Below are 57,671 nucleotides of genomic sequence, written 5' to 3'. Positions count from 1 at the left end.
CCCAAATTAACAACCAATTCGGGGCAATTCCCAGTAATTCCATTCCCGGTAACCGTGTTGGTAAAACCATCACACATAAAAGGACAGAACCCGCCGTTACCGTCCAATTGATCAGTTGACGCACTCGGGGGGAAAACTGGGAAAGGTTGAACGTATTGTTCAAGGGTTTCTTTTGTGCTATCCTCAATGAGTTTTGCCTTTTTTTGACCTCCATTTCACCGCCCAAGTGTCACATCTAGGTTTTTGTTGATTGGTAATCCGGTTAAATTTCTAAGTATAAAAACTTACTCAAAAATTCACGAAAATTCCCAAAAATCGATTATACCCCTGAGAGATGGGGAATTTATGGTATTCGTTTTTGCACCCTGGTTACTCTATTCGGGGTCAACCGTCCTTGATTGGGGATAAACAATCACCCACTCCAAGGCATCTAAAGGCGCTGTCAACTCAATCACAGCTTCGGGGGCTGGACTTTTATCCAGGTTGACTGACTCCACCCGTCCTAACGGTAAGCCAGCGGGGAACAGTTTACTCACGGGTGATGTGGAAACGGCATCCCCCCGACGGACATCGGGTACTTTGTCAAAAAACTGAAACACCGCCCGATTTGAACCTTGTCCTCGAATAAAACCCATGCTACGGCTACGGCTAATCACCGCCCCGACCCGACTTGTAGCATCGCTGATTAGCAGTACACGACTTGTATTCGGGGTCACATGGACAATCTGACCCACTAAACCGCCAGGTGCCATGACAATAGAATGCACCTTAATTCCATCTCGACTGCCTCGACCTAATGTTACTTGTTCCCACCAGTGACCCGCACTACGCCCGATAATCGGGGCAAGGATTCCTTGCTGGTCTTGGGTTTTAGAATAATTCAGCAACTCTTTGAGTTTTTGGTTTTGGCTCTCGATTTCAATCAGACGCTGCTGTAGTTCTAGAACTTTGGCATTTGTCAGACGCTCCTCTTTTGTCGGCTCTGATTGTAAGGGACGGGTCAATAACTGATAAGCCTCAAAGAGAGCTGCCCCATGAGTGTGGCGAACGAACCAAGCAAGGCTTAGAGTTAGTCCCCCCAGCACAACAGCGACTCCATGTTTGTCCCACCAACGACGCAATATATACATAACCTGTCTAGTATTCGTTCAGCTTTCGGCTGATGCCATCGAGTTGCAATAGTGCAGTTGACTGCTCATGCAGCTTGCGGGTCTAACCATCTCCAGGCTGCTCTCTATGACGTTATCACCTTAGATATGGCGAGAGCGCCCACTAAACACCCGTTCTAGCTGTTTGAAGTTTTCCAGAACACGACCTGTGCCTAAAACCACACAGCTTAGGGGATCAGCCGCTACATGAGTCACAATACCTGTTTCGTGACTAATCAACGTATCTAGTCCTTTGAGTAAGGCACCGCCACCCGCTAACATGATGCCTCGATCAATAATATCGGCAGCGAGTTCCGGTGGTGTCCGCTCCAAAGTACGTTTTACCGCATCAACGATAACCGACAGTGGTTCGGACATACTTTCGCGGATTTCAGGTCCCTTGATACTCACGGTTCGCGGTAAACCCGACAGCAAGTGTAAGCCGCGTACTTCCATGGAGAAATCGTCATCCTCATGAGTGGGATAGGCTGAACCAATCTGAATTTTAATTTCTTCAGCAGTTCGTTCCCCAATCACCAGGTTATGCACTTTTTTCATGTACTGGGTAATCGATTCACTCAGTTCATCGCCAGCAACCCGTACCGATTCGCTCAAAACGGTACCTTGTAAACTTAGCACGGCGACTTCTGTCGTACCCCCACCGATATCAATAATCATATTACCGGTTGGCTCTGCCACTGGCAGTCCTGCACCAATAGCGGCAGCAACTGGCTCATCGATTAGGTAAACATCTCTGGCACCAGCTTGAGAGGCGGCTTCCATCACCGCCCGTCGTTCTACACCCGTCACACCACTGGGAATGCCTATGACAATCCGAGGTTGAACTAAAGTACGCCCTTCGTGAACTCGCCGGATAAAATGTTTGAGCATCAGTTCGGCGGTATCGAAGTCAGCAATCACACCATCGCGTAGAGGACGCAAGGCAATTACGTTACCGGGTGTTCTGCCCAGCATTTTTTTGGCGTCCTCTCCCACCGCTAGTGGCATTTTTTCATCTTGGTCCATGGCGACGACAGAAGGCTCCTGGAGTACGATGCCTTTGCCAGATACATATACTAAAGTATTAGCCGTACCTAAATCGATACCCATGTCCCGGGATAGGGAAAAGCGATTGAAAATACCCACTCGTTTATACGCCCCCAAGGTCGAATGTTTCTATGTATAACAAACAAAGTATCTGAACTGTAACCGAGGTGGATTCTATTACGTTTTTTTGGCTGAGTCTAGTGAAGTTGAGAAAGTCATCGTGATGAATCTTTGAAAACAAAGCTGAAAGTATCATTCAGACGAGAAATTTGCTGATCCGGAGAAAGTTTTTGACCACCGGGCGTGCATGTAGAGACGTGCCATGGCACGTCTGGAAGCTGGGGGAGAGGTTTGCTGTTCAGTTATTTCCGCCTTTTTGCACCAGGGTAAGGGATTGTGGCGGACGGCATAAATTCGCTAAACTGGTGGGCGACAAGTACAAGGGTACTAAAACAATGAGTCTCAATGTGGTTAATCTAGTGGGTCGGGTGGGCGCAGATCCCGATGTCCGCTATTTCGAGTCGGGTAGTGTTTTGTGTAAGTTAACACTGGCGGTGGATCGCCGCAGCCGCAACAGTGATAAGCCTGACTGGTTCAATTTAGAGATTTGGGGTAAGACAGCGGAAGTGGCGGCAAACTATGTGCGCAAGGGGAGCTTAATTGGGATTCAAGGAGCGCTGAAGATTGATCCGTTAACGACGCGGGATGGTCACAATTACCACAAACCCGTAATCCGGGTGGATCGAATGGATTTATTAGGGTCTAAACGAGATAATGATCCCAGCGCGGTCGATCGCTATAGCGAGACAGAGTTCTAACGGTTAGTAGCTAATTTGCAGAGTTACGGATGCCTGTACCTCTTGCTCACCGCCAATAATTGGTGTCGGAGCATTTTGGGCAACGGACTCTGCCTGTGCCAGCCGGGGCATAGGTGGAGACGGTGGTGTGGCACCATTAATTTGAATGTTCACGATATCTTGACGGGTGAGGTTCAAGGCATTTAACACCGCATCGGCTTGCTGTTGGGCATCCTGAGTGGCTTCTCGTAGCGCTTGTTTCTGAGCCGTAGCGATCGCGCTTTCTGGGGCGGTAAAGCGAATCGAGTCGATGCGAGTTGCACCAGCAGCCACGGCATCATCCAAAAGGGTTCCCGCCTGTTCTGTGGGAATACGGAAACTGACCGTATTACTGGCAGAATACCCGATCAAACGTCGCTGATTGTCCTCGTAGGTATAGACAGGATTGAGCTGGATACTGGTGGTTTGGAGTTGTTCAACATTACGCGATCGCAGCAACTCCACCACCGCCGCCGACTGACGTGCCACTTCTTGTTGCACCTGTTGCGCTGTTTTTCCTTGAACCTCAACCCCTAACTGGACTCGCGTCAAGGTTGTGGGAATTCGTTCTACGCCTTGTCCGGTTACCGTTAGCGTTCGTAACAATCGCTCCTGCGCGATCGCGGGATTTATGCATCCGAGCATCACTAAACCCAAAACCCCAGCCATCACCTGTAACTTTTTTTGGCTCAGAAAACGGGAACATAAATCTGTCATTTTATAAATTCTCCAAACACCGATAGATTAAGCCTTAACTTTGACACCATAGAGCATTATCATTTCTGGGGTTACAGTTTTTGCAACTCAGTAGTTTAATCTGTAGCCAAGCTCCCAGACGCGCCATGGCACGTCTCTACAAGCTCCCTGTTCCCTGTTCCCTGTAGAATAGAATCCATGCTTTTTTCTCAATCCGTAGCTGATGCAACTGCCTGGGTGAGTTCCCTAACTCCCCCCTTAGGTTTAAGATGGCTATCGGCACATCAATCGCTGATCGCCACAGCCAGTGAAGCCTCCAGCAGCGAAGCCGAAAATAGTTCATTAATCTTCGCCGGCGTATTGCTGAGTTTAGTCGTCATTTACTTTGCCAGCAAACTGGGCGGCGAACTTTGTGCGCGGATTAACTTGCCACCTGTACTGGGGGAACTGGTTGGAGGTGTCGTTGTCGGAGTTTCAGCGCTGCATCTACTTGTTTTTCCCGAAGCCGGGGCAGATGCGGCTAGCTCAATGATTGTCAGCTTTCTGGAGCGCACAGCGGGTTTAAACCCAATGGCGGCTGAGTCGGTGTTTGAGACTCAGAGTGAGGTGATCTCAGTTTTATCCGAACTGGGGGTGGTGATTCTTCTATTTGAAATTGGACTGGAATCGGATTTGCAAGAACTGATCCGAGTCGGTCCACAAGCGGCTGTTGTCGCCATTGTTGGGGTGATTGCCCCTTTTGCCGCCGGGACAGCCGGGTTAACCTATTTGTTCGACGTTCCCGCCGTCCCAGCTATTTTTGCGGGGGCGGCGCTAACCGCTACCAGTATTGGGATTACCGCCAAAGTCTTAGCCGAAATCGGCAGTCTCAGTTCCAAAGAAGGTCAAATTATCATTGGTGCAGCGGTATTAGATGACGTGTTAGGCATCATCGTGCTAGCGGTAGTCGCGAGTTTAGCCAAAACCGGGGAAATCGCGATCGCGAATGTAATTTATCTGATCATCAGTGCGGGTGTCTTTTTAGTCGGTGCGATTTTAGTGGGGCGCTTTCTCGGTCCCTACTTCGTCGCCTTGGTGGATGAAATGAAGACTAGGGGTCAGGTATTACTCACCGCCCTAATTTTTGCCGCGATTCTGTCTTACATTGCCGCTGCGATTCAACTCGAAGCCATTTTAGGCGCATTTGCCGCTGGCTTAATTTTGGCAGAAACCGATAAACGCCGGGAATTAGAGGAACAGGTGTTACCCGTGGCTGATGTCCTTACCCCGATTTTCTTTGTGGTTGTCGGTGCCAAAACCGACTTAAGTGTCCTTAACCCAGCGGTTCCCAGTAATCGGGAAGGCTTGATTTTGGCAGTGTTCCTGATCGTCGTGGCGATTATCGGTAAGGTAGTCACAGGCTTTACCGTCTTTGGTCAACCCGGTATTAATCGTTTGGCGATCGGTGTGGGTATGGTTCCCCGAGGGGAAGTCGGACTGGTTTTTGCTGGAGTCGGTTCAGCCAGTGGGGCGCTTTCCTCGGCAACTGAGGCAGCGATTATCATGATGGTGATTTTAACCACATTTATCGCTCCCCCCTTATTGCGATTAGTCTTAAAAGAACCCGAAACTGTCCCCGGATCAGAGCCAGTGGAAACCCTGTCTGATTCTAAACCCGAATGACTGAATCATCCCCAGTTCTCCTGAAGTACAAGCAGGGGGAGCAATGTAGAGACGTGCCATGGCGCGTCTGGGAGCCGGGGGAGCCGTTGGGATTGTTCATCCGAAAAGGGACTATACTATTTTTTTTGAAACTTAAATTCGTTACTCTACGTCCCTGAAAGCTGACTGTCTATAACAGCTAATCAACTCAACTTGGGTGAGTCATTGGTTTAAGCCAGGGTGGAAACCAAAGCGAGCAGTTGGACTTCGGGATATAGGGTGAACCCGCTCAACCTCACTGAGTTCAGTTTTGAACTCAACAACTGCCTCAAGTGAAAAGCCACCCACCTAAATGCTGTATGCAGCACCGAGCTTTAAGTTAGGAGCAATAATTGTGAGATTTCGCTGGCTACTGCTACTCTCCAGCTTTTTGAGTGTTTTTCTCTATACATCCGCCGCCGAAGCGCGTCAACTGCTGTTTTGGCGGTTTGACCGCGCTCAAAATCAGTTGGTCTTTACCACAGATGAGGGCGTTCAGCCGAGGGCGCAACTCATTGCGAATCCGACTCGGCTGGTGATTGATTTGCCCGGAATTCGACTAGGACGCCCAACGGTCAATCAACAAGTGGGCGGTGCGATTCAAGAAATTCGAGTCGGACAATTTGAAAACCAAACCACTCGGATTGTGGTCGAATTAGCCCCAGGGTATACCCTCGACCCCCAACAGGTAAAATTTAGAGGACTCTCGCCGACGCAGTGGACGGTGAATATCCCCAATCCGCAACGGATATCAACCGCACCGACTCCACCACCCATCACCACGGTTCCTGATCGCCAATCTCGCCAACCGAGTCCGTCAGTCGTGGTGGAAACATCAACGACACCAGTGGATAGTTTCCAGGTGACTCGGAATGGATTTTTTATCCGTACCGATGGCGGAAAACCGGATCAGATTCAGGTGAAGCGGAGTCGCGATCGCCGCCAGATTGAGATTGAGGTGGAGGGTTTAAACCTCTCCCGCCGTCTGGTTGAGCAAACGTTGGATGTGAATCGCTATGGCGTTAGCCAAATTGAGTTCCAAACGGTTAAAGAGTCTCCTCCCTTAACTCGGATCAAGTTAAAGGTGAACCGAGATAGCCCCGATTGGCAGGCATTGTACAGTGATGTCGGTGGGCTAGTGATTATCCCCAGAGGTACCTCGGCATCAAGTTTAGAGAATCGCTCGAATGCTTCGGGTAATGTCTTAGTCTCTTATCCCTCGCGCCAGGGAACTTCAAATCGGCGAGTCAGCATCAATCAAGGGTCTACGATTCAGTCGGTTGAACTGGGCAACAATCAGACTCAACTGTTGATTCAAGCCGATCGCCCTGTTCAAGCCACCAGTCGCTGGGATGGGAATGAGAAGGCGTACCGGATTACGATTCCCAATGCCCAATTAGCGGATCAGGTTAAAGGACCGCAACTGACTGCCAATAGTCCTTTATCACGGGTATTGCTGCGCCAGCAAGACTCTAACACCGTGGTGATTTTGGTGCAGCCAAGTCCGGGAACTCAGATTGGTAGTCTTAATCAAATCAGCGATCGCTTATTGGCGCTACCCATACAACAAAGACAAGCCACATTACCTCCCCGCCAATCGATTCGGGTACCCCCACCGAGTCCATCCCCTACATCCCCCACCTTATCTCCCACTGTTCCCAATAGTCGGATCGTGGTGATGGTTGATCCGGGACATGGCGGTAAAGATCCCGGTGCTGTTGGTATTGGCGGATTACGGGAAAAGGACGTTATTTTACCCATTGCCCAAGAAGTGGCAGCATTATTAGAAAAACAGGGTGTGCAAGCCGTATTAACCCGCAATAGCGATTATTTCGTGGATCTCGCTCCCCGTGTGACCATGGCGGAGCGAGTCAATGCTAATCTATTTGTCAGCATTCATGCGAATGCCATTAGTCTCAGCCGCCCGGATGTCAATGGATTGGAAACTTATTATTTCTCCAGTGGTCAACGACTCGCTCAGACGATTCACAATAACATTTTACAGACGGTTCCGGTGCAGAATCGGGGTGTCCGACGCGCCCGATTTTATGTGCTCAGAAAAACCTCAATGCCAGCGGTTTTGGTGGAAGTGGGTTTTGTCACCGGTCGAGAGGATTCGGTGAAATTAAATAACCCAACTCACCGTAGCCAAGTGGCACAGGCGATCGCTCGTGGTATCCTTCAGTACATTCAGCAGAATTTGTGAACCTGACATAGATTCGTTCATGAATTTCCTATTCCCTGTTCCCTGTTCCCTGTTCCCTGACAAATAACCAATGACAAATGACCCGATTTTGAACTTTAGGGGAGAAGCACAACACCGTCGTATTGGCGTATTCGACAGTGGTGTTGGTGGACTGACTGTTCTCAGGGAACTCTACCGACAACTTCCCAATGAATCGATTCTTTACTTTGCGGATACCGCCCGACTCCCTTATGGAACTCGTTCAGCCAGGGAAATCGTCCAGTTTGGGCGCGAGATTCTCACATGGATGGTTGAACAAGAGGTAAAAATGGTGGTTCTGGCGTGTAACACCAGTGACGCCTTAGCCCTAGAAACGTTACGGCGTGAGTTTCAACTGCCGATTCTCGGATTAATTTTGCCCGGTTCTCGCGCGGCGGTACAAGCAGGGCGTCGGATTGGCGTGATTGCTACCCCGGCGACGGCGGCGAGTAATGCCTATCGACGCGCTTTATTGGAAGTGGAACCCACGGTTCAGGTTTGGCAAGTCAGTTGTCCGGAGTTTGTCCCCTTAGTTGAGCAAAATCGCTTATATGAACCCTATACTTCGGAAGTGGCGTCCCAGTATTTGATGCCCCTACTCCAGCAGCGAATCGATACGTTGATTTATGGTTGTACCCATTATCCCTTGTTAGCGGCGGTATTGCGACAAATTTTACCCGCATCTGTTCAATTAATTGATCCGGCTGAACATGTGGTGGCGGCGGCGGCGCAAGAACTGGATTTAATGGGATTAAAAAATAGTTCTCTACCCCTACCAACGCGATTTTGTGTCAGTGGTTGTCCGCAGCAGTTTGCCAAGTTGTCGGTACAGTGGTTGGGGTGTACTCCAGTTGTGGAAAAAACCTATCTGCCAGACGCATCCCCTGTATCTATGTCTGTGGAAGCGGTGGAGTGAAGGCTTGGTGTCTAGTGCGTCCTAAGTAGGTGGACTTTCATTAAAGTTAACAGTTGAGCCAAGGGATAGAAAACCCCAAGGCTAGGTTAAATCAGATACAGAACCGATAAAAATTCAATGGTAAGCGTTTACTGCCAACAATAAAGAGCTTGAAGAGACAGTACCCTTTACCCATACAACAGGCAGACAGAACAGAACAACCGCACTTGAAAAATTCTAACCTTAACTGCCAAAATGCCAGCAAACGCTTAGAGAGGAGACAACTAGAATGCTAGAAGCCTATCGCCAACACACTGCAGAACGCGCCGAACTCGGCATTCCCCCCCTACCCCTAGACGCCCAGCAAACCACTGAACTGTGCGAACTGCTGAAAAACCCGCCACCGGGGGAAAAAGAAACCCTAATGCACCTGATTCGCGATCGCGTTCCTCCCGGTGTTGACGAAGCCGCCTATATCAAAGCAGGCTTCCTCACCGCCATTGCCAAAGGAGAAATCACCAGTCCCCTAATCAGTCATCAAGGTGCCGTAGACCTTTTGGGGACAATGGTAGGCGGTTACAACGTCCAATCCCTAGTCGATTTACTCAAATCCCCAGACAACCCCTTAGCATCAGAAGCCGCCGTCGAACTGAGTAAAATCACCTTGGTGTATGATGCCTTCAACGATGTCCTCGCCCTCTCAGAGGTCAATCCCTACGCCAAACAGGTAGCTGATGCTTGGGCAAATGGGGCATGGTTTATCCGCCGTCCCAAACTCCCCAAAGCCATCAACGTCACCGTCTTCAAAGTTCCCGGAGAAACCAACACCGACGATCTCTCTCCCGCCACCCACGCCACCACCCGCCCGGATATCCCCCTCCACGCCTTAGCCATGCTAGAATCCCGGATGCCGGATGCCTTAGACACCATTGCCAAGCTCAAAGAAAAAGGCTATCCTGTGGCTTACGTTGGTGATGTTGTCGGTACAGGCTCCTCCCGTAAATCCGCGATTAATTCCGTCCTTTGGCATATTGGCGAAGATATTCCCTGCGTTCCCAACAAACGCGCAGGCGGGTATATTTTAGGCAGTGCGATCGCGCCAATCTTCTTTAACACCGCCGAAGACTCCGGTGCATTACCCATTGAGTGCGATGTCACCAAGATGGAAACGGGAATGGTAATTACCATCCATCCCTACAAAGGCGAAATCACCAACGAAGCCGGAGAGGTCATTTCCACCTTTAAACTCAAACCCGAAACCATCCTGGATGAAGTCCGCGCCGGTGGACGTATTCCTCTATTAATCGGGCGCAGTCTCACCGATAAAACCCGTGAAGCCCTCGGATTAGACCCCAGTACCCTCTTCACTCGTCCCACCATGCCAGAGGATAGTGATAAAGGCTTCACCTTGGCACAGAAAATGGTGGGCAAAGCCTGCGGCTTACCCGGCGTGCGTCCCGGTATGTCTTGCGAACCCCTAATGACTACCGTTGGTTCCCAAGATACCACCGGTCCCATGACACGAGACGAACTCAAAGAACTCGCCTGTCTGGGATTCAGCGCCGATTTAGTCATGCAGAGTTTCTGTCATACCGCCGCCTATCCCAAACCCGTGGATATTACCACCCACAAGGAACTCCCCAACTTCTTCTCCACTCGTGGCGGTGTCGCTTTGCGTCCAGGGGATGGGATTATTCACTCCTGGTTAAACCGGATGTTATTACCGGATACTGTTGGTACTGGTGGTGATTCGCACACCCGCTTCCCCTTAGGCATTTCCTTTCCCGCTGGTTCCGGCTTAGTCGCCTTTGCCGCAGCGTTAGGCGTAATGCCATTGGATATGCCCGAATCCGTCTTAGTCCGGTTTACGGGTGAATTGCAACCCGGCGTCACCCTGCGGGATATTGTCAATGCGATTCCTTATGTGGCGATTCAACAAGGCAAATTAACCGTTGCTAAAGAGAATAAGAAAAACGTTTTCTCTGGACGGATTATGGAGATGGAAGGCTTACCGGATTTAAAAGTCGAACAAGCCTTTGAACTCACCGATGCCACAGCCGAACGGTCTTGTGCCGGATCGACGATTAAGTTAGGGAAAGAAACCATTTCCGAGTATCTGCATTCCAACATTGTGCTATTGAAGAACATGGTAGCGCGAGGCTATCAAGATGCCCGGACTTTGATGCGTCGGGTGGCAAAAATGGAGCAATGGTTGGCAAATCCGGAGTTAATGTCAGCGGATGCTAATGCCGAGTATGCCGATATTATCGAAGTCAATTTGAACGACATCAAAGAACCGATTGTCGCCGCCCCCAATGACCCCGATAATGTCAAATTAATGTCCGAATGTGCCGGAGACAAAATTGACGAGGTGTTCATTGGTTCATGCATGACCAATATTGGACATTACCGCGCCGCTGCTAAAGTCTTAGAAGGTGCAGGAAAAGTAAAAGTGCGCCTCTGGATTTGTCCACCTACCCGGATGGATGAAAAGCAACTGCGGGAAGAAGGAATTTATGACACCTTTGCGGCGGCAGATGCACGGACAGAAATGCCGGGATGTTCGCTATGTATGGGGAACCAGGCGCGAGTTGAAGATGAGGCGACGGTGTTTTCGACATCAACCCGGAATTTCAACAATCGCATGGGCAAAGATGCGCGAGTTTATCTCGGTTCGGCGGAATTAGCTGCTGTTTGTGCGCTGTTGGGTCGGATTCCCACGGTTGAGGAATATACGGACATTGTGACGGAGAAATTGAATCCCTTTGCTGGTGATTTGTATCGCTATTTGAACTTTGATCAAATTGCTGGGTTTGAGGATGAAGGACGGGTGATTCCGTTGGAAGAAATGCCCAAGATTGAGGATATTTTGGGGATGCCAACAGCGGCGCGATAATTAAGGTAGGGTGGGCATTGCCCACCTTATTGGCTGATTGTTACCCTAGACTCATCGGCGCAGACAATCTATACCGCGATTGTTAGCTCTTTTTAGAGGGCTGAAACCATTGAAATATCGTTGCTTTGGGCAATGGGGTTTCCAAAATGGGATGCTCCCGGTGTTAGGGGAAGACAGAGGTTATCCTGATCCCAAATCGTCGCTTCCTCTGGACGCCAGAAGGATTTGGAGGAACTGCTGGAACGGATTCGACGGCGCGATCGCAAATTGACGGTGATTTATGGGTCATCCGGCGTAGGAAAGAGTTCAATTTTGCAGGCGGGATTAGTTCCGATTCTGCAACAAACTTATTTTGAAGGGCGGGATGTTGTGCCTGTTTTGCTACAAGTTTATCAGGATTGGGTTGGGGGGTTAGAGAAGGGTTTAGTGGAAGCTTTGGAGAGTGTTAACCGTTCTTCTAGTTTCGCTAAGGAGTCTCTTGATACTCAATCCGATCCCCCCCTGCCCCCCTTAAAAAGGGGGGAGCTAAGAGAGGCTCTGATGTTGATTTAATTAGCGATAATAACGTTAACATTACGAATCATAAAGACAACCCAGACAATTCTGACTCCTCCCTTCTCCATCCCCCGTGCAACAAAAGCGAAGCATCCGCTGGCTTCCCCCTTTTTAAGGGGGACGGGAGGGGGATCTATAAGGGGGACGGGAGGGGGATCGACAAGGGGAATGAGGGGAGGATTTTAAGGGAAACGAGGGGGGTTAGGTCAACCCGATCAAGGATTCTCCAACAATTGCGTCAAAATGAACAGAGCCAATTATTAACGGTGCTAATTTTTGACCAATTTGAGGAGTTTTTATTTGATCACAAAGATCCAGCCAGCCGACGAGAGTTTTATGAGTTTCTGCGCCAATGTTTAGCGATTCCTTACGTCAAAGTTATTTTATCCCTGCGGGAAGACTATATTTATTATCTATTAGAGTTAAACCGCACGATCAACTGTACCTTTTGAGCCAGATTTAGTTAATCAATTGGTGCATGATTTAGCCAAGGATTTGGGAGAGGTGCGTCCGATTGAGTTACTGAACCAATGGCAATTCCTCTATCCAATTCCAGGAATGGAAACTCAAAACCTAGAACACCAGTCATTGTCATCAAATCATCGACTGACATTTCCCAGGGGGTATAAGATGAACGCGCTAAAAGATAAAGTAATCAATATTGAGTTCAGGGAAAACCATTACAGACTTTCCCGACTGAACGACAGTCAATATTATGAACTTTGGAAAAATAGCCTTGCGATCGCCGATGATTATAGATTTTATATCGACTTTTATCTGTATCTAAGACAACAAGGCGAAGAGTTAAACCTTGCTCAGCTCTATGTTACCCTCGAACAAATATGCGGAAAGAGTAATCAATTTTTTGACGATTGGAAAGGCTCATTTTCTTTCCCATTTTTTCTAGAAATCAGTAAAGCCGGACAGACATTTGATTACTTACTGGAGATCTATGACCACAGAGGCTCTCTGTATTGGGATTTATTGATTCTGTGTTTTAGATTGTGGTAAAGTTTGTTGAGTATTCCCCGACATTTAGGCAGAATCGCCGCTAAACAATCATTGGCAAACTCTTGAATATCGTGGATTTGACCTTCTGGCTGGGCAAAGAGTACCAGGGTTTGTCCCAAAGAGGCTTTAATTTGACTAGGAAGCAGACAACCTTGAGGATTTAAACCCTCCAATTGATGAACGTCTACATGGGGATAGGGATAACGTAGGGTAATATCAACAGCATAGGTATCATGAATTTGTAGAGGATAGACTTCGCCTCGAAGTTGAAGTGTACTCCCTTCAGGGATAGCAGAGAACTTTAGTGTATTTTCAGGTTGTAATAATTCCAGATATCTTGAGTTATCCTGATTGGAAGATACACCGATTTGACCGTTACTTTCTTGAAGACGCGCAATTAGGGATTCTAGTCTAGGAACATGAAGTTTTTGTCCAATTCGCTGACATTCCTCCCATAAAATATTCGCGTTATTGACGGGTTCATCTTCACCTTGAGCTAAGTTGTTTCGCAGATGAAAAGCGTAGAGGCTCAATTTTGGATTAGCAACTTTCATGAACTAGAATTGGAGGATTGAGAATCTTTTGAGTCAGAACTTTGTTGAATGGCATTGAGGATAGCTTGTTTGTTCAGTTCGTAATTAGGAGGTTTTACTCTGCCTTCTTTGCTCCCAGGTGCTTTCTCGCCTACACTAATAGAGAAAGTTTGACGAACCTGACGCCATATCTTGAGAATTTCAGCACGTTTATCCTGTTTACACCAAGTTGAAATCGCCTCTGATAGTTGCTCAATATTATCAGGCAAAGTGGCGATTAACTGATCGAGTTCTGTGAGTTCTTCAGGGGTAAAGAGGGTTCTCTGGTTGGTTAACAGTTCGATAAACGCAGCAACGTTACGTTCGTCTGATGACATAGGTTTAATTCCTTGTGACTGTGCTGTTTGCTGAACGACTTCTAGTGGCAGATCTAACACCTGCGCGATCGCGTCATCACTCAACCCAAACTTGACCATTCGCGGTATGGTTTCCAATTTAAACTCCTCTAGAATTTCCTGATAAACTCTGGTTTGCTTTAAGTCACTTAAATTTAACATGGCAGCAATCTCCTTGCGGCTCTTTTGTGGTAACTTGTATACAATAATTGTCTCAATCAGATTAATAAGTTCACGTTGGATTGTTTCATCTGTTAGCTGTTGCCGTGCTTTTTCGATTAACTGTCTTGCCAATTGTCCGGCTGTCTCTTCCGGCTCAATTACAAGTTTAACAACTTCTACCCCTAATGAACCTTCAGCCGCTTCACCTAGTTCATCCAGGTAAATTCGTCTCACCTGGTTCAGGGCTAAGAGGTTACCAAAGTGTAACGTCTGTTCTCGTTCGATCCGGCGGTTGGGATAGATGACGACAATTTGCCAAGGATGGGATGGCTGGTATTGCCTTAAAAAGATGAAGAGTTCGGCAAATATGCGGTAGTATAAGCCAGCATCCGGCTGGAACTGAACTTCAACCAGGTAGAAAGGTTTGTCAGGTTCGCGGGTTTTGGGTAAAAACAAACCGTCTAAGCGAAAGGATAATTGTTTGACTTCGCGGGAGGTGAATTCATAGCTATCGGCTTCTTCGGGAGGACGGTTAATAAGCTCAAAGAAGATGCCGGGAAATGCCAGAAATAGGTTATAGAAGATACTGTCAGTTTTCACGGGTTATTGACCGATGGCACAAAATGCAGCCCAGTAGTAAGGGGACTCAAAAGGTTTACTTCCAGAATCTATTGTACATAAAAAGTCGTACAACGCTTCTTCTTTTGCCTGACTCATAGGTAAGCTTTGCGCCCAGTTTTGTAATTGTTCTTTTGTCGCATTTCGTAACCAGGTTTGGGCTTGGTTGAGGGCAACAGAAACGGTTGAGCCTGATTTTAAACTCTGATAGAACCGAATGATTAACAAGGCTGTAGAGAGTTCATTCACAGTCCACAGAGAACAGACAATGCTGGCAGTACCTGCAACCAAAAATCCATAGTTCAAGCCAATGTACTCATCCGTGGCGGATGGAAAGCCGATTAATCCTGTTTCGCAAGCAGATAGAGTGACGAGCCGACATTGACTGAGGTCCAAGGTAAATAGCTCTAACACAGTAAGGTATTTGCTGAAAGCAGTAGCTGGGTCATTTTTTGGGGAAATGTGGCAATCAGCCAGATGTAGTTTAGAAAGCAGAGGGCGTTCAAAGTCGAAGTCGCCGTGACAAGAAAAGTGGATACAGTGGGCAGTTTGGAGTTGCTGGTTGTCAATAGCTCATCTTTTGCCCAACTTCGCAAGATTTTAGAAAACTTATCATCCAGTTTGTCTAAATTAGAGTCCAATAGTTGTTCCCCTTGTCGTCGCTGCTCCTTGATGTCTTTGTCTTTTATGCATCTGATTGTCTGCAATGCTTCATTCAAGAACTCGTAATAAACGTTACGGTTTGGTTGTCTAGGGTTAAATTCTTTTTTCATTTTTATCGGTTAATTTCCTAATGACAGTAAAACAGTATTGTTTGATCAAATATATTTTACCTGATTTCACTAAAGATAGTTGGTTGACTTTATTGCAGCACACTTGCCAATCGCTTTAACACCTGTAGCACATCATAAAGCTTATTCTGTCGCAATAACAACAGAGAGAAGACATCAGAAAAATCATAGATAGCTGGGTCTTGGTTCACCAATTTAATAAACATATACAACCCGCCATCGGTGATCATCCCATAAAGCGGTTTATCACTCTGAGGAGTTGTCATCATATAAGCCAATGCTTGGGGAATTCCAGCTTCAAAGGAAATCGACTTCTTTGATTCGACTACCGCACTCCAAAACTGTCGTTGAAACACTAATGTATCAATTCGACCCCGTAGCTTTTCATCTCGCTCCTCAAGCACAACCTCTACGGAATACTCATTCGTGATTAAAAACGGCTCATCATACAATCCTGCCAACTCCAACAGGTGAGCAACAATCAGCATATTAACTGTTGCTTCCGCCAACTCCCCCTGCATTCTATGACGCATAAATCGGCGCTTAATCTTGTCCAGAAATGCCCCTTCTGTTTCGGTTAACTCTGGTAAATTATCGTGCCACTCCGGAAAAAAGAGATCACTATCGGCTGGGTTCAGTGTGAACCGCTCCTGAAGTTGAGCCATATTAGTAATCGCTTGAGAAATGGCTAGAGATTGAGTCATTTTAATTCAACCCTTCAACGTATATTTTACAAAGTTGTCAATTTTTTATAGTTTAGTCCGCGTAGGCGGACTTTGTTTGTGTAGCCGCGATTTCAATCGCCATGGCAAAAGGAGGTTCCTGTCATCGGATTTGGTATAAACTCTCTAACCTAATCACCCGTGTTGTCGAGCTGAAACAGTATCTGCCACCTTGCCATCCGCTCCTTTCCATTGAACAATAGGTGAATGTCTAAAAATTTAGGATAGAGCGGTTCTTAAGTGGATGATATACACGAAAAGGTTCCGCATCAGACAGGAAATTGTCATATAGAAAGAAGCAATAGACAAGAGTGAACGGTAAAGCGGGAGACGCGAATGGCAAATTTAGAGCATCTGAGATTACTTCAGCAAGGTGCAGTAGGTTGGATTAAATGGAGAAATCGGCATCACACAATAGAACCTGATTTGAGCGAGGCTAACCTCGAAGGCGCTAACCTGAGAGGCGCTAACCTGAAGCAGGTTAACCTAAAAGGGGCGCAGTTAGAATCGGCAAATCTAATCACGGCAAATCTGACAAAAGCCAACCTGAGCCTTGCTTATCTGAGTTTGGCTTGTATGATTGACGCCAATCTCATCGAAGCTTCCTTAGTCAGCGCTCATCTGATGCAAGCGGAACTCAGCTATGCTGATTTAAGCCATGCTAACTTAATCGGGGCTGACCTGAGAGGCGCTAAGTTGATGAACGTTAATTTGAGTCATGCTAATCTGATTGGTACCGACTTCAGAGAGGCAAACTTAAAAGGCGCAATGCTCAATGAAGCCAATTTGAGACGCAGTAATCTCAGTGACGCCAGCCTCATGAGCGCTCACCTTAACCAAGCTAATCTTGCTGATACGAATCTCCATGAAGCGGAGTTGATTGGCGCTTACCTCTACCAAGCTGACTTGGAAAGAGTGAACCTGAGTCAGGCTCATTTGGGTGGTGCTTATCTGTTTGGGGCAAATCTTAGCGGCGCTGATTTAGAGGGAACAGATTTGAGATGGACAAATCTTACAGGCGCAAATCTCCAAGCCGCTAATCTCAAAGGTGCTAGATTGGCAGGCGCTCATCTTGACAAAGCTAACCTGACAGGGGCGGTTCTAGATGATTTTACCCTAGAGGGTGCTAGTCTCCAAGGGACAATTTTGCCGGATGGGACGATTCATGGATAGGGGAGATGGGGGAAGCAGGGGGAGCAGGGGGAGCAGGGGAAGCAGGGGAAGCAGGGGGAGCAGGGGAAGCAGGGGAAGCAGGGGGAGCAGGGGGAGATGATGGTGGGTTGAGTCACATCAGGTGACAACAAACAATCCCTGATCGAGTGCATCCCAGACACGTTACGATAATTGACAACCGGGATAATTGGGAAGCAACTATGCCACGTACACAGCGTAACGATAACTTTGTTGACAAAACCTTCACGGTAATGGCAGATCTCATTCTTAAGGTTTTGCCCACCAACAAGAAAGCCAAAGAAGCGTTCGTCTATTACCGAGATGGGATGTCGGCTCAGGGAGATGGCGAATATGCTGAAGCTTTGGATAATTACAAGCAAGCGTTGGAGTTAGAAGAAGATTCCTATGACCGCAGCCTGATTCTGTACAATATGGGGTTAATTTACACCAGCAATGGTGAACATGAGACCGCATTAGAGTATTACCACAAAGCCCTCGACTCTAATCCCCGTCTCCCTCAAGCGCTGAATAATATTGCTGTTATTTACCATTTCCAAGCGGAGAAGGAGAAGGAAGCGGGAAATGATGAAGCCGCAGAAAAGCTGTTTGATCAAGCCGCCGATTATTGGAAACGAGCGATTCGTTTGGCTCCGAATAACTACTTGGAAGCGCAAAACTGGTTGAAAACGACCGGACGTTCAGCTATTGATATCTATTTTTAGGGTTCGTCATTCGTCATTTGTCATTTGTCATTTGTCATTCGTCATTTGTCACTGACTAGGAAAGAATCAACAATCAACAATCAACAATCAACAAGCATGATTGACCTAGAACAAGTTCGCAAAGTCGCTAATCTGGCACGTTTGGAGTTGACTCCTGAAGAAGAGGAGCAATTTTTGCCACAGCTTAATAGCATTTTGGAATACTTTCAACAGCTTAGTGAATTGGATACAGAAAATGTTCCGCCAACGACTAGAGCCATTGATGTTAGTAATGTGACCCGACCTGACCAACTTCAACGGTATCCAGAGCGGGATGCTTTATTGGCAGAATCTCCAGATCAAGATGGGGACTTTTTTAAAGTGCCGCAAATCCTCAGTACGGAAGAGTAACGGGAGTCTGGAGCATAACTGCACAAAACGTTCAAGTCGGTTGGGTACTTGCGATCGCGGAATCCAACCGGCTAACTTGCTGGCGTTGGGTTACTCGCAAAGAAGGCTCCGTCTAGGTTCTCGGAACCCAACCGACAACAGTGACAGGCTCCGAGAGTAACGCTGAATTTATCCTTCGTCTTTGGTCATTTGCAGGTTTTCTTGAGAATAACCAAGGACGAAGGAGGTCTTTATGAATAAATATTAATTTTTCTGAAGAATATAAAGAAAATGATCAGTATAGAGAATTGAGAAACCGAAAATAGGGATAATTGACAATTAAAGGCATTGGGAATAGGGAGAAAATATGGCAACTGGAATGCTGGTGAATGGACAATGGACGAAGGAACCTTACCAGCAAGATCCTCAGGGACGATTTAAGCGAAATCCGACCAAATTTCGTAACTGGGTGAGTGCGGATGGTTCTACGGGGTTTAAAGCGGAGTCGGGACGCTACCATCTCTATGTCTCTCTGGCTTGTCCTTGGGCGCACCGCACACTGATTATGCGGAAATTGAAGGGGTTGGAGGAGGCGATTAGTCTGTCCATTGTTGACCCGTTTATGGATGAGGAGGGATGGGAATTTTCTGATGCTCCCGGTTGTATCCCGGACACGGTTCATGGAAGTCGTTATCTGCGAGAGGTTTATCTCAAAGCTGACCCGAACTGTACCGGGCGAGTGACGGTTCCTGTGCTTTGGGATAAACAAACGAATACGATCGCCAATAATGAGTCCCGTGAGATTATCCGTATGTTCGATCGGGAGTTTGAGGCGATCGCCCAGTCTCAGGTGAACTTTTGTCCCGATGATCTGCAAGCAGACGTTGATCGCACGATTGACGCGATTTACCAACCGATCAACAATGGTGTCTACCGCGCTGGGTTCGCCACAACTCAGACGGCTTATGAGGAGGCGGTAACTGAGCTATTTGAGGCGCTAGATTCTTGGGAAGCGATTCTATCCAAGCAGCCTTACCTGTGTGGCGATCGGATCACGGAAGCGGATTGGTGTATGTTTACCACCCTGTTTCGCTTTGACCCCGTTTACTACGTGCATTTTAAGTGCAACTTGCGTAGAATTAGTGATTATCCCCATCTGGGAAAGTATCTCAAAGATCTCTACCAGCAACCGGGCGTTAGCGATACCTGTAACCTTGATCAGATCAAGCAACACTATTACAGGAGTCATCCCCATATTAATCCCACTCGCATTGTTCCCAAAGGTCCTGTAATTGACTGGGTGACTGGATAAGGGTTGAGTGTGTAGGGGCGGGTTTAGCGACTTTCTTATCGGCTACCAACCCAAGCTGGGACAAATTTGTTCCCTGTTCCCTGTTCCCTGTTCCCTTTCCTAACCAAAATGTCCCGCTTTAGACCGATAACCTCTTATCGCTGTTGATGATCACGTTTGGGCAAAACTCGCCCTGACCAAATGCTGAGTTAACTCCCCAAATTCCCACCGATAGGGTGAAGTCTATTCAGAAGCAACCATAATTTAGTATTATTGTCAATACTATTTGTCTTAGAGACTTGAGATCGATAGAGTCTAATTTAAGCCATCGGTGAGGTAGCATCTGAGATAGTCCCCATGGATTGACATCACGGCTTCTGACCCCCAATCACCACCCGACTAGCGAGAAACGGCAAGCTGCCAAGGCGTTTACACCAGGTTGCACTATGATTTCTAATTTATCTGAACAGTCCCATTATCCCGAAAGTGCGAGTAACGGATTACAAATTGCCAGAGGATTAAAAGCTAAATCACAAAACTATAAACGATTGCTGGTTGAGGTGTTGAAATGGACAGGGGGACAACCCTTCCTCACCCAGCAGCTTTGTCGCTTAATCGCCCAAGCCCCTGATTCACCCACGAAAGGAACCGAAGCGCAATGGGTGGAAAACTTAGTGCGATCGCACTGGATTGAGAATTGGGAAGAACAACCGGAACTGATGCATTTGCAGACGATCCGGGATCGCTTACTCAGACGCAAACACCGAAGTCTGAAGCTGTTGCAGGTGTATCAGCGCATCCTCCAACAGGGAGAAGCGATCGCCAATGACAGTTCCGAACAGAAGGAACTGCGGATGATGGGGTTAGTCCTCAAGCATCAAGGGAAAGTTAGGATTCACAATCGCATCTATGAATCGGTCTTTAACCAAGACTGGGTCAATCAAGCAATAAAAACGATCCAAGCCGATATAGAACCCGGTGACTCGGAATTTCTCAAAGCCTTAGCTGAATTAGAACGGAAACTCCTGGTTTCCCAGGTAGAAATCTTATCCAAAGCCGACACAGAATCCGAGGATGAAGGTTCAGCACAAGCCCTTTATGAGGTGCTGCGCGATGTGACCTCGAAAGTCGGCGAATTACTGGGTGCGGATCGCGCCACCATTTTCTTACTCAATGACGAGAAGACAGAACTCTGGTCATTGGTGGCGGAGAATGAAGAAGGTGAATTCCTGGATATTCAAGTGCGAGTCGGGGAAGGGATTGCCGGTCATGTGGCTCAGGATAAAAAAGTCATCCATATTGCCGACAACGTTTATGATGATCCCCGGGCGGCGCTGGTTAAGGAATTTGACAAAAAATATAATTACCGCACTGAAAACATCTTGGCGTTTCCCATCTTAAGTGAAAATAAAGAAGTCATTGCCGTCATTCAGCTCTTAAATAAGTTACCCACTAATGGGCAATCTAATCAGCGTCCCAAAGGATTCACCACCCTAGACTTAGAACGGTTGGCAAAATGTGTGGTTCCGGTGCGGCGGATTCTGGAAAGTTGCCAATCCTGTTACAAGGTGATGAAGAAGCTGCGGGCGACAGCCGCCTTAGCTGAAGCTACCCGATCCTTGGATCAGATTAACTTAGATACCAAGGCAATTTTGCAACGGGTGATGAACACCGCCAAGAAGCTGCTGAACGCCGATCGCAGTACCTTATGGTTAGTGGATCGCGATCGCGGCGACTTGTGGACGGAACTTCCAGGGAAAGGAGAGGTACGTTGCGAGATTGGGGTTGGCTTTGCAGGTCAAGTGGCGCAAACCCGCAAACCAATGATTATCCCCTTCGATCTCTATGACCACCCTAGTGCGGAAAATGCCAAAAAAACCGATGCCCAAACCCGCTACCGCACCTGTAGCCTCCTGTGTATGCCCGTCGTCAGTCCAGATGGGGAATTATTGGGCGTCACCCAACTAATCAACAAGCGCAAACCTGGAGATCATCCAGAGTATAACCGAGATGAGTGGCCCCACGTTCCCAGTTACTTCAAGGCGAGTTTTGATAAAAATGACCGCCAGTCCATGCAAGTCTTTAACGAACGAGTGGGTGTTATCCTGCAATTCGTCAAGACTCATGAAACATTAAAACAGCTTGCTCAAATTGAGCCAAAAGAATCGGTTTATAACACTCTGGCAATTCTCAGCAATTCCGTTGCCGATCAGAGTGACGAAGCGCTCTACAATGCGCTGTATTATACGTTGAGTTTTGTCACCAACTCGATTAACAAACTCTTGGGCGCTGAACAGACGACCATTTTTCTCCTGGATGCCGAACAAAGCATCTTTTGGTCATTAGTCTGGAATCCCAGAACCCTAAATGCTCAAGAAATTCGGGTATCTGCCACCCTAGGAATCGCCAGTAAAATGGTCGAATCGCGTTCAGTCAAAGCTAGTAAAAATCCCAGTAAACTGAACGATCTGTTAATCCACATGGGGTTAGAACCCGACGCGATTAACAATGTGGAAAACATGTTGTTATTCCCGGTTGTAGACTCGAAAGGGAAAGTGATTGCCATTATTCGGTCATTTAACAAATTCCTGTTTACGTATGAATCCGGGGGAACCTTATCCGAACAGATCGAAATCAACGGCTTTACCCAAGCCGATGCCCAGAAACTGCATGAACGCATGACAGCCACATTACCCATTTTGCAAGGCTTCCAAGCGTTCCATCGGCAAATCCGCAGCATTCAAGAACAACGCAAGGCGATCGATCCCCTCTATCAAGCGATTAGTTTAGTCAGTAGCAGTAGTGGTGGAAATGCTGAAGAGATTATCCAAACGGTGATGCAAGCCGCCAAACAACTCACCCATGCGGATCGCACCACCCTCTGGTTAATTGATTACTCAACTCAGGAATTATGGACAAAAATTCCCCAAGCCGATGGTTCTTTAATGGAAACACGAGTTCCTTTAGGAGAGGGATTTTCTGGGAAAGTCGCCCAAACAGGTCAACCGTTAAATATTCCCTTTGACCTCTACGAACATCCCGATTCTGATATCGCCCGTCGCACCGACGCCAAAACTCATTATCGGACATGCAGTCTGTTATGTATGCCTGTTTTAAGTTGCGATGGTGAGTTACTCGCTGTTACCCAACTCGTAAACAAACGTCAGGGTGATGATAAGACGGAATATGATCCATCTCAGTGGCCCCAAGTTCCCGACTACTTTAAAGCCAGTTTTGATGAAAATGATCAACGGGACATGGAAATTTTTAACAATCAAGTGGGTGTTGTACTTCCCGGTATTATGCGTTAATAGCCTTTCTGTTTTGACCCTTCACCAGCTTCGGGGAACCTGATTTGTAGGGGCGGGTTTAAGGATTTTCTGGTCGCTATTGATGGTAATGTTTGTGCAAAACCCGCCCTGACCGATCCTTCGCTTTGCTCTAGGACATGGTGTTGAGCAAGCCATGAACAATGTTTAACTACTAAATACCTGAGCCAAATCTTCATTGGACGTTCCCAAAATGCGTGCCAATCGATTCAGTTCGCTATCACTGAAGCCATCCCGGACTTCGATTAGCTCATCCACAGATTTTCCCAGGATTCGGGATAGAGACTTAAGCTGGCTATCGGGAATATCTTTACCTTGGAAAATATCTTTGAGCTGTTGCGGTGCTAATTTGTAAGAGGCACAAAATCGCACAAATTCTCGATTACTGATATCCAGGGCTTGTTGTCGTTCCCTGAGTAAGAACGCGATCGCCCGAGTTCCATGTTCGGGGCGTTTAGCTTTGTCCAGATAGTCCTGGATACGCCTGTCGAGATGATTCATGCTAATCCCCGACTGTTTAAGTAAATCGATACAGGCTAATTTTATAGCTTTGTTTAGGGTTTCACTTTCTTCATGGAGTCGTTCATACTCATTAAAGATTTCCACCATCTTCGCCGCAAATTCTGGTGTACAAAACCCAACTTCCATATCCTCGCAGGAAATGGCAATATAGGAGCGGTAGTGGTTCAGTTGTAGACGCAATGTCTGGTTATTTGGGCGCATAAGTCCAACGTTTTTAGTAAAAAAACTATTTTAGGGGAGTTATTTGACCAATTGTGCCAAAGTCTAGTTCATCAAAACCTTCGGGATACCCCGTCCGTCTATACGGCTCTAAGGGACAGAAGGGGTGGTTGAGTGGGGTACTCTTCGAGAAGCCGCTTCGCGTCTACAATACCCCCGAAACCACCAACCCCATTGGGCGAGCAATCAACTTACATTTACTAATTGCTCTTTGACCTAACCCTTTGCCTGACTTGGCGCTTTTTCTGCCACTGGTTAGGTCAACATTGACTTTAACTTTCTCGTACACGATGGTTGAGATGGGCAATATTTGGCATAATTGTGATATAATTTTGAGTTCTAGCTGACAGTTTGCTCGAATGTTAGAGGGTAATTTAGATTGACGACGATTTTTAAACCGTTCTTGCCTGTGGTTTCGTAGGTTGAAGGCAACTTGGCGGTTAATCCTTCTAGCCCTGCGACCTCTTTTCAGCATTCTTCGGTAGTCCATTTTGCTCTTAACTCCAGGCATCGCACTCAAGTCAGACCACTTAGCCACTGCTTTAAGATGCTCCATCCAGCGACGGGCGCGAGATGTTGTCGTTGGCATTAATGGTTTTCCTTTGGGATCTACTACTGGAACTCTGGTGTTCGACATTTGGTATAACCCATAAATGTTTTAGTCTCTTCGCCCAACTGCACGCTTGGTGTCTTGGCTTTACCCAACGCTCTGACCACGCTTAGCCTAGAGAGGTACAAACTAGAGAAGTATTTGTACGTCCGTAACTATTGCAGTCTCTTCGGGGCTATTCAACAGTTGCCTCACCGGAAGTAGTTCCGGCAATCCCCACCCGTCTTTACAGTGGGGTAGTTGAAAAGGATAGCGACGTAGAATGCAAGAGTTAACAATATAACGCCTCCGCCAAAAAATTGGTGATTTTGCCCTCCAACCTGACTTAGGCTGAATACGATATTCTAGTACACCCTGTTTACCGATTAACAATAACCTGATTTTCTGTTACATCGACATTTTGACATACTACCTCGCTAGACGGATGTTAGCAGGGTGATGGGGTAAGGGGGTGGTTGATTGTGTAGAGATGGGTTTCACTACTTTTTCGGTTGAACCCATAAGTGACTCAACCCGCCCCGGTTTTCGCAGGTTTCCAGACGTCCCGTGAAAAGTCAGCCCCTGCACATTGGTCAGGGCGGGTTTTGTACAAACGTTATTATCACATCGCGACAAGAAAGTCCCTAAACCCGCCCCTACACACTCAAAATTTCCTCAATCATGTCGGAGAGTCTGGATTGCACAGGCGTTGTAATGTGGTGGTAAAGTCAGGGTAGGAAATGGTTGCGGCTTCGGCACCGTGGATGGTGGTGATTCCTTGGGCGTTGAGGGCGGCGATCGCCAGACTCATGGTGATCCGATGATCGGTATGACTGTCAACCTCTGTACCCGTTAGCGGCGTGTTTCCGGTGATTTCTAACCCATCGGGGAGTTCTGTAATTTTTGCGCCCATCCGGTTTAATTGAGACGCCATAACCGCGAGGCGATCGCTTTCTTTGACCCGAAGTTCGGCGGCGTCGCGAATCACGGTGGTTCCTTGGGCGAAAACCGCCGCAACTGCCAAAATGGGAATCTCATCAATTAGCCGGGGAATTAAAGCCCCAGCAATCTCACAGGCGTTGAGGCGGCTATAGCGAACTCGGATATCCGCCACCGGTTCTCCCGCCACTACCCGTTGATTCTCCAACTGGATATCCGCATTCATCATCGCTAGGGCGTCTAAAACACCCGTGCGGGTGGGATTAACCCCAATATTTTCAATCAATAACTCAGAATCCGGGACAATCGCCCCAGCCACTAACCAAAAGGCGGCGGAACTAATATCACCGGGAACAATCACCGTTTGTCCCTGGAGTTGCGCTAGACCGGTGACTGTAGCACTGTGGGTGTCTGGGTCAACGGTGATTTTAGCACCAAACGCCTTAAGCATCCGTTCACTATGGTCACGAGACAACGCAGGTTCTGTTACCGTTGTTTCCCCGTCTGCCATTAACCCCGCTAACAGGATACAGGATTTAACTTGGGCAGAAGCGATCGGGGAATGGTAATGAATTGGCTTAAGCTGTTGTCCCTGAATCGCCAGAGGCGCTAATGAACCATTTCCCCGCCCCCAGATTTGCGCCCCCATTTGTTGCAGCGGATGAACCACACGAGACATCGGGCGCGATCGCAAGGATTTATCTCCGGTTACCGTAAAAAAGCGTCCGGGGTGGGAAGCTAAAAGTCCCAGCATCAGCCGCAGAGTCGTCCCAGAGTTGCCCGCATTTAAGATATCCAGGGGTTCTTGCAATTCTCCCACACCCACGCCCTTAACGATAACCTCGTCGGCGTTCAGTTGAGAGATAGTCGCCCCCATCCCTTGGAAACAAATGGCGGTACTGCGCGGATCATCCCCCAGTAGGAGTCCCTGGATGCGGGTTTCCCCTTGCGCGATCGCACCCAACATCAAAGCACGGTGGGAGATAGACTTATCACCGGGAACCTGGAGACTCCCTTTCAGGAACAATCCCGAAGGTGGGCGGGTGATAATTAAATCCAGTTGAGTTTCGATTTGCTTCAGGGTGACAACCGTAAGGGGCATAGGTATGGAGGGGTTTAACCAGGGCAACATAAAATTGTATCAAACAATTGTATTAGGGGAATGTTCCAGACATGCCATGGCGCCTCTGGGATCAGGGGAAGATGAATAATCCATGATGATGTAGGGGCGGGTTTCACAACTCTCGTTTTTTTTCCGCCCTAATGTCACTAAACCCGCCCCGCCCAAATAGTCATTGTCGATGGATTAGACCGCCATGATCAGATGACCGCCTTAGAAATGTTTGCCAGTCCCCTGCTGACAGAACTGAATTGTCATATCATCTACACCATACCCATTTCCCTGCGGTATTCTCCCAGTTTTCGCCAACCGATGCAGCGATTTCAAGACTGTTTAGACTTGGCGAATATTCCCGTATTTGAATGTGACGCCAACTTATGTCCCACCACCCAGCCAGATCAGATGGGGCGACAGATATTGAAACAGGTTATTAACAAACGATTAGCGCGATTAACGAACTACAACACTCAAGATTTGTTTACCCCAGAAGCATTAGAACTCTTGTGTAAAAAAAGCGGAGGCGTAATGCGAGATTTAATTCGTTTAGGGCGGACAGCCTGTCAAGTCGCGGTGAAACAGAAAGCTACCTCTGTGGATCAAGCTATTGCTGAACAAGCGGTAAAAGAAGAACGACAAGCCTATACAATTAGTGATTATCAGTTCCCGGAATTAGCCGCAATTCACCGAACCGGACGATTAACCACAAAAACCCATACCTTGCCGAATAAAGGAGAATTTGTAATTAGCGATGAACTCTTGCAAAATAAATTTGTTTTAGGCTATTACGATAAAAACCAGAATCCTTGGTTTGACGTAAATCCGATATTGATTGAAGACTTACAGCGATGGCAAGCAACTCAAGGGTAATTTGTCATTCGTCCTTCGTTATTTGTCATTTGTCATTCGTCATTCGTCATTCGTTCTTTGTTATTCGTCATTTGTCCTTTGTTATTCGTAGGGTGGGTTAGGCGGTGTTAAATTGAGGAGACAACCATCTAATTCAATATCCGCCGTAACCCACCGATATCGTAGTGGCGTGGCACACCTTAATTGGTGGATTAGCATTGTAGGGGCGCAAGGCTTGCGCCCGGTTTAACCCTTCGACTTCGCGGCAATTGAGCCTGTCGAAATTCAGGGTTAAACGTCAAATCTATTCCACAATTTTAGCTGGTTAAGTCCGCCATCGTGAGTTAGGCGGTGTTAAATTGAGGAGACAACCATCTAATTCGATATCCGCCGTAACCCACCAAACCTCTAACGGATAAAACATAAACCTTGATCAGGAGACTAACTCATGCAATCAGCATTAAGGATTGAAACCCAGGTTTTACCCGGAAATAAAATTGAGATAACCTTACCATCTGATGAAATTCCCAAGGCGGTAGGACAAACCGTTGAGGTAATTGTCATTCTACCCAATCCACCCAAGCTAATGCGTCAAAATGTTCTGGAATGGATTGAACAAGCCCGGAGCAAACATCCATCTAGAACAGCTCAAGAAATTAATCGTGATATCCAGGCTGAAAGAGATTCATGGGACAGCTAAGTTTACCAGACTCTGCTAAGGCATAAGACTTAAAAATATTAAAGTTAAATTCAAAATAATTGTAGGGTGGGTTATGCGGTGTTAAATTGAGGAAATAACCATTCAATTCAATATCCGCCGTAATCCACCAACATCTTGAAATGTCATCATATAAAATCTCGGATGACCTCATTTTTAATCCAACCGCAAACCCCTTACGTAGGGGCGCACAGACGTGCGCCCTATCACCGACGTGCGCCTACCCGTTTATCATCAGGGATTTGGTTGGGTTTCCTTGCCTTTTCCCAACCTAATATCGCATTAAGGTTAAGGTCAGGGCGGGTTTTGTTGAAACGTTATCAGTAATTCAAAAATTAAGCGTCTAAACCCGCCCCTACATCCGATAAAACATCGCACAAAAACAGATACAGCGCTTTGCGCTGTAATAAAGTACAGTAGATCAAAGTCCCCCTTTTAGATCCCCCTTCCGTCCCCCTTAAAAAGGGGGAGACCAAAGGATGCTTCGCTTTTTGTTCCATGGGGGATTTAGGGGGATCGAAAATGTACCGCATAGCAGAGCAAACTGCTGTAAATCGAATTACAAATCTATTCATAATCTTCCCATTATTTCCCAATCCGTTCAATCCCTCTGCACCCCTCTGCGTTAAAAAAACATAACACCCTTACACCCGATTTCCCAAAATCATCTACAATCAGACTAAGCATCAGGACGGATTGACCATGGCAATCGACATCAACAATCTAAATCAACCTGACCAGGAAACCTTAGACGATTTAGCCACCACCCTAGAATTGTCTGACGGGACAACCATTGTCTTTGCCATCGCCCCCGAAAGCGCCCCCAATCATCCCGTCGTCGAACAATTAAAATCCGTCCTCAACCCCGATGAATTCCAGATTGAGAACTTCTTTTATAGTCAAGAGTCGCTGATTGCGTTTCTCTACGCTTTAGACAAGAGAATCCCCATTAACCCAGACGCCAAAGACGACTCCAAACGTCCAGTTATCATGGCGTTTGGGATTGAACAGTTACCTCGCCCCCGGATACTGAAGGAACTGAAACGGTTGAATCTGGGGCGAGAGGCGCTGTTTTCACGGGAGATTGTCCTGATATTTTGGCTGAATAAGCGGGATTTTATCGAGACGTTTCGCGGTTATGCGCCGGATTTTTGGGATTGGCGGGAGAAGGTGGTGAAGTTTACCACTCGTCCGCCGTTGAATCCGCTACTTTATCCCTATTTAGAGAGTTTAATTGCCGAGAATTCCTATCTGAAAATGAGTGGCGTGATGCAAGTACAGCGCCAGGTTGATATTTTTTTAGACCAAGTTTATGTGTCCCTGCGGGGGGAACGTCAGCAGCAGGTGACGGAAATGAAAGGAGGGGGGAAGTTAGGTTTTGAAACGCAGAGGTACGCAGAGGTTGGCGCAGAGGTTCGCAGAGGGATGGAGTTTGCGCCGTCGGAAATGAGTACAAAGACGGTGACGCATAAGGTGGATTTGGCGGAGGCGGTGGGGAGGTGTCACTATAGTGTGATTTTAGGTGATCCGGGGGCGGGAAAAACCACACTTTTGCGATATCTGGCGCTGCATTTTGCTATGGCGCAACGGGATGGGAAGGAGAGGGTTTTGGTGGAAAATGTAGAGACGTACCATGGTACGTCTGGGAATGCAGGAAATAAGGACGAATTTTCCCAATCTTCAGCCACCCATCCTGAATCATTGGGGAATACTCGTTTCCCGGTGTTTTTACGAGTTGCGGATTATGCGGAACGGTTGGTGAAACAGCCAGAGTTGAGTTTGTTGGCGTTTCTGGAAGAATTTTATCAGCAGTGGGAAGCGGATGTTGGGAATTTGCCAGATGAGGGGGAGAATGTTCAAAGGGCGAATATTACTCCCGATGATTCTGCTTGTCTCTCCGATGAGATCCCCCCTCCGCCCCCCTTCAAAAGGGGGGAACTTCAAGAATCTGGACAAGTTCAATCTGATGGAAATGAGATCCCCCCTGCACCCCCCTTCAAAAAGGAGGAACTTCAAGAATCTGGACAAGTTCAACCTGATGGAAATGAACTCCCCCCTGCACCCCCCTTCAAAAAGGAGGAACTTCAAGAATCTGGACACGGGAATCTTACTCCCCCCTTCCCTGGCACGGAAGGGGGGCTGGGGGGGTTAGGTCAACCCCATTCCCACAATACAAATATCACCGAATTGCTGTGTGACAAGATGCGTCAGGGTGAATGTTTGGTGCTGCTGGATGGTTTGGATGAGGTATTTAATCAGACTAGCCGTCAGCAAATTGTTAAACAAATTGAGGCGTTTGTTACCGATTATCCCGATAACAAGTATGTGATTACTAGCCGGATTGCTGGCTATCAGGATGTGAAATTAGGCAGTCGCTTTACCCAGTTTACCATTACTCAGATGGAATTTGAGCAGGTGGAGCGATTCCTGGGTTGCTGGTGTTTGGCGATTGAAAAGGCACAGAAACCCGATGAAACGGAGGAGGTTTGGCGACGAGACGCCGAGAAAGAAGCTGAGGAACTGTTAGAGGCAATTCAAGGGAATGAAGGGGTCAAACGCCTCACCGGAAATCCCCTATTATTAACCATTTTGGCATTAATTCATCGCAATGGGTCGCGCCTCCCGAATCGGCGGGTGGAACTGTATGCATTGGCGGTGAAGACGTTGATTGAAGATTGGCAATTGAGTAAGAATTTACCCGATGCGCCGCAGGTGGTGTTGCGGGAAAGTGAGGTCATTGAACTATTAGCACCCCTGGCGTATTGGATGCATGAAGAGAAACCATCGGGGTTAATTACCCAAGCGGAAGCGGAAGCCCAGTTAGGGGAAAAATTGGCAGAGTTAAATGATGAAGATGCGGAAGCGGATAGTGTGAAAAAAGCCGTACAGGAGTTTTTGCGGCGGGTACGGGAAACTACGGGATTATTTGTGGAACGTGCGCCCAATGTTTATGGGTTTATGCATTTAACCTTTGAGGAGTATTTTGCGGCGCGGTATATTGCTGATAATGACGTGAGTGAGATTCTGGAAATTATCCAGAAACACCAGGATGATCCGCGTTGGCAAGAACCGATTTTATTAGCGTTGGGGTATTTGGGAATTCATAGTCCTAAGCGGGTGAGTCGGTTAGTAGAACGGTTGTTTAAGGGGTTGGACGAGTATCAACCTGTTCTGGGAGAGGGAGAGATTCAAGTTAAAAATCATTCATCGAGTGAGCCGATTTTACGGTGGTCAGTTTTGGCGGAAAATGGGACAATTTACCCGCGTGAATCTGCATCGGTATTGAAGGAATTGCTATTTGCGGGTCAGGTTGTGGCTGAAGTTGAGGTGAATAGCCGGATTCGCTCAAAGGTGATTGAAAAGTTAGGTGTAACTTATTTGGGATTGGATGAGGAGTTTGAGCATGAAACGATTAAACAGATATTGAGATTGCTACGGCAAATTGAACGATTTAGTCAGAAAGGGGAAGTCATTCGTTATTTGCGTCAAGCCGTTGAGGAGGCTCAGGAATTGGCGGAACAACGAGTGAAAGCACAATCGGCTATTTTATATGTGGCTTGTGGTGAATCGGGTGCGGGATTAGTAGATTGTGTGACGGAGATTGTTAAGCAGTTAGAACCGACACTGTTTTGTTCGATTAAGGATTTAGTAGTGGAGTTGGGGGAAGAAATGACTCCAGCCTTGGAGGTGACGCAACAAAATCAGAGTGGTAAGTTAATGGGATTAACCTTTCTCACCGCGATGTCTTACTTGCGAAGCGATGATTATAAGAAAGCGATTCCTCTTTTAGAGGAGATAACTGAGCAAAATAACAGTGGGATTCAGGCTTATATCGATTGGTCACTGGCTGCGGCTTATCAGGAAGAGAATAAATTTGACCAAGCGATTGATACGTATCAAGCCTGTTTTGAAAAGTTAGAGCCATATATTGAGTCAATAGCTTTGTCAATGTTCTGGATGGATTTGGGCGTTTGTTATCAATTAAAGAAAAATTATGAACGGGCAATTGACTGCTTTGAGCGAATGTTGACGAAGGTCAGAGAGATTGATAAACCAAGAGATGAATCCCTCGCTCTTTATCACATCGGAAGAACCTATCAAGATTGGCAAAAATATGAACAAGCAATAGATTATTACCAACAAAGCCGTGCAATCGATGAACAATTAGGAAAACAACAGGATGTCATTAGCCAGTGGTACTGGTTAGCTGATTGCTATCAAGACTGGGGACAGTATGAAAAAGCAATCGAGTGTCAACAAAATTGTTTAGCACTTAGCCAACAGCTCAATGACAAAACCAATGCCGCGAATGTCTACTATGAGCTTGGTTGGCTCTATCAGAATTGGGGCAAATATAAAGAGGCGATCGCACATTACAAACAAAGCATTGAACTCAATGAGCAATTAGGAAAACATAAGTATGTTGCTAATCAGTGGAAGTGGTTAGCTGATTACTATCAAGACTGGAGACAATATGAAAAAGCGATTGAGTGTCAACAAAAGTGTTTAGCGATTCGCCAGCAGCTAGACAACCCATCAGATATCGCTTTAGCCTACTATCAGTTGGGTCAAATCTATCAGGATTGGCGCAAATATGAAGACGCGATCGCACATTACCAACAAAGCTGTGAACTCTATGAGAATTTGAATAAACAGACGGATATTACTTAGTCGTGGTAATAGCTGGCTGTTTCTATCGCACCTAGGGATAGTATCAAAAAGCGATTGATTATTAACAGAATAATGTAGTTATTTGCAAGCAGCTTGATAACCAAACTAATATCGCTGATGCCTACTATCAGTTCGGTAAAATCTATCAGGATTGGGGGAAATATGAAGATGCGATCGCCCATCACCAACAAAGCCGTGATTTATACCAGCAAATCGGTGACAATGAACGCACGGCTAGAAGTTACAGACACATTGGCAAAACCCAACGCCTCCTCGCCCAAAATACCCCCGACACAACCGCCGCCCTCACCCTCCTCCGCCAAGCGGAAGAAAACATACGCCAAGCCATACAAATTAATACTAAAAACGACTACAAAAAGAACCTGGGGTATGATTATATTGCCCTCGCCCTCGCCTACGCTGAACGCTTCCATCAACTCCCGGCGGACGATTCTAATTTATCGGAACAAATCAGCCAATTTCAAACCAACTACACCCTCGGCTTAACCCACTTCCGCCAACTCGGACAAACCGTTGATAGTGCGGAAGAAACCCTGGATATCGCCCGCGCTTACTTACGAATTAACCCGATAAAATGGACAGGATGCACCGAATATAGAGACGAGACATCGCATATTTTGGAACCCTTAAACCAAGCCGAAACCCTCACCCGTGCCGCCCTGGAAACATTCCAAGCTTATAATCGTGGTAAACTGCAAGCCACCGCGCAGCAACTCTTGGAGGAAATCCACCAGCGAATTTAGTTTGTAGTTGCGCTTGTAGTTGCGCTTTAGCGCCATCAACGTCCCATCGCCAACCCCAAATTGAATAAGTTCGTAGTTGCGCTTTAGCGCCATAAACCTTTGCCTCACCACCTCCAAACCCAAATTGAATTAGTTCGTAGTAAGGGCTTCAGCCCTTAATTCAAAATAAGGGTGCGTTACGCTTCGCTAACGCACCCTACGTATTGTTGAAATTTTGCTTGCTATTTAATGGTGCAAGATGTAACCTTGATGCACTAAAGTGCTTACTACGAACCCGGAAAACATCAATGTCTAAATCTCAGCAAAATCCTATCCTTCACATAGCCCAGCCCAGTGCTGAATTTTACTCCATTTTCTCAGACACCGAAATCTTAGACATCATTCAAACCTTAACCACCCGACGCGAAATTAGCCTCAAATATTCTTACAAAGGTCAAGGCGCAAACATCTGGGATAAATTTTATCTCAACTATCTACGTCCGCGCTGGTATCGCCCCGTTAATCGGGAAATTGCCCTGTTAAATGATAATTTTGAACTCATCACCCACAAAATCTCAGCCGTCAAAACCGTTAATCTCATCGATGTCGGTGCGGGCAATTCCTATCCCGTCAAACAATTTATCCGTCGGCTGCATCGCTTCGGCAAAATTACTCGATATATCGCCTTAGACATTAGCGAAGACTTACTCCAACTATCCCAGAAAAATATAAAAAAGTGGTTTCCTCACATCGAGTTTATCAGCGACACAATTGACATCGAAAAACATTCATTATCCCAAACCTTATTAAACCATCAGGTTAACCTAAAAACTGATGATACCGCCCAAATCATATTACATTTAGGCGTAACCATGGGCAATCATCACAATAGAACTGCCGTCCTGCAAAATTTTAAAGATAGCATGGGAAAGCACGATGTCCTCATCTTCACCAACGAAATTGGTTCTAACTCGCAATGGGATGGAACGGTGAGAGGGGGATTAAAGTATCATGTGGATCAAATCTATGCTTGGGTGAAAAATGCACTGGGAATTCAAGCTGAGGATTGTAAACTGGTGCGAAAGTATGACCCTAAAACTGATAGTATTGTGGCGACGATTAAATTTAATTGGAACTATCGGATAAATTTCCGGATAATGGCAGAAGATAAGCCGATTGAAATCGCAGCCGGGGAAGAGATTAGGATTTGGAGACAGCATAAGTTTGAAATCCCTGAACTGCTGCAAGAAATCGAACAGGCGGGACTTCGTGTGATTCAGTACAAGACTGACCAATATTTATCGAATATTATGGTAATTTGTGAAAAATATAATGGTAATGAGTCTCACCAACCGCTTCGTGTGATTCAGTACAAGACTGACCAATATTTATCGAATATTATGGTAATTTGTGAAAAATATAATGGTAATGAGTCTCACCAACCGCTTCGTGTGATTCAGTCTCACCAACCGCCTTGGGTTTAAACCCAAGGCTTAAAGCGAAAGTCGTCTTTAGACGACTGAATAAGAGTTTTAGTCCAGGCTTCGTTAGTACTGGGGAAGAAAGCGGAACATTGGATAGAACCCTGGAAACCTTAGCCCAACATTATGATAGTGAGTTAGAACAACGACTGCGATCGCTACAGGTTAGTTTACGAGGTTTAAGCCTGGTGGTGATGGGCTGTTTGGTGGCGGTGGTGGGTGTGCGAGGGATATCTGTGCTGTTGGATTCTTTCCCAGAGTGAATGTTTTTAACGCAGAGGTTCGCAGAGGGAAGCGCAGAGGTTCGCAGAGGGTTTTGGGGGATTGGTGGAAAGGCGCGATCGCATCAGCTACTGTAGATCTCAGTTCCTGCACTATTGGCTTTGGTGGGAAAGATACTTATCCGACAAAAAACTCAATGAAGGGATTATGTATATTAATGAAATTGAAATAATTAATATTCGCTCAATTAAAAACTTATCTTGGGAGATAAGTTTAGAACAGTGTGCGGGATGGCACGTAGTTATTGGTGATAATGGCTCAGGCAAATCATCCTTATTACGTTCTGTTGCTCTAGCACTGGTAGGACCGACTGAAGCCGTTGCCCTGCGGCAAAACTGGAATGATTGGTTGACTCAAGAGCAAAAAAAAGGAACTATCCGGCTTGACTTATCCTATGACAGTGATTTTGATAAATTTTCTGGACAAGGTAGACGTATGGTAAATTACTTATTACCAGTTCGCTTATTGATGCTCATCTTCATCCTACCTGGCAACGACGAGTCGGGATTTGGTTTCGAGAACATTTTCCCAATCTTCAATTTATTGTCACAACCCATAGTCCCTTAATTTGCCAAGCCGCAACCGTGGGAACAGTCTGGCGTTTACCTAAACCAGGTAGTAATGAATCCGGGGGTATGGTAACGGGGAAAGATTTAGATCGCTTACTTTATGGTAATGTCTTAGATGCTTATGGTACAGAAGCATTTGGTACAGATGTGACCCGATCAGACGAATCAAAAAATCGGTTAAAACGGTTGGCTGAATTGAATCGGAAGGAACTGCGTGAACAACTCAGTGAAGATGAGCGAAATGAACAAGAAAAACTGCGGACAATGATGCCAACTTCACCCCATAAAGTCTGCTAATGAGATGATCATTGGATAGAAAAAAACTATAAAAATATAATTTATAGGAGCATGTTTTACGATAACATGAGCGTGGTACACCTAAATTGGATGAATGACGCTCACATCCAAAAACCGTAGGGGCGCAAAGCTTTGCGCCCGATTCAATGGTCAAATCTATTCCACAATTGTAGCTGTGTCAGTCCAATACAGTGCGATAGATACTCCGAATGAATAAATTAGCCATAATCTGAAGTGTCACAACAATGATAAGGCTTCCACATCAAAATTTACCTAAAAATGCTCAAAACCAATTAAATGTATGGCAAAACGAAATTAACGGTTTAGAAGATTACGCCGAAAGAGTGGCTCAGGGAAAAAAAGCATTTGCCAGACGTAACAAACTAACAAATCCTACCTTTCGCCAAGTGCGTCAAACTTTAACCCAAATGTGTTGTGGTGCTTGTCGCTGTGGTTACTGTGAAGATTCTGTCGCTGATGAAGTGGAGCATATTAAACCCAAGGATCTATATCCTGAAGCTGTTTTTGTCTGGGAAAATTATTTATATGCTTGCGGTCAATGTAATGGCGGCAAAAATAATAAGTACGCTGTTTTTTCTGATAAAACGGGTCAACTGAGGGAAGTGGTGCGAAGACGGGGCGCTCCGGTGGTGGAGCCAGAACAGGGAGAGCCAGTCCTTATCGATCCGCGAAAGGAAGATCCGATGGATTTTCTGGAAATTGACTGAATTGATACATTTTATTTTTTGCCTAGATATTCTCTAGATTCAAAAGATTATCAACGAGCAGACTATACGATTGAGGTATTACGCTTAAATGACCGAGACTATCTAGTCGAAGCCAGAAAAGAAGCGTTCTACAACTATCGGGCAAGATTGGGTGAATATATTAAGAAAAAGGAAACAGACACCCCTTTAGATCAACTTAAGCCTATGATTACAGCATTACAAAGAATGCAACATCCGACAATCTGGAAAGAAATGCAGCGTCAGCAACAGTTTATCCCAGAGTTGAAAAAGTTATTTGAGTTAGCGCCAGAAGCACTCACTTGGTAGAAATGAAAAAGGTTAATGCGGCTGGCAAAATAACTACAGGTATAATAAACTCGTTACACAGTCTGGCATGATATAAAGGCGATTGGACAAAGGACACAAAACAAAGGGCAAATGACAAATGACAAATGCCCCTGTATCTGTTGTCAGCAATTGATTATCCGATCGCCTCTTGGGGTTGCTGCTGTACCAGTTCCTGCAATTTGTCGCGATGTTCCTTCGCCTCTGTATTGTTCGGGTTAATACGTAGGGCTTCATCAAAGGATGCGATCGCGTCACGATACCGTTCTAGCAGGGCGAGGGCGATTCCTCGGTTATACCAGCCCGCCTCACTATCAGGCTCAAGTTCTAACATCCGATCATAAGAGTTCAAGGCGTCTGCGTAGCGATCTAAACGCAATAAAGCATTCCCTCGCTTAAACCAGCCATCCACATCATCCGGTATCAGTTGCACCACTCGGTCATAAGCGGCAAAAATATCCTCAGGATTCCCGTCTAACTTTTCTAGAGCAACGCCCTTGTTGTACCAAGCATAGGCGTTATCTGGATTGATTAATAACACCTGTTCAAAAGCGTTGAGAGCAGTATCGTTTTGCTCCATTTCGAGTAACGCTACACCGCGCATGAACCAACCTGGCTCATGATTCGGATTAATGCGGACGACTTCGGCAAATGACGTTTCTGCTTCTGGATAACGTTCTAATTCCACCAGGATATAACCACGATTGTACCACGCCCGTTCGTAGTCTGGATCGATGCGAACAGCTTGATCATAAGCCTCTAATGCCTCTTGATCACGTTCCAGACGTCCCAGGGTAATTCCCCGATGGAACCAAGCCCAATCACTGTTAGGATTTACTTTCAAAGCTTGATCATAAGCAGCGAGCGCATCTTCCGGTTTGCCTGTATCATCCAAAGCCATACCTAAGCCGACCCAAGCCCCAACTAAACTAGGATCGAGTTCCGTTGCTTGATTGAACGCTGTAACCGCTTCTGGATACTTCTCCAAGCCATATAGAGCAAACCCGCGACCCATCCAAGCGCCAGCACTTTCCCCATTGATTTCAATCGCTTGGTCATAAGCTTTAACGGCTTCAGCATAGTTTCCGGCTTTGATTAAAGACATTCCTTTATTGAGCCAGTTGACCAACTCTCTGGATGGGGTTTGAGCAATCTGAGGATTTTCCAGTTCCAGCATATAAGGATTGGGTGTACCCTCTGGACTGTACCGTAGAGTCGCTAGGGCAGAGGTTGAGGTGGAGACACTTGCTAAGAGGGTAACAACGGCTGTCAGTCCAATGTGCTTGAGTTCCATGGTAGATATCCTTGGTGTATCGCTTTCAATGGCATCTATCTCTGAAGATTGAGAGCTTATGCACAATTTGAGCAAAGATGCAGGGGAAGCAGGGGAAGCAGGGGAAGAAAACATTCAATTACAGCTTACGCTGTTCGGCATTTAGACTTTAATATCAATAATGACGAAATCCTTGTAGTGCGAGCATCTTGCTCGCTACTAATATCCAATCTCGCTACTAATATCCAATTGGCTCTTTGGTACTTTTGGTGGAAACTCTAGTTTTTAGGGAACAGGGAACAGGGAACAGGGAACAGGAAAATCCTTATCCAGCAAGCCTTTGACCAAATTCAATAACTTTTCCTTATCACGATAACTCCCGGAGAGCCTGTTCAATCGGGCGCACGTTGGTAATCGGGCGCACGTCAGTGCGCCCCTACGATGAATGGTGCAAGATGTAACGTTGATGCACTAAAGTGCTTACTACGAACCAGGGAAACATCAATGTCTAAATCTCAGCAATATCCTATCCTTCGCACCACCCAGCCTAGTGCTGAATTTTACTCAATTTTCTCAGATGCCGAAATCTTAGACATCATTCAAACCGATATATCACCTTAGACATTAGCGACGACTTACTCAAACTATCCCAGCAAAATATCAAAAAATGGTTTTCTCATATCGAGTTTATCAGCGACAGGATTGATATCGAAAATCATTCACTATCCCAAACATTGTTAAACCATCAGATTAACCTAAAAACTGACCACACCGCCCCAATCATATTACACTTAGGCGTAACCATGGGTAATCATCAGAATAGAACCGCCGTCTTGCAAAATTTTAGAGATAGCATGGGCAAACTTAATCAGAATTATAGAATAAATTTCCGGATAATGGCAGAAGATAAGTCGATTGAAATCGCAGCAGGGGAAGAGATCATGATTTGGAGACAGCATAAGTTTGAAATCCCTGACCTGTTGCAAGAAATCGAACAGGCGGGGCTGCGTGTGATTCAGTACAAGACTGACCAATATTTATCGAATATTATGGTAATTTGTGAAAAATATAATGGTAATGAGTCTCACCAACCGCTTCGTGTGATTCAGTGGTAATTTGTGAAAAATATAATGGTAATGAGTCTCACCAACCGCCTTGGGTTTAAACCCAAGGCTTAAAGCGAAAGTCGTCTAAAGACGACTGAATAAGAGTTTTAGTCCAGGCTTCGTGGACTTGAGCGATAAGCCCGGAGTTTGAACTCCGGGCGGGTGTCGGCGCTTACTAACTAACAAAGGTGGAAGATCTCAGATTAAACCAACCTCACTAAAAGCGGACTAGATTATAAAGGAGGTATTAAACCTGAACAAATGATAAATGACGAAGGACAAATGACCAATGACAAATCGCCAAAATGCTAAATTTTTCTACCAACTGGCTAAATTACTTAATTCGGGTATCAATCTACAGCAAAGCTTAATCCTAGTGGGCAACGATTTAACCCCAACCGTTCAACGCTACTTACAAAAAGTTAGTCTGGCTGTCGGTTCCGGTCAAGATTTCGCCACTGCCTTAACCTGTGAACGCGGTTATTTTAACCGTTGGACGATTAGCTTAATCCGTTTAGCTGAGTATAGCGGTTCTCTCCCCCAAACCTGTCAACTGTTAGCTGAAGACGCCGAAACACAAGCGCGACAAGAACGATTATATGGGTCGGTCAAACGTTCTGCGATAGCGACAATTTGGGGGTTTTTGGTATTAACGGCGGCTATTTTTAACCCGAATGCAACCGGAATTATTAAACCAGAGTTTTGGTTAAGAGGATTGGCGATCGCACTGCTATTATGGGTGATGATCGTCCTGGTGTCTCGCTTTTCTAGTCCCTTGTGGCTGCAACTGGTGAGACGACTACCGATTGTCGGGAAAATCGTGCAGGTGCGATCGCTCCTGTATCTGGCTAAGTTAAGATTACCGTTAAGTTGTGGGGTTTCCATCCTCACCGCCTTGGATTTACTGCGAGACCATATCCCCGATACAATCATGAAAGGCAAACTCTCTTGGGCTAGACGGCGCGTCCGCCTGGGTCAACCCTTGAGTCAGAGTCTCCAGGGTAAATTACCCGCCACAGCGCTACAAATGATTAGCACCGGGGAAGAAAGCGGAACATTGGATCGGACGCTGGAAACCTTAGCCCAACATTATGATAGTGAGTTAGAACAACGACTGCGATCGCTACAGGTTAGTTTACGAGGTTTAAGCCTGGTGGTGATTGGCAGTTTGGTGACGGTGGTGGGTGTCCGGGGGATATCTGTGCTGCTGGATTCATTCCCGGAGTGAATATTTTCCATGCAAAGGCTGGCGCTAGGCGGCGAAGCGAAGGCGACCTCCATCCCTAATCGCCTTGGTGATCAGCCTATTGCTGATCAGCGTGCAGATTGACTATCATGCTATTGGTGTATTACGTGTTTTACGCTATCTTACGGTTAAGTCCATTTTCAGGGTCATGGCAATGGCATAGCAAAGAAACCCCACCTTTGAGAAACACTCAAGCTAGAGGGACGATCTGATCTATTCCGTTGCCAGTCAACGCATCTACGACACCAAATTGAACAGTTCAATCTTGACTACGCCAATTGGTGTATGACTTAACCTTTTTATGTAGGGTTTTTTTGAGAAAACAGTTATTGAATTATCTGTGCGAGGAGTTTATCTTGGCATTCATCCGACTCGCCGATTTGATCATCAATATGGACTATGTGGCGGCAGTGACGTTCAGCACCTACAACGGATTGGGTGAGGGACACGAGATCCCGGTTGTTAACATTTGTTTGGCAATTCCAGAGGGGGCATTAGATGGTCAAACGTCATCATGTATAGGGAATTGCCAGAATTGTCAGGGTATAGAAAAGCTGGAATATGAGAATGATTTAGCGATCGCGATTTGGAATTACTTTACTCAATCCAGTGAGGTTACGGTTCTATTTGAGTAACGCCTCAGGGAAGTTATGAGTGATGACTCTTGGCGACCTTCGAGGACATGGTGCGTGAGTTCACGTCCCCAGTTTATGAAGACTCGATAAAACCTCCAAGACTTAGTTGCTGATGCTGGTGTAGTTGACCTATGATAAGGAAAGTGTATTACAAGTTATACGACTGTCTTACAGATTCAACCCGATCTGGGAACGAAAGCCAAGGGTCAGCGATCGCTCACCTGTTTGGCTTCTGTTCTCCTCAAGGTTGGACACCACCAGGGTAATCTATCGTTTTCGCTTCAATCCCACTGTTCCTGAATGTGGTGTTTTTTTTAGGTACTAGCACTATGAGTTCATTCAAATCCGACAACCAATTAAGTCATCTCCATGCTTCAACCCCTGATACTGTAACGTCTGAAGAAGTGCAGCAATTTGACTTAGACCATCAATTAGCAGAACTTGCTGTTCCTTTAGCCCAAGCGTGGAAAGACAACCATCCAGAAGCCCAACCTGCATCAGAAGCGGATTTAGATGTTTGTACGTTGGCGGTGGCGATTGAAATGGCGATCGCAGGCGAAGCCGTTGGTGGTCCCATCGGCGCTTTAATTGCCTCTGGCGGGGGGATAAGGGCGGCTAGTGTGGCGTGTAGACGAGTGCTTTAATCCATCGGGTCATTTGTCATTGGTGAATTAGGACTCAGCAAAAAATGCGGCTGTCTTTTTGGACGCCTGGTGAGGATCAGTGTCTGTTGTGTTGTTTAACAGCAGAAGTCCTCGGATACGGTTTTGGATTTTAGATTTTAGATTTAGGTCTAGTTCTCTAATCATGTAATGCTGATATAGGGTATTGGACAATTGATAGCAATTCGATTGATACAGAAAGAAAAATCAAACCACCTAGCCTACTTTCACCCTGATCGTCTACCCATTTTAGTTGAGTGATAAACCCGGTTGAGTTCTGAGTGTTGAGTAGGGGCTATTTTTAAGTAGTCGGACTAAAGAAAACAGCACGCCCACGCTTGTTTTGTGTAAACAAGCCTCAAACCCTGACAAAGGACGTAGCTTGCTTCTCAAAAAGCGAGTATCACAATCACTAATCAACAAAGACTCTCATTTCAAGGACTTTATTTCATGGCTACCCAATTTGATCCACTGAACACCTATAATCCTCAATCCCATGAAGACACTTTGAATAGAGGGTATCCAAATAGTGCAACGAATTATCCCAACTCTCAACTCCCTCTAGAACCCGTTCCCCCCCCAGAAATGACGCCTCCAGAAGCGAAAAAACAGCCTTCTTTCCTAGAGCGTACTCTTCCGGCTGGCTACAATCGGTTATCATCGCCAAATAGTACGCCCTTGCGGATTCAGTTATTACAAACCATTTTGCCTGCTGTACTGGTTCCCCTGGGATTAGCCGGATTAGTGACTTATGGGATTATTTCGGGACGCAGCCAAGAACAAACGGAGCAGTTACTACAAAATGAAGCCTTATTTGCCAGTGATGTTGTGAATGAATTATTAACTGAATCGCAAAAAGTACCAGAAATATTAGCGAATAACCCGTTAGTCATTAATGCCGCTAAAAATACGGCAACTGTAGCGCAAGAAGAAGGGCTGCCAACGATTCCGATTGAGCAGCTTGAACAAACCTTCGCCACGAATAAAATTGTCCAACCCAATGTCTCTCTGAATAGTTATTTGCAGAGAACGGCAGAAATTAGCGAATTTGCAGAGCTGTTTTTTACCGACAAGCATGGATTTAATGTGGCATATAGTCGCCCAACGTCCGACTTTGTGCAACGGGATGAACAATGGTGGCAACGAACCAAAACCGAAGAGGGTCAGTTAATCGAACCAACCTTTGATCAATCGGCAAATACGTTTGGCATTGAACTGAGTCAAGCGATTACTGATCCAAACTCCGGTGAATTTCTGGGTGTGGTCAAAGGTGTCTTACCCGCCACAGCCTTTGGTACGGTGCTGAATAATTTGCTCTCCGACTTACACCTGGTTGATTCTCAAATCGTACAGCTTTTAGCCCTGAACCAAGAGGGGAACTTCAGCGTCATTCATACGGTTGGGGTTGAGGATGGAGACACTCAGAAGGCGGTTTTAGGCGGTGATGCGATCGCCCAAGCTGCTAGGATGTTACTTGATCGTCCAGAGTCTCAGAACCCTGAGTCGGAATCGGTAGCCAGTAATTTACCACTTAAGGATTTAACCCTAGAGTCCGTTCAATCCCAGGTTGGTGATTCCCTAAACAGCGCTAGCTTTGCATACGCGGGTCGCCGTTATCTTCTGGTCACCGTTCCCAAAACCAACTGGGTGATGGCGGTTTCCATGGAACTGGGTGATCTCCGCCAAACTGGGTCGCAAGCGGCGTTAACCTTTTCCTTAGCCTTCCTGCTGTTAGGCGGTGCGATCGCCGCCACTTTACTATTTTTAGCCCGTCGTTTGGCAATGCCTTTAAAACAATTGGTTAGCACGGCGGAACAGATGATTGCTGGGGATCTGAATGTTCAAGCTGAACCCGTAGGTCCGACGGAAACTCGCCTCTTGTCCCAAGCATTTAATAATCTGGTCACCAGTGTCAAGGGACTATTGTATCAGCAATCGGCAGAAACGCAACAGGCAGAATTATTTGCCAACATCGCCGCTTCCCGCGCTCGGACTGAACGCGATTTAGAGGAAGTCTTCCAGGCGGCTGTTCAGGGAGCGTTGCCAATTCTGGGTGTGGATCGGGTGGTGATTTATCGGTTCCAACCTGACTGGCGGGGATACATTTCCAATGAAGCCGTCGCCCCCGGTTGGGTTCGGGCTTTGGGGGATAAAATCGAAGACGCTTGTATTGGGGATGCTCTGATCGAAGCTTACCAAAAAGGACGAGTTGTACCCACAAATAATGTTTTTGAAGCGGGTTTTCATCCGGATCACCTCCAGTTAATGGAACGGTTACAAGTTAAAGCCAATTTGGTCACCCCCATTCTCAAAGATGAGCAGTTATTTGGTTTACTGATTGCCCATCACTGTAATGCGCCCCATAATTGGCAACCGTCAGAAATTGAGTTTCTCAAGAAATTAGCGATTCAAGTTGGTTTGTCCTTAGACCGGGTGAACTTCTTGGTCGAAAAAGAAGCAGAAACCGAACGGGCGCAACAATTGAACGAAATTACCTCAAGTATTCGGGAATCCGTGACCGTGGAGGAAATTTATAATGCTGCGATCACAGGAATTCGCCAAACCATGAAAACCGATCGCGCGATCGTTTATCTATTTGACAAAAACTGGAAAGGAACAATCACGGCTGAATCGGTGGCGGACGGGTTTCCCAAAGCCTTGGGCGCGAATATTGCTGACCCCTGTTTTGCCGAGCAATATGTGGAGAAATACAAGCGGGGACGAGTCAAGGCGATTGCAGATATTCACAAGGCGGGTTTGAGTGACTGTTATCTGGGTCAATTGGAACCCTTTAAAGTCAAAGCCAATTTAGTCGCACCGATTTTGGCGTATGGGGATCTTCACGGCTTGTTAGTTACCCATCAATGTTCCAGTACCCGGGTGTGGCAAGACTCAGAAATGACCTTCTTTAAACAGGTGGCGATTCAACTCGGTTCAGCCTTAGATCGTTTAGATTTCTTAGCCCAAATCGAGCAATCCCGTCAAAAAGCCGAACAACTGGCAGAGGAGCAACGTCAACAAAAAGAAGCGATTCAAATGCAATTAGTTGAACTGCTCAATGATGTGGAAGGCGCAGCCAGAGGGGACTTAACAGTAAGGGCAGAGGTCAACATTGGTGAAATTGGCACTGTTGCTGACTTTTTCAACTCAATTGTGGAGAACTTGCGGCAAATTGTCACGCGGGTACAAGAGTCAGCGATTCAGGTGAATATGGCAGTTGGTGAAGACGAACAAGCGATTCAGCAACTGGCAGAAGCCGCCCTGAAACAGGCAGAAGAAACGACTCAGATTTTAAATTCTGTGGAACAAATGACCCGTTCCATTGAAGAAGTGGCAGAGAACGCTCGCCAAGCGGCAGTTGTTGCCGGTACAGCATCCAATACCGCCCAAATGGGTCAAGCGGCGATGGATTTAACGGTAGAAAATATCTTAAATCTACGGGGTGCGATTGGGGAGACGGCGAAAAAAGTGAAGCGCTTGGGTGAGTCGTCACAACAGATTGCTAAGGTGGTGTCTATCATTGAGAAAATCGCCCTACAAACCAACTTACTTGCGATTAACGCCGGGATTGAGGCAGCACGGGCTGGTGAAGAGGGTCAAGGCTTTGCCGTTGTTGCTGAAGAAGTCGGAGAATTGGCGGCAAAATCAGCGGCGGCGACTCAAGAAATTGAGGAAATTGTTGAGAGTATTCAACGGGAAACCGCGATGGTGGTTGAGGCGATGGAACAAAGCACCAAGCAGGTGGTAGAAGGAACCCAGTTGGTGGATGATGCCAAGAATAGTTTGGGTCAAATGTTAGAGGTATCCTATCAGATTGACCAATTGGTGCAGTTAATTTCTACGGCTACGGTGTCTCAGACGCAAACGGCGCAAGCGGTGAGTAGTTTGATGTATGAGATTGCTATGGTGTCAGCCCAAACCTCGGATTCCTCGACAAAAGTGTCAAATTCGCTGCGAAAAACGGTGGAAGTGGCGCGAGAGTTGCAGGCGTCTGTGGGGACGTTTAAGGTTGATCCGCAACTGGATTATGAGTAAGGTTTTGGTTGTGGTGTAGGCGCTATTTGTAGGGGCAATTCATGAATTGTCTCTACAAGAGATTAAATTGTAGGGGCGGGTTTAGGGATTCAAGCTAGTTTGTCATCAATAACTGAACAACAAAACCCGCCCTGATTCAATTGTAGAGAAGAAATTGTACGGAGTTTCTGGGCGCACATCAGTCATCCGTGTCAACTTAAGATGAAAAGCTCGGTTGAGCAAGGGTGTCGGGTGTCGGGTATCGGGATGGAATTGTCTGTTGTCGGCTAAAAAACCTCATACCTACCACCATTCACCTCACCTATTCATCCACGTTTTTTCCAAACAGGAAACTTTAATACATAGTGAGCCAAAATTGCTCGCTTTCCCCCACACCCGGTCACCCCATACCCCACACCCAGTATCCTATCGTGGGTAATGTGGCTTAAGTTGACACCCATGCACATCAGTGCGCCCCTACAATTTAATCCATCCAATTCGGTACGCTATGCCACTATAAAGGCGCGGTGGGTGTTGACAACTGTTTTACTCCTGTTCGTTGTGCGATCGCACGAGCCAATTTTTCAAATTCTCGGTAGACATTCCTCACCGCATAAGTATGAGCGCCAATCGCCCCGTCAGCCGGTTTGAGGTGAAAGATTGGCTTCCGGGCTTCCTGAGCCATGGGCATCAAACTTTGATAGTTTTTCAGTAAGGCTAAACAATGCCGATCATCGGCTACAGAAATATTATAAGTCAACGGCTGATCTAATACATCTTCATGATAAACCGTTGGAATACGCGCAATCCAACGGTTGTATGCCTTGACTGGGCGATCTAATCGGGCTGAATGTTGCAAAACCACGTATCCAATCGGCTGCATTTTGCCTTGAGGAAGCTGTAAATCTGTGGCTAAACCCTTCTTTCCTGGAGAACTTGTTTTAGCTAGTCTCTCTTGCCATTCTTCGCGCCATGTCCGCAATGTTGGACCCAGATTACGCAAACCTTGCAACGAAAATAAATCCGGTGAAAGGGGAACAACTACATAGTCGGCTGAAATTAGCGCCGCCCGATTGATCGCCCCCAAATTAGGACCTAAATCCAGTAATATCACGTCAGCGTTATGAGCTGAAGCGGCTTTTTGCATAATTCTCCAGAAGGCAGACATAACGCGAAATGCTCTTTCTTTCCCATCTAAACAATTTGACCACTGTCCTGAAAGATCTTCCTCAAAACCAGACAGATCTAAATCGCCCACTAAAAGAGCTAAGTCTCCTCCAAAAGGTGATAACTGAGCTTCTTCAATGAATTCCAGATAGGGATTATCAATATTACCTGTTCCTTTTAATAGCGGCTGTATACAATTAAAAACGGTATGAGCATCCTTACCTAACCAAAGTTCTTCCAATCGCTCCTCGTCCAGAAATGCAGCCGTCAGGTTAGCTTGAGGATCAAGATCGGCGGCAACAACTCGCAGCCCCATATCTTTATACATCCAGGCTAAGTGATAAACTAATGACGTTTTACCCACACCGCCTTTGTTGTTGAAAAAAGCAATAATCGTTGTATTCATAATTTTTTCCTAACTGTCACTAGCAGATAGCAGATAGCAGATGGGCATCTTCTTCCAAATCATTTAGCAGAGTTGCCAACTCCTGATCATTCATTCAGCCCTCCTTGGTAATACTTTTAGCTTAACTCGTTGTTTCTATAGTAGTAGTCTTTGGCTGATACGGCTTTAACACCGTCTACCCGTGCGGAGTCGGCGTTGTCTTCGCCACTACCTTGATTGTCAACCGAATATCGGGATTTGATCCCAATCGAGAAGATGAATCTACAATGGGTAAAGAAGGATGTGAATTGTAGCAAATACGGGAAACATTATGACACCCATTGTTAGCCTAAAACAACAGTTATTGAGGGAGGTTGAAGCACTCCCCGAAGAGCGACTCCAAGATGTATTGCAATTTGTGTTGCTATAAACAACTATTGCGGGCAAATAAGAAACTTAATAAAAAAAGACTACAAAAAGATATAAGAATTGCCGCCATAACACTTTCAGTTAATGGGGTGATGGTTACTCGCAACCAACGGGATTTCTCTCAAGTTCCCGGTTTATCACTGGAGGATTGGACACAAAACACGTCGGGTTAGGGTTTGAGTGAGTGACAGGGAAAGACGCGATCGCACTTAATCAGAACCTTCTAATTGACCGAGTTATACAGCTTCCTGTAATGCCTGTATATCTGAACCGCAAATGGCGTTCAGATTACGGGTAATCTTCTCAATATCCCAGTTCCACCATTGAATTTCTAACAGTTCATTAATAATGTTATCGTCAAAACGCTTGCGGATTTCTCGCGCCGGATTTCCACCCACAATCGCATAAGGTTCAACCGGGCGAGTTACCACTGATGCGGTGGCGATAATTGCCCCATCCCCGACATGAACACCGGGCATAATGGTAGCGGCATACCCGATCCAGACATCATTCCCAATCACTGTATCCCCTTTGTAGGGGAAGGTATCAGGCATAGCGACTTCCCAGCCGGAACCAAAGATGGGAAAGGGATAATTCGTCATCCAATCGGTGCGATGATTTCCTCCATTCATAATAAATTTGACATCTGAGGCAATCGCGCAAAATTTGCCGATGATTAGCTGATCGCCCTCAAAATCAAAATGATATAAAACATTTCGTTCAAAGTTTTCGGGATTCTCAAAATCATCGTAATAGGTGTAGTCACCAACAATAATGTTCGGATTCTTGATAATATTCTTTAAGAAGACTAACCGCCTTTGGTCGGCTAATGGATATTTGCTGTGGGGGGAAGGTCCATAAATCATGAGACATGCTAGCGACTAGTACAAGAAGGCAGAAGTCCGAAGGCAGATGGCAGAAGGCTATAAGGAACATAATGTAGCTGCTTTTAAGCAGCTTGTTAACTGGTTAGTATTTGAAGCCGCGCTGCACTAGACGTCACCACGACACCAATAAAGTCAGCCTGGGCGGACTGGAATGATCGAGGAAATAGATAACTCGGATTTGGTATAACGCGATCGCGGATTCCATGGCTATTTCTTAATCAAATCTTAATAGTTGCCGCCTTGAGTTTGATGCAATTGACTCTAGCCTCTCTTGAACAAGACATCCCCGTAAATCCCTGGACATAAATTTTGTCTGCTGTACTAAGAAATGTTAACGAGTCTTAAATCCTTACTGTTGCCTAATCTCAACCGTTAACTTGAATTTTGTCCGACGACTTAGGCAATATAATACAATAACTAAAATTGCTCTAAATTATATGGCTTTAACGCTTAAAATAGTTGAAGATACCCTCCTCAAACAGCGACCTGTCGATAGTAGTCAAATCTCTAACCCTGATGACCTGTATGGTCTGACGCAAGGGACAGAGTTAGCACTGCACAGTTGGGACCCGCAGGACGGAGAACCTCACCATATCCGGGTGGCGTTTGCCAACCACCTGTTCAACAACAAAAATACCTGGTACGTCTTCACTGACCATATTCAGATTTGGGATGGCGAAACCGTGGTGCTACCGCCAGTGTCTCCCCCCGGTTCCACCCAACGCCTGTATAGTGTGCGTTCCTGTTCCACCCATGTGGTGCGGGGACTGGATCAACAGGTGATTGATGAGATGAACTTTATCACACCGGACACCTTGGTCAGTTTTGAAGACTTGAATGTGCGTCTGGGAAAAGCCGTGTGGCCCTTTCTCCAGCCTGCTGCCAAAGCCGCCCTGGGGCGGGCAATTCGCGATCGCGGCATTCCCCTAGTCATCAACTCCGGGTATCGCACCATTGCTCAACAACTGATCCTCTACAATCACTATCGGGGAGGTCGTCGCTGTGGGATTCAACTCGCCGCCCGTCCACCTCGCAGTAATCACCAAAGTGGTTTAGCGATCGATATCCAAGATACCGATGGCTGGCGATCCTTTCTAGAACGACATGGCTGGCGATGGTTGGGTCCGAGGGACTATCCTCACTTCGACTATATTCGCGGCGGACGTGATATTCGTAGCCAAGCGGTACTGGCATTTCAACGGGTTTGGAATCGATACAATCCCCAGGATCGAATTGCCGAAGACGGGGGTTACGGACCCGCCACTGAACGGCGACTGAATCGGAGTATTATCGGCGGTTTTGGGCAAGTCTGGCAGGGTTTTGAAATCCTTAAGTTGACCAGTCCCTACATGCATGGTGAAGATGTCCGCAAAATACAGCAAGCGTTAGCAGATGTCAAAATTGATGTTGGGGTAGATGGCGTGTTTGGACCAGGAACTCAAGCAGCAGTGAAGCTGTTTCAAAAGGCAAGGGACTTGATTAGCGATGGTGTGGTGGGACCCGCCACTCTGGTACAACTGGGATTTTTCGGCGCACCTGCGGTTGTTTCGCCGCCTAAACCTGAACCGGAACCGACTCCAGAACCTGAACCTGAACCTGAACCACCTAAACCCCCAACTCCACCCCCAACGGCTGTTGGGCGCATCTTGATTTCTGCGGGTCATGACCTTAAAGATCCCGGCGTTGTTGCCTTAGGGACGACAGAAGCCGAGGAAATGATTCTCACTCGTAACGCCCTGGTGCAGGAACTCCAGTCACGCGGGGTTAATTTCCTCACGGTACCCGATGACCTAGATTTGGAGGGTACAATCAAATGGATCAACGATCGCGTCCTACCTGGGGATGTGGCAATTGAACTGGGTGGTAATGCCTTTAATGGTTCAGTTCGAGGGACGGAAGTCTATTATATTGATGGAAACGAGGAACGCAAAGACGATGCTAAGTTGGTTTTAGAGGCATTCTTGGAAAAAGTTCCCGAACTGCGTTTACCCGGAAAACCCCTCTCTCGTGGTGTTAAACCGGATACCTTGAGTGCCAAAAATCAGCTTCCCTTTTGTCGTGAAGTCGCGGCATCATCGATTATCTTCAATATCTGTTTCCTCGACAATCCCGAAGACTTAACCTTACTTCAAGAAAACCGCGATCGCTTTGCTCAAGGGTTAGCTGATGGCTTGCTGCAATGGAGTGGTCAAACGGCAAAATCGGATCAAACTTCACCCCATTTCCGACTGATTAATATCAAAATTCAAAACTACGATCATGACGAAAAAGGGCTTCTGGTCAATGGGAATTCCTATATTCCAGCGGATCTGGTGGAAAACTTAGGCGTTAATCTGACCATGGAATCGGATATTCGCCAAATCAGTTATGGCAATGTCGTGTATGTAAAAGCGGTTGATCTCCAGCCCTTTAATATCTCCGTCGGCTGGGATAGTGATACCAGAACGGTATTACTGAATACAGCGACTCAAACGGATTTGGATGAGTCTGACAAGATTATCTGGTTTGGCAATGCCACAGAAGCGGATTTGAAAGCCTTTCTCACCAGTAATAATGAAAAAGCGCTCGACCAGTTCCCCGACATTCATACCATTTACATTGAAGAGGCGGAAAAAGAAGATGTCAATCACGACATTGCCTTTTGTCAGATGTGTCTGACGACCAACTTTTTACGCTTTGGCGGTTTATTACAACCGGAACAGAATAACTTTGGTGGTTTAGGGACAGCCAATAGTGATCCAGCGGGTGCATTTTTCCCGGATATCCGCACAGGTGTGAAAGCGCACATTCAGCATCTCAAAGCCTATGGGACGACTGCACCGATTGAACATCCGCCCATCGTCAGTCCTCGGTTCCAGTTTGTCTTACGCGGGAGTGCGCCTTCGGTGTATGACTTGAGTCGGCGCTGGAGTGCTGATCCGGAGTATGGGAATAAGATTATGGCATTGGTGCGGCGTTTGCATGGCGTGGTGTCTGATGTGGAAGACACGCCTCAATCCTTCTTTATGCGTTTGAGTCATACGGTAGCGCCTATGGAAAATAATGGTAGCGATAGTCCCTGTGGGCTTTAATGTTACCTTTGGTTTCCCTGTAGGGGCGACCCGCTTGCAAAAATTAACAACGGTGTCCCTTTAATTTGCTCGGGTCGCCCTTTACCTCCCTGTTTAAAGGTTCCCATGCTTCACGGCGAAAGAAGTCGATACTTCACGTTCACCACTTGCTCACTATCCAGGGATGATCCACCCGCCGAAACCTCCAAGTCGCTTAACTCTAAATGAGTGGAGGGGTAATCGTCGGAATCAGATGGCGATTCTTCAGCCGATAATTTTATGCCAAATACCGAGATGGCGGGAGTTTCATTCTCTGATTCATGATCAGGTAATGCTAGAGATTCAGGTTTAGATCTGGATGAAGCTTGAGGGAAAAACGTCGTGTTATCGTTGAGGCTACGACTGTCTAGTCCCTGTAGCGACTCACCAGATAGGGTGGCGTTGTCGGGTTGAGAGGGTTCAATGGGCATAGCGCTGACGGTTGGTGTCAAGCCAGCGACAAGTACGCCAGCACCGAAAGGGATGATTATTTCACGCATCATTACCGTTGGTTGTCCTCGGAGTTGAATGGTTAGTTTGGGCAGATACACCCGGTCAGTTGATTCAGTAGCGGTGAAGCATTTGGAGGAAAAGTTTGGACGAGTATTCTAATCGATTATCCGGCAAATGCTTAGTTGATTTCACCAGGTTTGTGTATTATTGAATACATTTTTGGGAAGGATTTTGTTTCTTTCCCCTGCGATAAACTGACTTAATTTTAAACTTTAGCAATGTATTGAATCCAGCGTATCTATCCAAAGGCAAGTCATAAGTAGGTGGACTTTCAGTAAAGTTAACGGTTGAGATTAGGCAACAGGCAAGAATAAGGGTTTGAGGGCGATTTACAAAACTTAATGAGCGTGCCGTTTTCTTGTGTCCGACTACTTACTAATGGAGAACTCCTGTGAAGCGGGGAAATCGCCACAGGAGAGGTTAATGCCAAATTCTCCATCTGCATCTACTTTTCCGTTTCTCGCCACAGGAATCGCTCTAAGGGAACTAAGCGCATCAGTTCTCGCCCTAAACGTTGATACAGGGGAATCCGTTCTGAGTAGATTTTGGCATATCCTGTGGCTCCTGGATAGAGTTTACCATCACTATTATCCACGACAATTTCCACTTGGGCGATGGGTTGGGGTTGGGAGGGTTCGTGCTGGATTTGAGGCAGAATTCGTTGTACGGTGGCGGTGTAGGGTCTGAGTTTAGCTTGGCGGGGACGGAAGGTAACGGGTTTATGGTTTTCTACATATTCTAAGTCTTCTTCCTTAATGTCTACTGTGGCGGTGAGGTTGCTGAGTTCAGCGATTTCTAGGAGGAAGTCTTCGGTGGGTTTGAGTTCTTGATTTTGCCGCAAGTCTAAATCATTGGTGAGGATAACCCCGGCGATGGGAGAGCGTAGGGTAAGATTTTGTTTATGGGTTTTTAGTTCAGATAGGCGGTTTTTTAGCGTCGCGATCGCTTGTTGTTGAGTTATCATTTGGGATTGTGCTGTGGCAATCATTTCCGAGGCGTCAATGGCGGCGAGTTGGGAGGCGGTTTCGGTTTGTAAGTCCCGGGCGGTATCGGTTTGGTTTTGTTTGGCGGCGGCGATTTCTTGGGTTTTGGCGACTAGATTGCTTTCAATGTTGTGGAGTTCACTTTCGACTTCATCGCGGCGGTTGCGGGAAATTGCGCCTTGTTCGTAGAGGGAATCATAGCGTTGTAGTTTTTCCTGGAGTTCGGGGATGCGTTCCTGGAGGCGTTGGCGTTGGGTGTTTAAGACTTGAATTTCTGGGGTGAGTTGTCCTTGGGTGAGGGCTTTTGCGCGTAAGCTTTCTCGACGGGTTTTTGCCATCATTGCTTCAGCTATGGCTTGGACTTCTACGAGTTGGGCTTCGGCGCGGATGCGTTGTTTCTGGGCGGTGTCTAAGACTTGATGGGCTTGGACGAGTTGTTGTTCGATGGTGGCGATTTCTCGGTCTAATTCTAGACTGGATAATTGTGCCAGAATTTGTCCGGGTTGGACGGTTTGTCCGGGTTTGACGTAGATTTCTGTAATTACTCCGGCTATGGGTGTGCGGACGATGGTTCTAGCGCCTTGGCGGGTTTCGAGTTCGACGGAACCCCCGACTTCAAAGGAGGTGGGGATAAGGCTGATTAGGCTTACGCTGGTGGCGATGGTGAGGAGGATGGCGATTTGTTTGAGGGGGAGGTGGGGTTTGCGGGTTGGGGGGGCGAGTTGTAAGGGTTGGGAGGGGTTCATGGGGGTTAGGGGTTGGGGATTTTTTTGAAACGCAGAGGTTCGCAGAGGGAAGCGCAGAGGTTCGCAGAGGGGTTTGGAGGGATTTGTTTGTTTGTGTTTGTCTTTCTGTACCTCGGCTGGTTTTTGGGGGAAGTAGTAGTAAATTGCCCAAATTGTGAGTAGGGTGATTGTCCAGAAGGGGATGTTGGTTAATGTCCAATTGGTGATTAGGGTGAAGAGGCTACCGAAGACGAAGAGGATATAGAGGAGGCTGAAGGGGGCGTAAGTGGCGAGGATTAGGCGATTGTGGCGGGGTTCGGGGCTGGGGTGTCGGCGTAGTAGGTTTCGGTAGAATTGGAAGGAACGAGTGCGGAGGTTGTTAATTCCGGTGAGGGCGACGGCGAGATAGTAGCCGTCAAATTTTGCCAGGGGATTGAGATTGAGGGCGATGGTAAAGAGTGCGGCTACCATCAACAGATAACTGGCGGTGGCTAACCAATTGGCTGAGGATTGCCATAACCAAAAGGCGATTGCAGCGATAATTAGTTGACAAATAATACCAGCGCCGACGACTAAAATTCGTTTAAATCGAGATAGGCAATAGGAATCCGTTGTATTGGTATAAGCCGCTGGCATTAGAAACATGAAAAGTAGCCCGAATTCGGGAACAATGCCGTTGTAATGTTTCAGGGTAAAGGCGTGTCCAAGTTCGTGTAGGGTGACGACTAACATGGCGAGTAGGGCAAAGGGGAATAGAAGGGAAATGCCCTGATTCGCGACTAATTGTTGTCCGGTGAGGATAATTTCGGGACGTTGGGATAAACCAATAAAGAGAGAAATGGCTAAAAAAAAGCACAGGATGAGGCAAGTTGAACGAGTCCAAATCCAGTGCAGTTTAGTGATATGTCGAGTTAACCAAGCGTCGGGATTCAATAGGGGAACTTTGAAAAAGAGGAGTTGGAGTGGGGTAAATTTCCGTTTGGGAGGTTTGGCGGGTTTGGTTCCAACTAACATCCCGGTGGCGGTGAGAAGTTGTAGCAGGTAGCGGAGTTGTTCAAGGGTGAGGTTATTGTGTTTGGCGATATCGGCGGGGGGATGTTTTCCCAGTTGCTCGATGGCGGCTTTACTGTGAGAATCAACTTGGAGAAAGGTGACATCTTCGGGATTGCGTAGTATCCAATAACCATCGGCGTGGGGAATCCATTGAACGCAGGATTTGAGTTGAAGTTTGGCGGAATTGGGGGGTGGAGAATTTGGCTGGTGTTCTGTGTTATCGGTGTCTAATATCTTATTGTCTATCGGGGGCTGAGAATGGGGTGGGTTGGGAATTTCTCTGCCATTGTTTATGTTTTGCCCTCTGTCTGCTGCAACATCTGGGTTAGGTGTAATATCATGTCCGCCTAAATAACTGTAATATCCTTCTTCCTTGCAACTTTGCTTCTTCCCTTCTGCCCTCTGCCTTCTGCCCTCTGCCTTGTCTCCACCTAAATGTGAGTATTCAACCGGACATAATATAATCGATTCATCGGATGTGAGAATGCCAAGTGTAATCAGTTTTTGCCATAAATCTAGGACAAAATTCGGGGAAATTGCTGTACCATATTGTTTCTGACATTGCTGTTGAAGTTGAGTCACCGTGAAATTTCCGGTGAAATGGCTGAGGGCGTAAACCTCGGCTGGAGATGAGGGAAACTGACGATTATCGTGGCGCGATCGCAGAGTATACTGTTTGGAGGACGCCTGTTGGCTGAGTTGCCAGTGGGGACTGATGTCTGGACAAATCCAGTCGGGTTGTTCTTTGGCTGTGAATTTTTTTCCAACCTGCATGATGTTTGTAGTAGATGCCTATTTGCAGGGTAAACGGAAAGGTTCAGGGAAATCAATCATTTTTCATCCCTTTATCAAATCTTTAAGCAGAGACTTACGGGGTTCTACGACAAATAGCTGACATGGGGAGTTTACCGTCTCCGTAATTTTACGGAGGATAGGCTGATGTGTGAATTGTGTAGGGGCGGGTTTCACGACTATCTTTTCGGTTGCACCCAGATGTAACTAAACCCGCCCAGACTGTAACATTTACGACCTGTCGCTGATTGTCAGGAAAAAGTTCCCCGCTTTATGAAAACTTAATAAAAAACTCAAGGCAAAGTTTATTATTTTGGGGTAGGATAGTGAACAAGCTAGATTTCCGTTCAGTTGATTTTCCCTTCAACTTAATACGTTTTCTGTCCGATTGTGCTGCTGGCAATTGCTGCTCTATTCAGTAACAGGATTTGCTGGACAATTTGTTTACATTGACTGGCAGCAGCGTTTGGGTTTCAGCGTGCTTATTCAGTGTTTCCTTAATTCATCGTCATAATTTTGGGCTTGGCTCAAGTCGAACTTGCCTGCGAATTTGAATGGGTTTAACCCCTTAGCGACTCATAGCATCTGATAGATTTTGCTGCTTGGCTGAATCGGTAATTTTACCTGCACTATTCCACAAAAGGGTCATCTATGCCTTGGTTTAATTTTTTATCAAAGAAACGTCCTGCTGCTCAAGGATTTGCGCCGAAAAAGAAGAGTCAGGACTTACCGCAAGCCTTTATTTTAGAACCGATTTTAACGCCCAGTGGTTTATTGGATGGCACGGATAATCCTATAGATATCGTGGATATCGATATCTCGGCTGACCAAATTGCTGATATTGATATTCCGGAGATTGAGGAAGGGTTTGGCGATAGTTCAGAGCATGATTTAGGCGAGATTGCCTTTGTAACCTCGCTTGAAGGAGAGGAAACCTTAGAAGAGATTCCCTTTGTTACCTCACTGGATGACGTGGCGGAAAGTGAAGCCACTGATGAGGCGCTGACGGAAGAAACGCCGTTAAATGAATCGCTGTTAACCGGGTTAGACAGTTCTAGTCCCACATTTGAATCCGGCGTGTTTACGGTTGGACAAACTGGGGACGTTAGTGTTGATTTCCTCTTTGATGGTGGGGGATATGAAGGTGAACTCGCCGTCTTTAGTTTAGAGGGGATGGAGGAGTTTGAACCGGGTTCGGAGGCGTTTATTCAGGAAGCGGCGTCTCGTGCTTTGAGTGATTCCGAGTTAGGTCATGTTGTGATTAGTGACCAAACGGAAGGGGCGCGGTTCGTTGGTGAATTAGGAGAAAGCGACCAAAATTCTGGAGAGTATTTGGGAGTTAAGACAGTCCAAATGCGTCCAGGGGATGAATTTGGCTTTATGTTGGTTCCCAATAATACAGTACAACGGGTGTTTGATAATCCGGATGTGGGAGGGGCGGCGCGTCCCCTATTTTCTATGGCGACAGCGAATCCAGATGATGGGTTTCATGTCGGGCAAATTGCCGATGTCACCGGGGATGGAAGTACCTTTGTGATGGAAGATTTGCG

The 57,671-nt window shown here is 46.5% G+C and carries 47 protein-coding genes and 2 pseudogenes (1 of these 49 running past the window's edge); 32 read left to right on the top strand and 17 right to left on the bottom strand.

Annotation, left to right across the window (positions count from 1 at the left end; all coding sequences use genetic code 11):
• The 3 genes from mreD to RIE73_RS37290 all read right to left on the bottom strand — a co-directional run.
• Positions 1-163 carry the beginning of a rod shape-determining protein MreD gene (gene mreD / locus RIE73_RS37300; RefSeq protein WP_446405969.1) on the bottom strand. The gene continues 392 nt to the left of window position 1, outside the view, so only the first 163 of its 555 coding nucleotides appear in the window; its start codon is at positions 161-163; the stop codon falls past the left edge of the window.
• Between the two features lie 211 nt (positions 164-374).
• The gene (gene mreC / locus RIE73_RS37295; RefSeq protein WP_446405968.1) at positions 375-1,130 is read right to left on the bottom strand and encodes a rod shape-determining protein MreC; all 756 of its coding nucleotides are present in this window, start codon (positions 1,128-1,130) and stop codon (positions 375-377) included.
• Positions 1,131-1,250: 120 nt separating this feature from the next.
• Positions 1,251-2,258 (bottom strand): rod shape-determining protein, encoded by a 1,008-nt coding sequence (locus RIE73_RS37290; RefSeq protein WP_446405980.1) that lies wholly within the window; start codon positions 2,256-2,258, stop codon positions 1,251-1,253.
• Between the two features lie 392 nt (positions 2,259-2,650).
• Between RIE73_RS37290 and RIE73_RS37285 the strand changes: the two genes are divergently transcribed.
• Positions 2,651-3,013 (top strand): single-stranded DNA-binding protein, encoded by a 363-nt coding sequence (locus RIE73_RS37285; protein WP_446405967.1) that lies wholly within the window; start codon positions 2,651-2,653, stop codon positions 3,011-3,013.
• A 3-nt stretch (positions 3,014-3,016) separates the two neighbouring features.
• On the opposite strand, the gene RIE73_RS37280 is transcribed toward RIE73_RS37285, so the two are convergent.
• Positions 3,017-3,748 carry an SIMPL domain-containing protein gene (locus tag RIE73_RS37280; protein WP_446405966.1) on the bottom strand — a complete coding sequence of 244 codons (732 nt, stop codon included), beginning with the start codon at positions 3,746-3,748 and terminating at the stop codon, positions 3,017-3,019.
• A gap of 177 nt (positions 3,749-3,925) precedes the next feature.
• Between RIE73_RS37280 and RIE73_RS37275 the strand changes: the two genes are divergently transcribed.
• From RIE73_RS37275 to RIE73_RS37245, 7 genes are all read left to right on the top strand, one after another.
• Positions 3,926-5,389: a cation:proton antiporter gene (locus RIE73_RS37275; RefSeq protein WP_446405965.1), complete on the top strand. Its 1,464-nt coding sequence runs from the start codon at positions 3,926-3,928 to the stop codon at positions 5,387-5,389.
• 373 nt (positions 5,390-5,762) lie between these two features.
• Positions 5,763-7,613, top strand: coding sequence for an N-acetylmuramoyl-L-alanine amidase (locus tag RIE73_RS37270; RefSeq protein WP_446405964.1), 1,851 nt, complete (start codon positions 5,763-5,765; stop codon positions 7,611-7,613).
• 70 nt (positions 7,614-7,683) lie between these two features.
• Complete coding sequence (gene murI, locus RIE73_RS37265) at positions 7,684-8,547, top strand: glutamate racemase (protein WP_446405963.1); 864 nt, start codon at positions 7,684-7,686, stop codon at positions 8,545-8,547.
• Between the two features lie 268 nt (positions 8,548-8,815).
• Positions 8,816-11,422 carry a bifunctional aconitate hydratase 2/2-methylisocitrate dehydratase gene (gene acnB, locus RIE73_RS37260; protein WP_446405962.1) on the top strand — a complete coding sequence of 869 codons (2,607 nt, stop codon included), beginning with the start codon at positions 8,816-8,818 and terminating at the stop codon, positions 11,420-11,422.
• A gap of 225 nt (positions 11,423-11,647) precedes the next feature.
• Complete coding sequence (locus RIE73_RS37255) at positions 11,648-11,974, top strand: nSTAND1 domain-containing NTPase (RefSeq protein WP_446405961.1); 327 nt, start codon at positions 11,648-11,650, stop codon at positions 11,972-11,974.
• A gap of 236 nt (positions 11,975-12,210) precedes the next feature.
• Positions 12,211-12,429: an nSTAND1 domain-containing NTPase gene (locus tag RIE73_RS37250; protein ID WP_446405960.1), complete on the top strand. Its 219-nt coding sequence runs from the start codon at positions 12,211-12,213 to the stop codon at positions 12,427-12,429.
• Between the two features lie 22 nt (positions 12,430-12,451).
• Positions 12,452-12,988, top strand: a complete 537-nt coding sequence (locus tag RIE73_RS37245) for a hypothetical protein (RefSeq protein WP_446405959.1) — start codon at positions 12,452-12,454, stop codon at positions 12,986-12,988.
• On the opposite strand, the gene RIE73_RS37240 is transcribed toward RIE73_RS37245, so the two are convergent.
• The 4 genes from RIE73_RS37240 to RIE73_RS37225 form a co-directional block, all read right to left on the bottom strand.
• A complete protein-coding gene (locus RIE73_RS37240) occupies positions 12,928-13,542 on the bottom strand; it encodes a hypothetical protein (protein ID WP_446405958.1) in 615 nt (204 codons plus the stop codon). The two genes, RIE73_RS37245 and RIE73_RS37240, sit on opposite strands and share 61 nt — an antisense overlap.
• The gene (locus tag RIE73_RS37235) at positions 13,539-14,678 is read right to left on the bottom strand and encodes an Rpn family recombination-promoting nuclease/putative transposase (RefSeq protein WP_446405957.1); all 1,140 of its coding nucleotides are present in this window, start codon (positions 14,676-14,678) and stop codon (positions 13,539-13,541) included. Before RIE73_RS37235 ends, RIE73_RS37240 begins: the two co-directional genes overlap by 4 nt.
• 3 nt (positions 14,679-14,681) lie before the next feature.
• Entirely contained in the window at positions 14,682-15,233 is a 552-nt protein-coding gene (locus RIE73_RS37230) for a CHAT domain-containing protein (RefSeq protein ID WP_446405979.1), read from the bottom strand.
• A gap of 325 nt (positions 15,234-15,558) precedes the next feature.
• The gene (locus tag RIE73_RS37225; RefSeq protein WP_446405956.1) at positions 15,559-16,191 is read right to left on the bottom strand and encodes a type I restriction endonuclease subunit R; all 633 of its coding nucleotides are present in this window, start codon (positions 16,189-16,191) and stop codon (positions 15,559-15,561) included.
• Positions 16,192-16,545: 354 nt separating this feature from the next.
• On the opposite strand from RIE73_RS37225, the gene RIE73_RS37220 reads away from it, so the two are divergent.
• From RIE73_RS37220 to RIE73_RS37200, 5 genes are all read left to right on the top strand, one after another.
• A complete protein-coding gene (locus tag RIE73_RS37220; RefSeq protein ID WP_446405955.1) occupies positions 16,546-17,382 on the top strand; it encodes a pentapeptide repeat-containing protein in 837 nt (278 codons plus the stop codon).
• 200 nt (positions 17,383-17,582) lie between these two features.
• A complete protein-coding gene (locus RIE73_RS37215; RefSeq protein ID WP_446405954.1) occupies positions 17,583-18,104 on the top strand; it encodes a photosystem I assembly protein Ycf3 in 522 nt (173 codons plus the stop codon).
• Positions 18,105-18,200: 96 nt separating this feature from the next.
• Positions 18,201-18,494 carry an Asp-tRNA(Asn)/Glu-tRNA(Gln) amidotransferase subunit GatC gene (gene gatC / locus RIE73_RS37210; protein WP_446389156.1) on the top strand — a complete coding sequence of 98 codons (294 nt, stop codon included), beginning with the start codon at positions 18,201-18,203 and terminating at the stop codon, positions 18,492-18,494.
• Between the two features lie 346 nt (positions 18,495-18,840).
• Positions 18,841-19,785 carry a glutathione S-transferase family protein gene (locus RIE73_RS37205; protein WP_446405953.1) on the top strand — a complete coding sequence of 315 codons (945 nt, stop codon included), beginning with the start codon at positions 18,841-18,843 and terminating at the stop codon, positions 19,783-19,785.
• Positions 19,786-20,210: 425 nt separating this feature from the next.
• On the top strand, positions 20,211-23,075 hold the full coding sequence (locus RIE73_RS37200) for a GAF domain-containing protein (RefSeq protein ID WP_446405952.1): 2,865 nt from the start codon (positions 20,211-20,213) through the stop codon (positions 23,073-23,075).
• 165 nt (positions 23,076-23,240) lie between these two features.
• Here RIE73_RS37200 and RIE73_RS37195 read toward each other — a convergent pair whose 3' ends face one another.
• From RIE73_RS37195 to aroA, 3 genes are all read right to left on the bottom strand, one after another.
• Positions 23,241-23,816, bottom strand: a complete 576-nt coding sequence (locus RIE73_RS37195) for a hypothetical protein (RefSeq protein WP_446405951.1) — start codon at positions 23,814-23,816, stop codon at positions 23,241-23,243.
• 163 nt (positions 23,817-23,979) lie between these two features.
• On the bottom strand, positions 23,980-24,423 hold the full coding sequence (locus RIE73_RS37190) for an RRXRR domain-containing protein (protein ID WP_446405950.1): 444 nt from the start codon (positions 24,421-24,423) through the stop codon (positions 23,980-23,982).
• A 679-nt stretch (positions 24,424-25,102) separates the two neighbouring features.
• The gene (gene aroA, locus RIE73_RS37185; RefSeq protein ID WP_446405949.1) at positions 25,103-26,464 is read right to left on the bottom strand and encodes a 3-phosphoshikimate 1-carboxyvinyltransferase; all 1,362 of its coding nucleotides are present in this window, start codon (positions 26,462-26,464) and stop codon (positions 25,103-25,105) included.
• Positions 26,465-26,686: 222 nt separating this feature from the next.
• On the opposite strand from aroA, the gene RIE73_RS37180 reads away from it, so the two are divergent.
• The 4 genes and pseudogenes from RIE73_RS37180 to RIE73_RS37165 all read left to right on the top strand — a co-directional run.
• Complete coding sequence (locus RIE73_RS37180) at positions 26,687-27,349, top strand: hypothetical protein (protein ID WP_446405948.1); 663 nt, start codon at positions 26,687-26,689, stop codon at positions 27,347-27,349.
• A gap of 427 nt (positions 27,350-27,776) precedes the next feature.
• Positions 27,777-28,028, top strand: coding sequence for a hypothetical protein (locus RIE73_RS37175; protein WP_446405947.1), 252 nt, complete (start codon positions 27,777-27,779; stop codon positions 28,026-28,028).
• 720 nt (positions 28,029-28,748) lie between these two features.
• The gene (locus tag RIE73_RS37170; protein WP_446405946.1) at positions 28,749-32,717 is read left to right on the top strand and encodes a tetratricopeptide repeat protein; all 3,969 of its coding nucleotides are present in this window, start codon (positions 28,749-28,751) and stop codon (positions 32,715-32,717) included.
• An 80-nt stretch (positions 32,718-32,797) separates the two neighbouring features.
• Positions 32,798-32,989: pseudogene (locus RIE73_RS37165) on the top strand (tetratricopeptide repeat protein); the annotation flags it as partial.
• Here the strand turns inward: RIE73_RS37165 and RIE73_RS37160 are convergent.
• Positions 32,918-33,151, bottom strand: a complete 234-nt coding sequence (locus RIE73_RS37160; protein ID WP_446405945.1) for a hypothetical protein — start codon at positions 33,149-33,151, stop codon at positions 32,918-32,920. The pseudogene RIE73_RS37165 and the gene RIE73_RS37160 sit on opposite strands and share 72 nt — an antisense overlap.
• 204 nt (positions 33,152-33,355) lie before the next feature.
• Here RIE73_RS37160 and RIE73_RS37155 point away from each other — a divergent pair, with 204 nt between their 5' ends.
• From RIE73_RS37155 to RIE73_RS37125, 7 genes are all read left to right on the top strand, one after another.
• Positions 33,356-33,481, top strand: a complete 126-nt coding sequence (locus RIE73_RS37155) for a hypothetical protein (protein WP_446405944.1) — start codon at positions 33,356-33,358, stop codon at positions 33,479-33,481.
• A gap of 287 nt (positions 33,482-33,768) precedes the next feature.
• Positions 33,769-34,944 carry an L-histidine N(alpha)-methyltransferase gene (locus RIE73_RS37150; RefSeq protein WP_446405943.1) on the top strand — a complete coding sequence of 392 codons (1,176 nt, stop codon included), beginning with the start codon at positions 33,769-33,771 and terminating at the stop codon, positions 34,942-34,944.
• Entirely contained in the window at positions 34,935-35,204 is a 270-nt protein-coding gene (locus RIE73_RS37145) for a type II secretion system F family protein (RefSeq protein WP_446405942.1), read from the top strand. Before RIE73_RS37150 ends, RIE73_RS37145 begins: the two co-directional genes overlap by 10 nt.
• A 166-nt stretch (positions 35,205-35,370) precedes the next feature.
• Positions 35,371-35,790 (top strand): AAA family ATPase, encoded by a 420-nt coding sequence (locus tag RIE73_RS37140; RefSeq protein WP_446405941.1) that lies wholly within the window; start codon positions 35,371-35,373, stop codon positions 35,788-35,790.
• Complete coding sequence (locus tag RIE73_RS37135; RefSeq protein WP_446405978.1) at positions 35,673-36,089, top strand: AAA family ATPase; 417 nt, start codon at positions 35,673-35,675, stop codon at positions 36,087-36,089. The genes RIE73_RS37140 and RIE73_RS37135 overlap by 118 nt, the downstream gene beginning before the upstream one ends.
• 245 nt (positions 36,090-36,334) lie before the next feature.
• A complete protein-coding gene (locus RIE73_RS37130; RefSeq protein WP_446405940.1) occupies positions 36,335-36,817 on the top strand; it encodes an HNH endonuclease in 483 nt (160 codons plus the stop codon).
• Between the two features lie 18 nt (positions 36,818-36,835).
• Positions 36,836-37,144: a hypothetical protein gene (locus RIE73_RS37125; protein WP_446405939.1), complete on the top strand. Its 309-nt coding sequence runs from the start codon at positions 36,836-36,838 to the stop codon at positions 37,142-37,144.
• Positions 37,145-37,298: 154 nt separating this feature from the next.
• Here the strand turns inward: RIE73_RS37125 and RIE73_RS37120 are convergent, their stop codons facing one another.
• Positions 37,299-38,456 (bottom strand): tetratricopeptide repeat protein, encoded by a 1,158-nt coding sequence (locus RIE73_RS37120; RefSeq protein WP_446405938.1) that lies wholly within the window; start codon positions 38,454-38,456, stop codon positions 37,299-37,301.
• A 590-nt stretch (positions 38,457-39,046) separates the two neighbouring features.
• On the opposite strand from RIE73_RS37120, the pseudogene RIE73_RS37115 reads away from it, so the two are divergent.
• From RIE73_RS37115 to RIE73_RS37090, 6 genes and pseudogenes are all read left to right on the top strand, one after another.
• Positions 39,047-39,235, top strand: a pseudogene (locus RIE73_RS37115) (L-histidine N(alpha)-methyltransferase); the annotation flags it as partial.
• A 3-nt stretch (positions 39,236-39,238) separates the two neighbouring features.
• Positions 39,239-39,550, top strand: coding sequence for a hypothetical protein (locus RIE73_RS37110; RefSeq protein ID WP_446405937.1), 312 nt, complete (start codon positions 39,239-39,241; stop codon positions 39,548-39,550).
• Between the two features lie 280 nt (positions 39,551-39,830).
• Positions 39,831-40,769 carry a type II secretion system F family protein gene (locus tag RIE73_RS37105; protein ID WP_446405936.1) on the top strand — a complete coding sequence of 313 codons (939 nt, stop codon included), beginning with the start codon at positions 39,831-39,833 and terminating at the stop codon, positions 40,767-40,769.
• Positions 40,770-41,116: 347 nt separating this feature from the next.
• Positions 41,117-41,422 carry a hypothetical protein gene (locus RIE73_RS37100; protein WP_446405935.1) on the top strand — a complete coding sequence of 102 codons (306 nt, stop codon included), beginning with the start codon at positions 41,117-41,119 and terminating at the stop codon, positions 41,420-41,422.
• 329 nt (positions 41,423-41,751) lie between these two features.
• Complete coding sequence (locus tag RIE73_RS37095; RefSeq protein WP_446405934.1) at positions 41,752-42,066, top strand: hypothetical protein; 315 nt, start codon at positions 41,752-41,754, stop codon at positions 42,064-42,066.
• Positions 42,067-42,534: 468 nt separating this feature from the next.
• Positions 42,535-46,119: a GAF domain-containing protein gene (locus tag RIE73_RS37090; protein ID WP_446405933.1), complete on the top strand. Its 3,585-nt coding sequence runs from the start codon at positions 42,535-42,537 to the stop codon at positions 46,117-46,119.
• A gap of 493 nt (positions 46,120-46,612) precedes the next feature.
• Here RIE73_RS37090 and RIE73_RS37085 read toward each other — a convergent pair whose 3' ends face one another.
• On the bottom strand, positions 46,613-47,671 hold the full coding sequence (locus RIE73_RS37085) for a ParA family protein (protein ID WP_446405932.1): 1,059 nt from the start codon (positions 47,669-47,671) through the stop codon (positions 46,613-46,615).
• A gap of 644 nt (positions 47,672-48,315) precedes the next feature.
• A complete protein-coding gene (locus tag RIE73_RS37080; RefSeq protein ID WP_446405931.1) occupies positions 48,316-48,945 on the bottom strand; it encodes a CatB-related O-acetyltransferase in 630 nt (209 codons plus the stop codon).
• Positions 48,946-49,403: 458 nt separating this feature from the next.
• Between RIE73_RS37080 and tftA the strand changes: the two genes are divergently transcribed.
• Positions 49,404-52,037: a hormogonium tapered terminus morphoprotein TftA gene (tftA, locus tag RIE73_RS37075; RefSeq protein WP_446405930.1), complete on the top strand. Its 2,634-nt coding sequence runs from the start codon at positions 49,404-49,406 to the stop codon at positions 52,035-52,037.
• Positions 52,038-52,147: 110 nt separating this feature from the next.
• On the opposite strand, the gene RIE73_RS37070 is transcribed toward tftA, so the two are convergent.
• Together RIE73_RS37070 and RIE73_RS37065 are read right to left on the bottom strand one after the other, a co-directional pair.
• Entirely contained in the window at positions 52,148-52,558 is a 411-nt protein-coding gene (locus tag RIE73_RS37070) for a hypothetical protein (protein WP_446405929.1), read from the bottom strand.
• A 455-nt stretch (positions 52,559-53,013) separates the two neighbouring features.
• Positions 53,014-56,103: an efflux RND transporter periplasmic adaptor subunit gene (locus tag RIE73_RS37065; protein WP_446405928.1), complete on the bottom strand. Its 3,090-nt coding sequence runs from the start codon at positions 56,101-56,103 to the stop codon at positions 53,014-53,016.
• A gap of 669 nt (positions 56,104-56,772) precedes the next feature.
• Here RIE73_RS37065 and RIE73_RS37060 point away from each other — a divergent pair.
• The coding region (locus tag RIE73_RS37060; RefSeq protein ID WP_446405927.1) for a DUF4114 domain-containing protein at positions 56,773-57,671 on the top strand (899 nt) is incomplete at its 3' end.

The sequence above is a fragment of the Coleofasciculus sp. C1-SOL-03 genome (genome assembly GCF_040220555.1).
GTDB lineage: Bacteria > Cyanobacteriota > Cyanobacteriia > Cyanobacteriales > Coleofasciculaceae > Coleofasciculus.
This window is presented reverse-complemented; position numbering and strand designations above follow the sequence as displayed.

What these genes read in the sequence shown, in the direction of transcription:
- mreC (WP_446405968.1), bottom strand. Translation starts at nt 1,130, where the DNA reads ATGTATATATTGCGTCGTTGGTGGGACAAACATGGAGTCGCTGTTGTG.
- RIE73_RS37290 (WP_446405980.1), bottom strand. Translation starts at nt 2,258, where the DNA reads ATGGGTATCGATTTAGGTACGGCTAATACTTTAGTATATGTATCTGGC.
- RIE73_RS37285 (WP_446405967.1), top strand. Translation starts at nt 2,651, where the DNA reads ATGAGTCTCAATGTGGTTAATCTAGTGGGTCGGGTGGGCGCAGATCCC.
- RIE73_RS37280 (WP_446405966.1), bottom strand. Translation starts at nt 3,748, where the DNA reads ATGACAGATTTATGTTCCCGTTTTCTGAGCCAAAAAAAGTTACAGGTG.
- RIE73_RS37275 (WP_446405965.1), top strand. Translation starts at nt 3,926, where the DNA reads ATGCTTTTTTCTCAATCCGTAGCTGATGCAACTGCCTGGGTGAGTTCC.
- murI (WP_446405963.1), top strand. Translation starts at nt 7,684, where the DNA reads ATGACAAATGACCCGATTTTGAACTTTAGGGGAGAAGCACAACACCGT.
- acnB (WP_446405962.1), top strand. Translation starts at nt 8,816, where the DNA reads ATGCTAGAAGCCTATCGCCAACACACTGCAGAACGCGCCGAACTCGGC.
- RIE73_RS37240 (WP_446405958.1), bottom strand. Translation starts at nt 13,542, where the DNA reads ATGAAAGTTGCTAATCCAAAATTGAGCCTCTACGCTTTTCATCTGCGA.
- RIE73_RS37225 (WP_446405956.1), bottom strand. Translation starts at nt 16,191, where the DNA reads ATGACTCAATCTCTAGCCATTTCTCAAGCGATTACTAATATGGCTCAA.
- RIE73_RS37220 (WP_446405955.1), top strand. Translation starts at nt 16,546, where the DNA reads ATGGCAAATTTAGAGCATCTGAGATTACTTCAGCAAGGTGCAGTAGGT.
- RIE73_RS37215 (WP_446405954.1), top strand. Translation starts at nt 17,583, where the DNA reads ATGCCACGTACACAGCGTAACGATAACTTTGTTGACAAAACCTTCACG.
- gatC (WP_446389156.1), top strand. Translation starts at nt 18,201, where the DNA reads ATGATTGACCTAGAACAAGTTCGCAAAGTCGCTAATCTGGCACGTTTG.
- RIE73_RS37205 (WP_446405953.1), top strand. Translation starts at nt 18,841, where the DNA reads ATGGCAACTGGAATGCTGGTGAATGGACAATGGACGAAGGAACCTTAC.
- RIE73_RS37200 (WP_446405952.1), top strand. Translation starts at nt 20,211, where the DNA reads ATGATTTCTAATTTATCTGAACAGTCCCATTATCCCGAAAGTGCGAGT.
- RIE73_RS37195 (WP_446405951.1), bottom strand. Translation starts at nt 23,816, where the DNA reads ATGCGCCCAAATAACCAGACATTGCGTCTACAACTGAACCACTACCGC.
- RIE73_RS37190 (WP_446405950.1), bottom strand. Translation starts at nt 24,423, where the DNA reads ATGCCAACGACAACATCTCGCGCCCGTCGCTGGATGGAGCATCTTAAA.
- aroA (WP_446405949.1), bottom strand. Translation starts at nt 26,464, where the DNA reads ATGCCCCTTACGGTTGTCACCCTGAAGCAAATCGAAACTCAACTGGAT.
- RIE73_RS37180 (WP_446405948.1), top strand. Translation starts at nt 26,687, where the DNA reads ATGACCGCCTTAGAAATGTTTGCCAGTCCCCTGCTGACAGAACTGAAT.
- RIE73_RS37175 (WP_446405947.1), top strand. Translation starts at nt 27,777, where the DNA reads ATGCAATCAGCATTAAGGATTGAAACCCAGGTTTTACCCGGAAATAAA.
- RIE73_RS37170 (WP_446405946.1), top strand. Translation starts at nt 28,749, where the DNA reads ATGGCAATCGACATCAACAATCTAAATCAACCTGACCAGGAAACCTTA.
- RIE73_RS37160 (WP_446405945.1), bottom strand. Translation starts at nt 33,151, where the DNA reads ATGGAAGCGTTCAGCGTAGGCGAGGGCGAGGGCAATATAATCATACCC.
- RIE73_RS37150 (WP_446405943.1), top strand. Translation starts at nt 33,769, where the DNA reads ATGTCTAAATCTCAGCAAAATCCTATCCTTCACATAGCCCAGCCCAGT.
- RIE73_RS37140 (WP_446405941.1), top strand. Translation starts at nt 35,371, where the DNA reads ATGTATATTAATGAAATTGAAATAATTAATATTCGCTCAATTAAAAAC.
- RIE73_RS37130 (WP_446405940.1), top strand. Translation starts at nt 36,335, where the DNA reads ATGATAAGGCTTCCACATCAAAATTTACCTAAAAATGCTCAAAACCAA.
- RIE73_RS37120 (WP_446405938.1), bottom strand. Translation starts at nt 38,456, where the DNA reads ATGGAACTCAAGCACATTGGACTGACAGCCGTTGTTACCCTCTTAGCA.
- RIE73_RS37110 (WP_446405937.1), top strand. Translation starts at nt 39,239, where the DNA reads ATGGGTAATCATCAGAATAGAACCGCCGTCTTGCAAAATTTTAGAGAT.
- RIE73_RS37105 (WP_446405936.1), top strand. Translation starts at nt 39,831, where the DNA reads ATGACAAATCGCCAAAATGCTAAATTTTTCTACCAACTGGCTAAATTA.
- RIE73_RS37095 (WP_446405934.1), top strand. Translation starts at nt 41,752, where the DNA reads ATGAGTTCATTCAAATCCGACAACCAATTAAGTCATCTCCATGCTTCA.
- RIE73_RS37090 (WP_446405933.1), top strand. Translation starts at nt 42,535, where the DNA reads ATGGCTACCCAATTTGATCCACTGAACACCTATAATCCTCAATCCCAT.
- RIE73_RS37085 (WP_446405932.1), bottom strand. Translation starts at nt 47,671, where the DNA reads ATGAATACAACGATTATTGCTTTTTTCAACAACAAAGGCGGTGTGGGT.
- RIE73_RS37080 (WP_446405931.1), bottom strand. Translation starts at nt 48,945, where the DNA reads ATGATTTATGGACCTTCCCCCCACAGCAAATATCCATTAGCCGACCAA.
- tftA (WP_446405930.1), top strand. Translation starts at nt 49,404, where the DNA reads ATGGCTTTAACGCTTAAAATAGTTGAAGATACCCTCCTCAAACAGCGA.
- RIE73_RS37070 (WP_446405929.1), bottom strand. Translation starts at nt 52,558, where the DNA reads ATGATGCGTGAAATAATCATCCCTTTCGGTGCTGGCGTACTTGTCGCT.
- RIE73_RS37065 (WP_446405928.1), bottom strand. Translation starts at nt 56,103, where the DNA reads ATGCAGGTTGGAAAAAAATTCACAGCCAAAGAACAACCCGACTGGATT.